Origin of the sequence: Oceaniserpentilla sp. 4NH20-0058 (assembly GCF_040371755.1) — a bacterium.
Classification (GTDB): domain Bacteria; phylum Pseudomonadota; class Gammaproteobacteria; order Pseudomonadales; family Oceanobacteraceae; genus Bermanella.
Map to the genome: position 1 here is coordinate 173,015 of NZ_BAABWE010000002.1, position 57,671 is coordinate 230,685.

Consider the following 57,671-nt stretch of genomic DNA (forward strand, 5'->3'; position numbering starts at 1 on the left):
TAGGTGTAAACATCCCCTTCATCGAAGTTCACATATCCAATGTGCACGCCCGTGAAGCTTTTCGCCACCACAGCTACCTGAGCGATGTGGCCGTTGGAGTGATTTGCGGCTTAGGCACACAAGGTTATGAGTTCGCACTGCAACGCGCCTTAACCCTTATTTCAAAATAAACAACCACACTGCAGCCCTGAAAGCGCCATGAGCTGGGCTTAGCAGTGGATTCTCAAACACAAAATAGCTATAGTGTGCGCCCTGTTTTTAACTGCCAGTTGCGGTAAAAAATGGTTATTATCATCAGCAAAAGATTAGATACATGCCCTGGATTCAAGCCATCGTAGACATCACTGCCGAGCAAAGCGCAGACATTGAAGACCTGCTTATGGCCATTGGCGCGCAAGCTGTCACCATGCGCGATGGCGCTAATCAACCTATTTACGAACCACCTTTAGGCACCACCCCGCTTTGGGACAATGTCAGCCTAATCGCATTATTTGATGCAGAGCAGCCACTCGACACACAAATGCAGCAACTGGCTGAACTGTATAAAAGTGAATACGCCAAGCCGTTCCCTAACTACAAACTCGAACTCGTCGAAGACAAAGACTGGGTACGAGAATGGATGGACACCTTCAAGCCCATGGCATTTGGGAAGCGACTTTGGATTTGCCCAAGTTGGCTTGAACCCACCGACCCCAATGCGGTGAACTTAAAACTCGACCCTGGCCTTGCGTTTGGAACGGGCACCCACGCCACCACCTCTTTGTGCTTAAAATGGCTTGATACCCAAGATGTAACCGGTAAAACCGTAGTAGACTTTGGCTGTGGATCAGGCATCTTAGGCGTAGCCGCAATGATTTTAGGTGCGCATCACTTAGTGGGCATCGATATTGATCCGCAAGCCATATTGGCCAGCAACGAAAACACCGAACGCAATGGCGTAGCACAAGAGCGTGCTGAATTCTATTTACCTGAAGACGCCCCTGAATACCAAGCAGATTTAGTCTTAGCGAATATTTTGGCAGGCCCATTAGTGGAACTAAAAGCCGCCATTTTGTCTTATCTTCTACCAAGTGGTCAGCTAGTACTTTCTGGTATACTGGCCAGCCAAGCGCAAGAAGTAGCCGATGCTTACAGCAAAGACTGCCATATCGACGGCATTACAGAAGAAGACGGATGGGTACGTATTGACGCCACCCGCTTTGAAAAATAACGGTTAATTGGAACGCAATGAAGCAAACGCAAATCACAAAGTGTCCTAAATGCGACACGACCTTTCGTGTCAGCCCTGCCCAACTAGAAGTGGCAAAAGGCGCGGTACGTTGTGGTGCTTGTTTGCATGTGTTCCGAGCAGGGGATCATTTTCAAAACAGCAAAAAGCCTGAACCGAATATTCAGGATGATCGAACTCAAGATATGTTTGGCAACCCAACAGCGCCAGAACAAGCCACCCCTGTTAGCCAAGAACAACCGCAAACAAAAGCCGATGTTAATGAGCAAAGCGATGATGATTTTGATTTTCTCATTACTGACAACCAACAAGAAACCATCGAGCTGCCGACAACAATGGCCGCCACTAAGCCGCTTCCTGATGAGCTAGAATCAAGTGCTGACTATATCGAAGACGATGTCGACGACTTCCTCATCGACGATGACAATGGTTTAATTGACGATGAAAATGGCATTGATGAAGACTTTATTCACGATGAATCGGGGCGTAAAGCGCCCATTATTAGTGATTTAAATGAAGATTTTTTATCCATTGACGTACATACTGATTCCGATCCGTTCCACACTGAAAGTGACAAACTCAACGACACCGTAGAGTCTGAAGACCGTGCCGATGATGAATCATGGGCTGACGCATTACTTGATGACACTCAAGAAACCCAACAAAGCGCACCAGCACAACCGCAGAAAAACCTAAAGCCCGCGCCAAGTAAGCCCAATTTCACGTTTATCGAAGATGACCCTTTGGATTTAAGCCTGCCCAATAAAATAAGCCGTAAGAGATTTTGGGTATTATCAGCGTTAAGTGCCTTATTAGTCGTCAGTATGGTCGGACAAATGGCGTACTTTAATTTAGACCAATGGGCGCGCAATGATCAATATCGCCCTTACTACGCATTTGCCTGTGAACACATAGGCTGCAAATTACCTTCTAGCTATGATCTCAAACAAATTCGCACCACGGCTACACCACAGGTATCTAGTCATCCTAAGTTTAAAAATGCACTAAGTGTTGATGTCTTATTTATGAATCATGCCGCTTACGAGCAAGCATTCCCTAAATTAGAACTAACCTTTACCGATAAAAACGACAAGGTAATAGCCCACCGATTATTTACCCCTAGGGAATACCTAGCTGGTGAAGCATCTGGGCTTACCATGATGCCAAGCGAAACCCCGATACATATTGCCTTAGAAATACAAGACCCAGGCCCGCAAGCAAACAACTACCAAGTAAGATTTGTCGCGCCATAATGATCACAAATCGAGCCTTGCTATAGCAAAAAAATATGACAATTTGGTCACATAGGGTATTGACAAATTCGTCTCGGGTTATTGTGGAAAATTTAATCAAAAAATTACCTAAACATACCCTGTCAAGGCTTTTACCCCATACACTTTGGGAGTATGATAGCCGCCTTTAAACGAGCAAAAAACAACCAACAATCAACCATGTTTCAAATTGGCCCTTACCAAATTGTGTCACCTGTGGTGCTTGCCCCCATGGCCGGCGTGACGGATCGACCTTTTAGGCAGTTGTGCCGCCAACTTGGTGCAGGTTTGGTTGTAAGTGAAATGGTCACCAGTGATGTGAATTTATGGAATAGCCGTAAATCACAAACACGTTTAGACCACACTGGAGAGTCTGAACCCATCTCTGTGCAGATTGCAGGAGGGGACCCTGAAATGATGGCAAATGCAGCCAAAATGGCAGTGGTTCACGGGGCTCAGATTGTCGACATCAACATGGGATGCCCTGCCAAAAAGGTTTGTAATAAAGCCGCTGGCAGCGCATTGATGAAAGACGAAACTTTGGTTAAGGACATTCTACAAGCGGTCGTAGAAGCTGTAGATGTTCCTGTTACCTTAAAAATGCGAACGGGCTGGGCGCCTGAACATAAAAACGCACCCACTCTTGCATTGTTAGCCGAGCAAACAGGTATTAGTGCACTGGCCATTCATGGGCGAACACGCAGCTGCGGCTACAAAGGACACGTAGAATACGACACCATTAAAACCGTTAAGGAAATGGTATCGATTCCAGTTTTAGCCAATGGCGATATTACATCACCAGAACACGCTAAAGCAGTGCTTGATTTTACTAACGCCGACGGCGTCATGCTGGGCCGAGCAGCTCAGGGACGTCCTTGGATATTTAGAGAAATTGAACACTTTTTGAAAACTGGCCAGCATTTAGCCGCCCCAAGTTTAGTGGAAATCAAAACCATCCTGCTGGATCACATGCAGAGGTTATATGAATTTTACGGCGCTTATATGGGTGTGCGCATCGCACGTAAACACGTGGGCTGGTACCTTCAGGCACAAGAAAATAGTCGCGACGTACGTCGCCTATTTAATCAACTTGAATGCCAAGAAGAACAAATAAAACTGATAAACACTTTTTTCGATCAACTTTTGGGGAAGGAACGAGCGGCATGAGCACCCATGAAGCACCTGTGGTAAATAACCCTATGGAAACCAGCAACAACACCCAACAGCTACCAGCTGAAAACACACAAACGTTACGCGACAGTGTTGAAAAAGCCTTAGAAAGCTACTTCGCACAACTTGACGGTCAGCCAGTAAGTGATGTTTACGAAATGGTATTGTCTGAAGTAGAAGCACCTCTACTTGAAGTCGTGATGCGCTACACAAAAGATAATCAAACAAAAGCAGCTGTACTGCTTGGTTTGAATCGTGGCACTTTGCGTAAAAAATTAAAGCAATTCGGTATGCTTTAATCTAGCAACAAGATTGAAAACGGACGCTATCCAATCCAACGGGGATTAAACATAACATAAGGCCAAATAACTGAGCCTTATGTTAAACCCCTATTGTATAGCATCTATTTTTTAAACCTTTTCAAAATTGGCTTACATCACACTATGGCAAGCGCTCCAGCAATCTCCTCCGTACGTCGCGCCCTTATCAGTGTTTCTGATAAAACTGGCATCGTAGAATTCGCAAAAGCATTGGCTGATAAAAATGTTGAAATTTTATCAACCGGTGGCACTTACAAATTATTATGTGAACAAGGCATTAACGCTGTGGAAGTCTCTGACTACACAGGTTTTGCTGAAATGATGGATGGTCGCGTTAAAACCCTTCATCCAAAAATTCACGGTGGTGTACTAGGCCGTCGCGGTCAAGATGACGCCATCATGGCTGAACACGGCATCAATCCAATCGACTTAGTGGTTGTGAATTTATACCCGTTTGAAGCCACCACCGCCAACCCTGATTGCACACTTGAAGACGCCATTGAGAACATCGACATTGGCGGCCCAACCATGGTTCGTTCTGCCGCTAAAAATAATGCTCACGTGGGCATTGTGGTGAATGCATCCGATTACCAAACAGTATTAAACGAATTAGACAGCCAAAACGGCTTAAGCCCTAAATTGCGTTTTGACTTAGCGCTTAAAGCATTTGAACATACAGCGGCTTATGACGGCATGATTGCTAACTATTTAGGCCGCATTGATCAAACTGCAGAGGTATTAAGCACAGATAATAAAGGTCAATTCCCTCGCACCTTTAATTCTCAGTTTATCAAAGCACAAGACATGCGTTACGGTGAAAACCCTCATCAAAACGCAGCGTTTTATGTGGAAGCTAAGCCACAAGAAGCCTCCATTGCCACCGCAACTCAAGTACAAGGCAAAGAGCTTTCATTCAACAATGTCGCCGATACAGACGCAGCACTAGAGTGTGTTAAATCATTCACTAAGCCTGCTTGTGTCATCGTTAAACACGCCAACCCTTGTGGTGTTGCTGTAAGCGAAAACGGCATTCAAGAAGCGTATGACCTTGCATTCGCAACCGATACCGAATCTGCATTTGGTGGCATCATTGCGTTTAACCGCGAACTAGATGGCGATACAGCCGCATCGATTGCTGAACGTCAGTTTGTTGAAGTGATCATTGCACCGTCTGTAAGTGCCGATGCTAAATTAGTATTAGCGGCTAAGAAAAACGTGCGTGTTTTAGAAACAGGTGTTTGGCCCGCAGAACGTGCCAACGCATTTGATTACAAGCGCGTTAACGGCGGCTTGTTAGTACAAGAACGTGACAACGGCATGATCAAAGCAGATGACTTAACCGTTGTAACGAAACGCCAGCCAAGTGAAAAAGAAATGCACGATTTAATCTTTGCATGGAAAGTGGCTAAGTTTGTTAAATCCAACGCCATTGTTTACGCCAACAACCGTCAAACCATCGGTGTGGGCGCTGGTCAAATGAGCCGCGTAAACTCTGCACGTATAGCGGCTATTAAAGCGGAACATGCTGGCCTTGAAGTAAAAGGCTCAGTCATGGCAAGTGATGCGTTCTTCCCATTCCGTGATGGCATTGATAACGCGGCTAAAGCAGGCATTGCTGCTGTGATTCAACCCGGTGGTTCGATTCGTGATGAAGAAGTGATTGCCGCCGCTGATGAAGCGGGTATGGCGATGGTGTTTACGGGGATGCGTCATTTCCGTCATTAATGCTTGGCGCTAAACGGAAGACGGAAAACGCTCTAAAGTTTCCGCTTCTGTTTTGTTTTACTTAAACGAATTTTCAATCTTCATTAAGGAGAATGGTGCTAAAAGATTCAAAGGCTAGCGTCTTTCGTCTCCCGTATAGCATCTAGCGAAATCATGAATGTACTGGTAATTGGCTCTGGCGGCCGCGAACACGCCCTAGGCTGGAAAGCCGCACAAAACCCAAACGTTGAAACGGTTTTTGTTGCCCCAGGTAACGCAGGCACCGCCACTGAAGCGGGCCTTAAAAACGTGGATATCGATGTTTTAGACTTTGAAAAACTGGCCGCTTTCGCAAAAGATAACAACTGCGAGCTTACTATTGTTGGCCCCGAAGCGCCTTTAGTAGAAGGCGTGGTAGATTACTTTGCTGAGCAAGGACTAAAAGCTTTTGGCCCATCAAAAGGCGCAGCTCAATTAGAAGGCTCTAAAGCCTTCACTAAAGACTTTTTAGCTCGTCACGATATTCCAACGGCGTTTTACCAAAACTTCACTGAAGTAGAACCTGCTCTTGCGTATATCGATAAAATCGGCGCGCCTATTGTGGTTAAAGCCGATGGTCTTGCTGCCGGTAAAGGCGTGATCGTTGCTGAAACCGTTGAGCAAGCGAAAGACGCCGTTAAAGACATGCTTTCTGGTAACGCCTTTGGCGATGCTGGTTGTCGAGTGGTGATTGAAGAATTCTTAGCCGGTGAAGAAGCCAGTTTTATTGTGATGGTAGACGGTAAAAACATCTTACCTATGGCTACTAGCCAAGATCATAAACGTGTTGGTGACGGCGATACTGGCCCTAACACCGGCGGTATGGGTGCCTACTCACCTGCTCCTGTGGTAACGCAAGCCATTCATGATCGCATCATGAAAGAAGTCATCGTACCAACGGTTGAAGGCATGGCCAAAGAAGGCAATGACTACACGGGCTTCTTATATGCAGGCTTAATGATTGATGAAGCAGGCACGCCTAAAGTAATCGAATACAACTGCCGTTTTGGTGATCCTGAAACTCAACCTATCATGCTGCGCATGCAATCTGATTTGGTAGATTTATGCCTAGCTGCATTTGAAGACAACGGACTCGCTAATAAAACCGCTAACTGGGACCCTCGTGCGGCTATTGGTGTCGTATTGGCTGCAGGTGGTTACCCTGCCTCTTATGATAAAGGAGATGTGATCTCTGGTTTACCTCAAACGGAAACCGAAGGCGAAAAGGTTTTCCATGCTGGCACCAAACTCAATGATAAAGGAGAGGTGACCACCAATGGCGGTCGTGTACTGTGTGCTACCGCATTAGGTAACACCGTGACTGAAGCACAACAGCGCGCTTATGTCCTGACTAAGACTATTTCTTGGAACGGCAGCTTCTATCGCAACGACATTGCCTATCGTGCCATTGCTCGCGAGCAAGCTAAGTAATTTAGCCTATTAGAACTTCAGGTAAATACCTGAAGTTCTTGTTTTCATTCCCCACTCTTAGCTTTTCTATTTGTTTTCCCTATAATAGCCTTTCATTTTTAAGTATCTAATGGCTATGACTGGCTTTGTGCTGCGTTTCATTTTTATCGTTTATTTAGGGTTAAGTTCTATTACCCAAGCCAGTGATATGAGCCACATTATCTTGGCTGATGGTCCTATCCAAATTGAACTGAAAGATAGTATGCAGTGGGCCAAAGCTGACCACACAACATTCAGCTTGGCTCAGCTTCTGTTAAATCAAGACTCAGTTTTTGTAGGTTTATCTGACAAAGCCGTGGTAGAAGTCGATGAAATTTACTGGCTGCGATTTAAGGTTATCAACCCTACTCATCTTAATATTCCACTTGCACTCTCATTAAGTACCAGTAGTGTTCATATAGATGCCGCATATCGACAAGAGAACGAACAATGGCAACGCATACGCGGTATTGAACATCAAAAGCAATTAAGCAGTAGCGGCGCCTTAATATTAAATATTGAAGGCATGTCGAATCAGTGGCTGTATTTTAGAATTAAGCCCATTCAAACCAATCAATTAGAACCAAAGCTTCAAGATTTAAATCAATACTCGCAAGATTCCAGTATTTTACAACAAGTGTTAGGTGCCATTATTGCACTTATGATATTTGTGGGGATATTGCATTTAATCATTATCCGTTTTCATAATCATACCCGCCATTATTTAATCATCTGCTTAGCCTTTGCTGCTGCATGTTTTAGCTTGTCTCACAGCCAAATATTCAATTGGTCTAATTGGTTTTTAAGTTATGCCAAGCTAACACCTTGGGTAATGGCTTCTATACTCTTGTTATCCAGTTACCATACAGATCAATATCGGGTATTTTTAAAAAGCAATTTAACCATTGCTATTATTTTATCTCTCGTTTTATTTTCACTAATCTTGGCCCATGCCCCGTATATAGCCGTTTTAGTTTTTGCGTTAGTTCCAAGTGTTATGGTCATGATGAAATCTAAAAAAATAGGTATTAATCTGATTATTGCTAATACTATTTTACTCATATCAACCTTGTGCCAGTTAATCTACATAATCAGTCCAGATTTAATCTTCGCGCCTATGGGTATCTCTTATGTTTACGCTTTAACTATATGCGTGCTCTTTGCCAGTTTAAGTATGGTGACGCCATATTTTCAAAAACAAGTTAAAAGAAACCAAACACAAGGCCAAAATATATCAGGCATGTTTTTAGAAAATTTAAGTCATGAATTACGCACCCCTATGAACGGGGTATTAGGCATGTCGGAATTACTCAGTGAAACACCATTAAGCGCAAAGCAAAGGGATTATATCGACACCATCACATACTCTGGGCAAGATATGCTCAGAATGGTGAACCGTATTAGTGACTACGCTAAAATTCAATCCGGACGAATTCAACTCAACCACTCGCCATTTGAAGTCTCTACATTTGCTAAAAAGTGTTTAAGTAAGTTTCAATTCATTGCGAACCAAAAAGGCATTGAGCTGGTTCTAAATATTGACGATCAACTTCCCGCTCATATTATTACAGATGAAAACCGCATTGAAACAATTCTAGATAACCTACTTGATAACGCCGTACGCCACACAGAATATGGTGAAGTCGAACTAAAAATAAGCCAATTAGATAATCATAAACTTTTATTTGCAGTCAGAGACACTGGCTGCGGCATTGAAAAATTAAAGTTAAAACAACTTTTGGGTGAGCAAAGTACAGATGACACTATTCAGTTAAGCAATCATGGATTTGGTTTATCCCTATGCAAAAAACTCATTCAAATTATGTCGGGCAATTTATATGCACAGAGCCGCATAGATAATGGCAGCACCTTTAGTTTTACCATCGCATTACAAGAGGATCACTCAGACTCCGTAGAAAACGTGCAAAACGATAAAGTACTGCAAGGTCTATCTATTTTAATCGTAGACGACAACAGCACTCTTAGAAAAGTAATGCAGCGATATGCGAATAGCTGGGGAATGCAATCACAGAGTACTTTTAATGGCAAAGAAGCATTGGCCTTATTGCGCAGTCAAAGTAACTTAGGCACCCCTTATGACATTATATTAATTGATCAAGACATGCCGATTATGGATGGTTTTCAGCTTGCCAAGCGCATCCAAGAAGACAAAGATATCAATCAAAATGTTATTAAAATTATGCTAACCGGCATGCCTATTTCGAATACCCAAAAAGAAGTCATTCAATTTGGTATAGATCAGGTGATTACGAAGCCGGTGTCAGCACAAGACCTAAAACAAGTGTTCGCGAAACACATCACCAATCGCTTTACCCGAAACAAATCCACATAAAATGATCTAGCACATGCAAGGCGCCTCACTTTTCCGTAAAATACGATTATTCAATTAAATCAAAGAGGCTGAACATGCGTACTTTATCGGCGTTGGATACGTTCATTGGCCATGTGGACAATGCTCTTAAGACATTAGTACCCAAGGCATCCAGTAGCCACAGAGCCAACCCTGCCCTAACACAAACAGCCCATGAAATGAGTGCACAAGAACAGCGTCATGCATCTGGCTTAATGCGTATCAACCATACCGGAGAAGTCTGCGCTCAAGCATTATACTTAGGTCAGAGTTTAACGGCTCGCTTACCAGAAGTACGTGAGGCAATGAATGAAGCAGCCGAAGAGGAAGTTGATCACCTTGTTTGGTGTGAAGAACGCTTACACGAACTAGATAGCCACACCAGTATATTAAACCCTATTTTTTATGGCCTTTCTTATTCCATTGGGGCATTAGCCGGCGCTATTGGTGATAAGTGGAGCCTAGGGTTTGTGGCCGCAACCGAGAACCAAGTCTGTAAACATTTGAAAGAACACATCCAAATTCTACCCGTCCAAGATCAACGTAGCCGCGCTATACTAGAAGTAATGCTTGAAGATGAAGAACGTCATGCCGCTACTGCATTACAAGCAGGGGGCGCCGTGTTTCCACCTTTAGTGCAGGCAGGTATGACACAAATGTCGAAAGTTATGACTAAATCAACCTACCGAATTTAACATTCTAGCCTTGGTCTACATTGAATTTATTAGAGGTAAAAGAGTGGGCAGATTTATATAGCGCATCTGTAATTTGAGTCCTAAAAAATCACACTGCGTTGGTAACCCGTAAATTTTCCGTTTCAGTCTTTTTTTACAAAAGATGAGGCCTTAGGCTGGTTAAAACAGACATTAAGCCACCAAGTGCCAAGGCAAGCCTTGGCTTCACTGAAACTAAAATTTATTCTTTTTGCGTCAGTTCAATAATCTCATAATCGTGGGTAATTTCTACGCCACCCTTCTCAAGCATAATACTGGCCGAACAATACTTCTCTGCCGAAAGTGCCACTGCACGTTTCACTTGAGCCTCTTTCAAGTTATTGCCCTTAACTACAAAATGCACATGTATTTTAGTAAACACGCTCGGCACTTCGTCAGCTCGCTGCGCTTCAAGCTCAGCAACGCAATCCACCACATCTTGGCGAGATTTTTTTAAAATACTCATGACATCAAAACTGGTACAACCACCCAAGCCCATTAGTAGCATTTCCATTGGGCGCACACCCAAATTACGACCGCCATGATCTTCTGGACCATCCATTACCACACTATGACCACTTCCTGACTCACCTAGGAACATGGCATCTTGAACCCATTTAATACGTGTTTTCATGACTATTTTCGCTGACTTTAAAACCACAAGATTAACATATTAGGCATACTAGAAAGAAGTTTAAGAATTTACTCAGTCAAATAACGCCTAATTCTAAGGCCAAGTACGACTCAGTTCCCAAAAATACAGATTAATCAGAACTTATTATGGGTTTATTACTCTGAAGTGTTCACCTATTGCTGCCAATAGGTGCATAATTGGTAAGCTTAAGTGCTATAAATAATAATGAATCAAGGTTTGATGGTTTAGGTCACATTATGAATAAAGGGTTAAGAGCTGATCGTCATAAGCATTTGGATTACTTTTTGTCTCAATGCCACCGTCGTCGCTACCCCGCTCGCAGCACAATTATTTACGCTGGGGACAAAAGTGACTCTTTATTTTACATTATGAAAGGGTCCGTCACCGTTATTATTGAAGATGACGATGGTCGCGAGATGATCATGGCATACCTTAATGAAGGCGACTTCTTTGGGGAAATGGGCTTGTTTGACGAAGTCAGTCCGCGCTCTGCATGGATAAAAGCAAAAATAGAATGCGAAGTCGCTGAAATCAGCTACAGCAAATTCCGTGAGATCAGTAATCAAGATCCTCGTATTTTGTACTTTATTGGCGAGCAAATGGCCACTCGTCTGCGCAAAACTACCCGTAAAGTAGGGGATTTAGCCTTTTTAGATGTTACAGGTCGTGTTGCGCGCACCTTGCTTGATTTAAGCCAAGAGCCCGACGCAATGACCCACCCAGACGGCATGCAGATTAAAATCACACGCCAAGAAATTGGACGAATTGTAGGCTGTTCTCGTGAAATGGTTGGGCGTGTACTAAAAGCCCTTGAAGACCAAGGACTGGTAGGCGTTAAAGGTAAAACAATGGTGGTATTTGGCGCCAGAAAAGCCGCCACTTTACCCTCTAGACAACCAATCGGTTAATCTAAAGGCTGCCTTGGCAGCCTTTTTTAATTCCCCCCGTATTCAAGATCCCAGCTATGGATACATTGGTACCTCGGTTTAGCCCACAACCCACTTGCAGCCATTAATGCCCGCTCAGCAACCGTATACGAGCGATACAACCCAAGCCTGTAAAATGACACCGTCAAAGGAAAATCCGCCCTCAAATTGCTAGGGCCATCCAAATAAGCTAAAGAGACATGGGGTATAAACGAGGTATCCATAACCGCTTTGGAAACACCTTCTTGCTCAAGCCGAAGGACTAACTCATCCAGTTTTTGTGTTGATGCACCCTGTAAAGCCCACGCCTTTGGGGATTGAGCAGGGAAATCCCCAATTTCACAGGCTTCCCACGTAATCTTAGTAAGTAATCCACTTTCATAAACTCCCTGTAATTGAGTTATGAGGCCATCAACCTCTAGCGCACTTAGCTCACCTAAAAATGCCAATGTTAAATGACGATCACAAGGGTCATGAGCATGAGGTAACTGTGACAAAAGTACCTGTAAATTCAGCTTTTTAGAGATCAAATCAGGGCCACTTAGGGCAATAAATACTCTCATGAAACACCTTTTTTGTGTCTATACTCAATACATTATGCCTGTTTGAGAAGATTATGGATAAGTTACAATTCGCTGACGAATCCCTAGCGCCTGTTTTAGAAAATAAACTTGAGCCTTGGAATATACTGCTGGTTGATGATGAACCAGGTGTACACGATGTCACTAAAATGGTTTTAAAAGACTTTGTCTTTGACCAAAGGCCACTCAATCTCATCAGTGCTTTCAATGGAAAAGAAGGCAGAGACATAATGAGTCAACGCAGTGATATTGCCTTGGCAATCATTGATGTGGTTATGGAAACTGATACAGCCGGTTTAGACTTAGTGCGCACCATACGTGAAGATCTTCAAAACCACTTCACTCGGCTGGTTCTAAGAACTGGGCAACCCGGTCAAGCTCCTGAAGAAGACGTGATTACTCAATACGACATCGATGACTACAAAGACAAAACAGAATTAACCAGTAATAAACTACTAACACTCATGTATGCATCGTTAAGAGCCTATCGAGACATTTGTATGATCGATTCTCATAGGCGTTCACTAGAGCAAGTCATACTGGCCTCCACTGAAATTTTTGAAGCCAGAAATTTGAAAGTATTTGCCTCTGCCGTACTAAAACAAATTTGTAATTTATTACATTTAAAGGGTGCTATTTTCTACTGTACTAGCCTGAGCGATGAGTTTACAGACGGTAGTAACTATCAAGTCTTAGCTGTTAGCGGCGCCATGGCCGAGTTTGAAACAAAAAATAAAGTCGACTTACCGAATCCGGTGCTCAATGCATTTGATTATGCATTAAAGCAAAAGCAGTCTTATATAAATGGCGACACCTATACCGGTTATTTCTCAACTAGCCTCGGCAGTGAAAACTTACTTTTTGTAGAATTAGAACGCGAAATTGATGACTTAGATAAACAGCTTTTGGATATTTATGCGTCCAACGTTGCCGTTACCTATGAAAACCTACTGCTTAGAGACGAGATACTCGACACCCAAAAAGAACTCGCTTACATACTGGGAGAAGCCGTAGAGCAACGCTCAAAAGAAACTGGCTCCCATGTTCGCCGTGTGGCCCATTATTCTTACCTTTTTGCCATTGAATACGGCCTTGATGAAAAGCAAGCGCAACTCATAAAACTCGCAAGTCCGCTACATGATGTAGGCAAAATTGCTATTCCAGACAACATACTTAAAAAACCAGATAAATTAACAGAAGAAGAATGGCATATTATGCAAAGTCATGCTCAGGTGGGAGCTGACCTACTACACAGCAATGAAAACGAAGTCATTAAAATGGGCAGCATCATTGCAGGACAACATCACGAACGATGGGATGGCAGGGGCTACCCCAAAGGACTTAAAGCTGAAGACATTCATATCGCTGGGCGCATCACCGCCATTGCAGATGTATTCGATGCATTAGGGTCAGATCGTTATTACAAAAAAGCATGGCCGATGGAAGAAGTGCTTGCAGAAATAGACAAGCAAAAAGGTAAACAATTTGATCCTAAGCTTGTGGATATTTTACATGATAAACTGGATGACATTATTGCCATTAGAAAGGCATACGATAACTGAGGGCCCTATTAAAAAGAAAAGCCATGACATTGCTGTCATGGCTTGTTTTCAATCAGCTTAACGTTATCAACGTTTAGGTGGTCACATCTAGCAAATTAACACCTGCATTGATTTTCTCATCTATTTGACTGGCTTCCACCAACTGAGATTGAACACGAGACATACGCTCGTTCAGTTCTTGTAAATCAGCAGAAATACTATTCGATAACTCCTCATCCTGCTCTTGTTTTTGCGCCTTTTGTTCGGCCTCGAGGCGCTCTTCTTCACTTAACGCTTTAGAATCTGTTTGCTCTTCACTTGTGTCCTCTTCTATCAGCGCTTCTTGTTGCTGCTTCTGTATATCGGCCCTTGCTTCCATCGTCATTTGTATTGCCTGTGCAGCTACTCGACGATCTTGGCTGGAAGGTTCAGCCGGAGCCAACGCCGCTCGGCGTATGGTTTCTGCTTTATCGAGTGTGGCCTGTGGGTCATTGGCAACTTTGCCTGTGTCGATGGAGACTTCACCTCCCACCGCATAATTTTGACCATCTGGGCCCCGTACATAGGTAAAACTCATGGCGCCGGCGTACTGTCCCCCCACTGATTGGTGGGCCTGTTCGTGGGCTCTTACCTCTCTATCACGCTCTGCAAGTTTTTGAAGCTGCCGTTGCTCGGCCTGTAGTTGGCGCTGTTCGTAAGCGTCTTGTTGACGTCTATCTTGCGCTTGTTGCTCCTCTTGAGAACGCTGGTTTACCGAATCTTCTTGCGAATCATTGTCTTTTTGCGAGTTACGTTCCACTTGCGCATCTTCTAATTGCACCTGCTGACGCTCACGCTCTATTCGACGCTCCTGTTGTTGCTGAGTTTGACGCTCGTCTTGTTGCTGACGAGCACGACGCTGCTCTACCGCTTGGCGTTGTTCAGTCCCTTGTTCAGCGCCTTCTTGTTTCGACCTGGGGTTTTCATTGGCCTCTTGCACGGGAGTAAAGCTTGTAGTGCTTTGATTTTCCGACTCCACAGGCACAGCCACACCGGTACGCGCTTCACTACCCTGCGCACCTGTGTTGTTCTGACTAATAGTAAAACCGGTACCAAATTGCACGTTCACGTTCATACCTCACTTAAGGTTAAACCGTTATATCCACCAAAGAGCCAATGGTCTGGCTATAGGCTTCAACCACCTTGGCAGAAGCTTCTACTTGCCTCTGCCCTTGCTTTTCTTTAACTAAACCGTCTGTTACTTCTGAATTGGATGTCACAGGGCGCTGAGTACTTGCTGAAGCCACCTGCTGTGCACCTTGAGTCACTTGTAGCTCACCTTTTTGGATTCCTGCAAGGCCCGCACTCAAAGCACCACCTAATCCACCCACTTCCATAACACTCTCCTAGAATACTTCTGCCTGATCATAATTTAAACAGACAACACCTAGGCTCACAACGTTATAGGTAAAAACTTTAATATCATTACTGACTATTAATTGTACAACTAATAACCATACCCCTGTAAGGCACCTAGATGCAGAAATTGAGTAAATCATTAGAATAATTGATTCTATAAACCAGCCTGTTTAACACTCACATTCTTGTTGAATATTATCCATTTGAAAGGTGCGACAATATGTCGCATCGGCAAAAAGACCGTCTGCGCTTAAAATTGCTCTATCAATTTTTATAACATTTAGGACGTCTATGAAACGTTTTACTGCGCTTGTTTTACTTCCTTTTATTCTTAGTGCTTGTGGCTCAGGTGATGAAAAAGGTAACACCATAAGTTTAGATATGGGCGAAATTGAAAATGGTGTGGCCGAGCTCACTGTAAGCATTACCGATTCAAATGACGACCCCATCACCGAAGGTGAAGTCAGCATTACCCCTGTCATGAACATGGACTCAGGCATGACTCACAGTACGCCAGTAGCCAACCAAATAGGCCAACTGAATAACAATGGCCAAATGACGGCCACCGCTTATTTTTTAATGCCAAGCATGAACGGTACATGGCATGTTGACGTGTTATTTAATGATATAAACACCACGTTTGATATTAATGTGGACATGATGATGAGTGATCGAAAGGTGTTAAAAGGCAATAGCTCTGATCTCATCCAGCATATGGAAAGTGAAGTGCCACGTAGTTATTATTTATTTAATCTAGGTCGCATGGTTAACAGTACGCATAATCAATTCACTACTTATGTGGCTGCACGAGAAACATTAATGGAATATCAAGCCATCACCGACGGTGTGGTTTTAAACGCCAATACTCAATATGAATATACCTTAGGCACAGTGGTTGTTGAAATGTGTTCAGCTGCTTGTGACAACGAGGCTAATTGGAAAACCGCAGTGGAAAATTCAGACGCCGCTGGAGAATACACCGCCACTGAATTAAATCTGACTGGCGATGAAAACGATATAATTGAAGTACGCCTGTCCATTGGCGGTGAAACAAAAACCAGCGACGGCAGCGAAACGGGTAATAACGCTAGCTTTAGTTTTGCAAATGCTAGCACTAGCAGCCCAATGAGCATGATGTAATTAAGCAACGACAATGAATCCTACTCAGCAAGTGGATATGCCAACCCACAACATACCAACTAATCACTGGTATGGGGTTGGCCTTTTTTTCACACTCTTATCAATCAGTATTTGTTTTTCACTTCCAACCAAGGCGGCATCTTGCTGTGGCGGTGGGGCCAGTTCAGGTATTATTCTGCCAAAATTCAATGAGGGAATGTTGGATATTAGCTTCGCTAATGAAAACTACAACGGCTTCTGGACACAAACCGGTCATTACCAACAGGACCCGAAAGGCAGCACATTATTACAACGACGCATGAGTATATCTTACGCAAAACGTTTAAGTGATCGCTTCCAATTAAGCAGCAGCATTGCACTTATCAATAATCACAACCAGTACAGTGGTGATTTGCAATCCATCACCGCATTGGGTGATACACAAGTCGGCATTTGGTATGAGGCATTTGATAACGTAACGTGTATTTATAAAATAAATGGCTGGGAAAGTTTGAAACCCAGTATTTATTTAGGTACTGCACTAACGATCCCTACAGGAATCAGTCCTTATACCGATCGCATTGACAGTAGTTTTGATATCACAGGCTTAGGCTTTTATCGCTTAGACACCTCTATGATTATCGAGAAAACGATTTATCCATTTAGTTTAAGTTGGCAAGGGCAATATGGTTACACCTTTGAGCGCCCAGTGAATCAAGAATACAATCAAGTGGTCACCCCTTACAACAAACAACTAGGGGATCGTTACTCAAATACCTTTAGCGGGGCATATACTTGGTTTTTAACTAATTTAGCCATGGTCACCGCCACGTTGAGCCACAGCCAATTAACTCAGCACGCCGCTACCATTGATGGCGTACTTGATGATTCAAGCGGCATAAAAAAAACCTCACAAGGATTAAGTTTGGCCTATTCCAACGCCATTAGAAATTGGATCGTAAAACTCAATTACATTCAAGCCACGGAAGGTGAAAATATTCCTAAGACGCACGTCATGAGCATGGGGGTTAGTCATGTCTATTAAACATCTATTAAGCATTTTAATGGCGTGTGTACTGTTAAGTGCCTGCCAAGAAGATTTATTACCTAGCAATGACCCACTAAAAAATACTCAAGATTTACAACAAGGCAGTATGATAGAGGATTTTGAATTCACGCTATCAGACGGTACCACACGAAGCCTCAGCGTTGAGTTAAATCAATACGATGCCGTCGTGCTGTACTTCACCATGTGGTGTCCTGTCTGTGATTCACATATGAGCCATATTCGAACCGACCTCGTTAGCCAGTTCAGTAATGTGAAATTCATATTCGTGGATTATATTTCGGCATCCATTGCTTATACTCTGGATGCACAGCAAGCAAATGGTTACACAGATTTCGATGTTATTTCAGATGAGAATAATATTTTAGAAAATCAATTTAATGGCACCATGGCCACAACAATTGTTATAGATAAAAACTTTGTAGTGCAATTTAAAGGGCTTTATAAAACCACTGAAGACCTCACTCATATATTGAATGAGGCCTTATAAAAGGGTTATTCAGGTAATTGAATGTATTCCGCGACTTTTTCGATTTCCATATTATCTAAATAAGGCACGTCCCCTAAACAAGGGGCTTGAATAAGTGACTTCAAAGTTACTAGGTTTTCATCATAAGCAGACATCTCTGGGTCAACACGGTTTGCAATCCAACCCGCCAGTTTCATCCCATCACGCTGAATGGCTTCAACTGTTAACAATGCATGATTGATACACCCCAATTTCATACCCACTACCAAAATAACAGGGGCTTGAAGTTCTTTTGCCACATCGGCAAAGGTTTCGTTAAGGTTGAGCGGCACACGCCAGCCGCCAGCCCCTTCAATTAACATAAAGTCAGCTCGGTTAATCATTAACACACCACGCACAAGTCCCACTATGCGCTGAGCACTTAACGGCTTCTGAATATGTTGCGCAGCAATATGCGGTGCAATGGGTTCCTCTAATGCAATGGGGTTAATCTGCATATAAGGTAATTGTTCAGTACTGTATTTAATATGCAAAAGCGCATCGTCATTTTGCAAACCTTGGCCATGGTCTTCACAACCTGCCGCAACTGGTTTTAAACCCAAGGTTTGTTTACCCGCTTCACTGGCTTTATATAAAAGTGCGGCGCTGCATACGGTTTTACCTGCATCGGTATCCGTGCCTGTAATAAAGAACTTTTGTTTACTCATGGTGTTTTCTCAAATGGGTTTGACTAAACGACAGCTCAAAACGCGATAACTGCCGGGTAAGCCTAAATCGGATCGAAACGATTCCATGGCTTGCATAAATTGTTTGATTGCTCGCGGCGATGTTAAACCTTTTGCGCGACCACCTGTAATATTGTGAGCCCCTATGCGCTTTAATGAATCCGTTAAACTGCGCACATCTGGGTGATAATCAATATGAGTGCTTACATCTAGATATTCGACATTAAAATCACTTTGCTTCACACATTCAGAAAGAAAAGCTTCCGCTTCAAATTCATTAACATGCTGGTGTGTATCCACTGATTGCCAAGCGCGTTCGATTTCATTTAATGTGCCATCCGCCAAGGTACTCAGAACCAAATGACCACCGGGTTTAAGCGCATGATACGCTTCACTTAATACTTTAGAAAAATCCGCACACCATTGCACCGCAAGATTAGAGAAAATCAAATCAAATTGATGCTCTTCAAACGGAAGGTTTTCAGCATCCCCTTGCACAAATAAAAAATCAGGGTGCTGTTGCTTTGCCCAGTTCAACATACCCGGCGCCAAGTCTGCACCCGTTATATCCGCCTGCGCATATTGTTGCTTAAGTAACGGCAAACAATAGCCTGTACCACAGCCTAAATCTAACACCGCAGATGTATGTGTATCAGGGCACAGATCAATTAACTGTTGTGCCAATTCATGTTGAAAATGGGCAAATTTATCGTAGTCTTTGGCGGCTTGGCTAAAACTGTGGGCAACCGCTTGTTTGGCTATCACATCATGCATTTTGCAAACCTTGCATGAATGTCAAAATACCATTGGCTACCAATTGTGGCTGTGTCACTAAACATGCATGGGAAGCATTAGGTACAAAACTGGTTAAATGTTTTTCATTTAGTTTATTAAGCACTTGGCTAGCCTGATGAGGCACAATGGCATCATCCGTAGCTAACATGTGCAAACAAGGGTGTTGAATGTTCGCAATGGCCACTTGATTATCTATAGCCGCTAATAACTCTAAAGAAGCCTTTAAAACATCAGAACTGGGTGCAGGTACTTGTGTATTTTGTTGTAACCACTTTAAGGATTGCAACATGTCTTTTTGCTCACCTACAACCGTCAATGCAGCAAAACGACGTAAGGTGACACGCACGTCACTGATGCTTTCCATAAAGCCATTAAATAGCGGCTGAGGCACCCCTTGTTTAAATCTCTTACTAGCAATGAATTTTGCATTACTGCAAAGTGTCATTACTTTTTCAATTCTATCAGGCGAATCCAACGCCCCCTGTACGGCTAACATGCCACCTAACGACCAACCCAACCAACTGCTTTTTTCAGGTGCCACAGCTAATAATTTACCCATTAGGGTTTCTAACTGGTAATCACCATCTTGATAATGGCTATCGCCAAAGCCGGGTAAATCCACCGCAATAAAATGGTAGTGATCTTTGAATAACGCTGCCAAAGGTTGAAACACCTGTGCATTACTGGCCCAACCGTGAATACAAAATATGGCGGGAAGGTTCTCATCGCCCCACTTATGAACTGCCAATGTCATGTTAGTTGGACTCCGTGTTTGCTGATAGTGCCGCCAGTGCATCTAATAATTGATTTACCTGTTCGAGAGAGTGGCTAGCTGACAAGGTCACTCTTAATCGAGCAGTGCCCACAGGTACAGTGGGCGGGCGAATCGGGGTTACCATAATGCCTTGCTGTCTTAACGCTTCGCTCATGTTAAGTGCTTGCTGAGCATCTCCTACTAAAACAGGCTGAATAGCAGTATGAGAGGTCATCAAATTCAGACCCAATTGCTTTGCGCCATCACGAAAATGTTTAATCAACATTTGCAAATGCACACGACGTTCTGGCTCATTTTTAACTATGTTTATACTTTCAAGGGTGGCTGCAGCAATGGCAGCTGGCATCGCCGTAGTGTAAATATAAGGGCGCGCAAAGTTCGTTAGATATTCAATCAGTTCTTTACTGCCTGCGACAAATGCCCCTGCTGTTCCCATGCCTTTGCCTAATGTACCCATTAAAATTTGTACGTCGTCTTGGCTTTGATTCTGTGCTTCACACAATCCTGCACCACTTTCACCTAACACACCTAAACCATGAGCATCGTCTACCATCACCCATGCGTCGTTTTGTTTTGCAAGTTCAGTCACGCCATCCAACTGCGCCCAGTCACCATCCATTGAAAATACACCGTCGGTGACGATAAGTTTACGACGCGCTTCACTGCGTTTCAGTCGACTGCCTAAATTTCCCATGTCGTTATGCAAGTAACGTTGAAAGCGTGCGCCACTTAATAAGCCTGCATCTAATAACGATGCGTGATTCCACTTATCCTCAAACACCCCGTCTTGCTTATCCAGTAACGCTGTTACCACACCAAGGTTGGCCATGTAGCCGGTGCTGAACAAAATCGCTGCATCACGACCAGTAAACTCAGCTAATGCTTCTTCTAGCTTTTCATGATAGTAACTGTGGCCATTCACTAAATGAGCAGCACCACTGCCCACACCAAATTCATCCGCGGCATGTTTAAAAGCTTTCACTAACATTGGGTGATTTGCTAAGCCAAGGTAATCATTGGAGCAAAAGGTCAGGTAGGTGTGTCCGTCAATTTCCATCACCGGCGCTTGTGGGCTTTGCGCCATACGAGTACGGCGATACAAGTTTTGTTCACGGCGTTGATTTAAATCTTGCTCAAGATCAAACGACATTCACGGACACCTAAATTTGAGTGCGAGAAAACACAAATCGAGCGCACACTATATGCGCTCAATAACTGCTTAATTAAACAGTTGCGTCGTAGAAAGGTTGTGCTGTGTCGTTTTTCTGAAGTTGTTTACTAAGCACGTCTTCTTGACCCTTGTCATCGTGATCAACAATGGCTTGCTCTGGACGTAAACCTAGACGTTTGAACAACTGCATGTCTTTGTGCGCTTCTGGGTTTGGAGTGGTAAGTAAGCACTCGCCATAGAAAATAGAATTCGCACCAGCAAAGAAACACATGGCTTGCATTTCATCTGTCATAGATTCACGACCCGCACTTAAACGTACGTGTGATTTAGGCATTAAAATACGGGCAACGGCGATGCAACGAATGAATTCGAATTGATCAAGGTTGTCCACGTCTTCAAGTGGTGTACCTTTTACTTTTACCAGCATGTTAATTGGCACACTTTCAGGTTGCACAGGAAGATTCGCCAATTGAGTTAATAAACCAATGCGATCATTTTGGTTTTCACCCATTCCGATAATACCACCAGAGCAAATTTTCATGCCGCTGTCGCGCACATGTTGCAACGTATCTAGTCGATCACCATAGGTACGTGTAGTGATAATTTTGTCATAAAACTCTGGGCTGGTATCTAGGTTGTGGTTGTAATAGTCCAACCCAGCTTCAGCAAGCTCACCTGCTTGCCCTTCATCCAACATACCAAGAGTCATACAGGTTTCTAGGCCTAGCTCTTTCACACCTTTAACCATTTCTAACACGTAAGGCATGTCGCGTTTATTTGGGTTTTTCCATGCAGCGCCCATGCAAAAACGACTAGAGCCTTTGGCTTTGGCTTCGGCAGCTTTTTTCAGAACCGCTTCTACTTCCATTAAACGCTGTTTTTCTAGGCCGGTGTTGTAATGAGCTGACTGCGGGCAGTATTTACAGTCTTCAGGGCAAGAGCCTGTTTTGATAGATAGTAAGGTGCTCACCTGTACTTCGTTTGGATCAAAGTGCTGACGATGCACAGTTTGTGCTTGGAACAATAAATCGTTCAATGGCATATCAAACAATGCCTGCACTTCATCGCGCTGCCAGTCGTGACGGATATCTTGTGTTAGGGATGCGCTCATCATACTTCCTTACCAATCTTAGGGTGAAAGACTGGTGAATTCGTGTCTGTCATGGCAGGCTTTTGGTCTGCCAAGCTAGGTTAATTTTTAGATGTTGGGTATGTTAGCGTCTTATTTTAAACAGTCAACCACTTCATTTAGAAGGGTTTACACTTGTTCAAATTTAAATCAGTGTGTATTTTGCCTTCAAAGCAGCCCCCGTAATATATGTGAACAATGCGTGCAGGCCTTGCCCAAACTCACATTGCAATGCCCTCAATGCGCTGAGCCAAACCATCACGGTCACCTTTGTGGACATTGCTTAACCCGTAAACCTGCTTTTGATCGAGTGCTGTGCCCTTTTGTCTTTAAAGGTGCCATTGCCCAGCTGTTACAAAGATTTAAAGCCTCGCCTAAGGTACTTGGCCTCGAATGCCTGCTTGAGCCTTTATTAATGCAACTGCAAGAAGTGGAATACGATGTGGTTATAGCTTTGCCGTACCATTGGCGAAGACTTATCGTACGAGGCCACAACCCCACTTATATACTGGCAAAAAATATAAGTAGGCACTTACATACCCCCATATCCAGCCCATTGCATCGACAAAAGCCAACGCAAAGCCAGCGCCACCTAGATAAAACCCAGCGAAGATCCAACATGCGTCATGCCTTTTGCATTCCACCTAAGCTGGTTTCACAGGTTCGACACAAGCGCATATTACTGGTTGATGATGTCCTCACCACTGGTGCCACGGCCAACGAAGCTGCCCGCGTACTCAAGCAGCATGGTGCTCGCAGTGTGGTCATCGCCTGTATTGCTCGCACGCCTACACCAACACACTAGACTCATCTCGCTTAAATCCAAAGATGTAAGTAAACTGCCCCTATTATTTTTTGGCCTAGCTAATATGTCCCATCCATACGAAAAATTAACCCCAGATACAGTGCTCAATGCCATTGACCACATTCTTGAACCCTTGGGTTGGCTAACAAGCGGGCATCAATTAGCTTTAAACAGCTATGAAAACCGCGTCTACCAAATCGGAATTGAAGAGCAAAAAGATGTGGTGGCGAAATTCTATCGACCTGGCCGTTGGAGCCGTGAAACCATACTGCAAGAACATGAGTTCACATTATTTGCCAAAGAAGATGAACTGCCTGTAGTGGCCCCCATGGTCATTGATGGTGAAAGCCTGTTTGAATATCAGGGCTTTTATATTGCATTATTCCCCAAACAAGGGGGGCACAGCGGGCACATTGAACACCTCGACGAATTTGAACAAATGGGGCGCTTAATTGCGCGCCTGCACCAAACAGCCAATGCCGTTGAGTGCGACCAACGGGGTAATATGACCCCTCAGAAGTTTGCTCGTGACAGCCGACAATTTTTATTAGATAACCACTTCATTGATGACAGTTTATTACCGGCCTACGAAACCCTCAGCCTAGATATATGTAATCGCTTAGATGAACTTTGGAATGAACCCAAGATGCAACTGGTTCATGGTGACTTACACGCAAGCAACCTCATTTGGTTTCAAGAAGAGCCTTACATGCTTGATTTAGACGACTGTATCCGTGCACCACGTATTCAAGACATGTGGATGCTATTAAACGGCGATCGCGATCAAATGCAGGCGCAATTGGCAGCTATGGCACGGGGTTATGAAATGTTTTTACCGTTCCCAGTGGACCAAGTCCCCTTAATTGAAGTACTGCGCACCATGCGTTTAATGCATTACAGTGCTTGGCTGGCAAAGCGCTGGGATGACCCAGCCTTCAAAATGGCGTTCCCATGGTTTAATACGCCGAGGTACTGGTCTGAGGAAATACTAAATTTACGTGAGCAATTTTCAGCACTCCAAGAACCACCATTACAATTGATTGGTTAACAAAACAATCCGCATCATTTGCAGTGTTGGGGATATTCAGTAAACTGCCAGCGAAAATCATTTCGTAAAGGACGTCTGATGAAAAACCTAATAACCGCTGCTGCCATAAGCAGCTTATGTTTTGCACACTGTGCACTGTCTGCAGACTACCAAGATCTAGACAAATTTTATGCTGGTGCAGGCTTTAGTCATAACCGCATCGATCTTTCTTCCGTTGGCAGTAGAGACGGTAAAGCCAATGGATTTCAAGTATTTGGTGGGTACGATTACGACCAACGTAACGGTATTGATATCGCCTTCGAAGCTGGCTTCATTCAATCCGGTGAGTTTTTTGATGGTAGCAGTGAAGATGCTGATGGCATCTGGGGCGCAGCTGTTATCAAAAAAGACCTACCAGAGATCAAAGATAAGCTTTCCGGTATTGCTCGTTTAGGTTATGGCCTAGGTGGTGATGACGGACTACTAATGGGCTTTGGCGCCCAATATCAATTAAATCCAAAAGCGTTTTTACGTCTAGAGTATGTCAACAAAGACTTAACCCAGTCTTACCAAGTAAACGCCGTATACCACTTCTAATAATCTAAAGGGCTTTGCCCTTTGGTATCTCTGGCTGTTATGGGTCACTTTCACTACAATAGAGCTATTGTAATTTAAGTGACCTACCATGAGCCTATCCCTGCCTAGCCAGCTGCTTTTACAGCAAGCGCTACCCGAAACCGCCCTATTAATTAACCCGCCAAGGGATGATTTATCTCATGAGCTGCATCAACCCGATTGGCACGTCGCCAGCTTTAGTTATGCAGTACAGCAAAGCTTTGCCAATCAAGACTATCAATGCGTAAGCGTCACCGCCCCTTTACAACAAGATTATTCGCTTATTGTAGTTTATTTGCCCAAAGCCAAATCTCGTATTAAGTACGTTATAGACTTTGCCATGAGTGCATTATCAGATGAGGGCGAAATTTGGTTTGTAGGTGAAAACAAAGGTGGAATTAAAAGCTTAAATAAAAATCTTAAAGATGATTTCGCCAGTATCGACAAAATGGCCATAGGTAAACACAGTGCCATCGTTCGTGCGCAAACGCCACAACATAAGCCGACGTTTAATTTAGACAATTACTTCGTTAGTCATGAAAATGAACTGGGCCTATCATTGCGCTCATTGCCTGGCGTGTTCTCCCAAGAGAAACTCGATAAAGGCACACAGGTTTTACTGAAATATTTACCGCGTAAAATTAAAGGTCGCATTTTAGATTTTGGCTGTGGCACTGGCACCATTGCCAGCTACATCAGCCAAAATCGCGAATATGAAGAGCTAAAACTTATTGACGATGATTTTTTAGCCATTAAAAGTGCGCAAGTGAACATAGAAGAAAACAGTATTGAGTTTGCAGGAGCGTTTGCCAGTGATGGATTTAGTAATATTGAAGATCGTTATAACTGGATTATCAGCAACCCCCCTTTTCATCAAGGTATTAAAACCGATTACAACGTGACTGAGGAATTTTTAAGTAAAGCTAAAGACTATTTAAAACTCAGTGGTAAATTACTCATTGTGGCAAACGAATTTTTAAATTATGAAGTGATACTGCGTCAACACTTTAAAGGGGTGACCATAGTCACTAAAGAAAACGGTTTTAAAATTATTCAGTGCGAAGGCATCATGCGTCCTAGAAAATAACGACCTATTAAAAAGACCCTGATCAATTATTTGATCAGGGTCTTTTTATAAATACTTAAGGGGTTATTCCCACCACGGATAAAAATCAGGCATATCCGTTGAGGCTTTCTCTTTAAAGTTTGGCGCACGTTTTTCTAAAAACGAGGCCACGCCTTCTTTTCCATCTTTTTGCGAGGCATAAAAAATAGATAAAGAATCAACATCATGGGCATCTCTTGGGTGAGGTGCGGCTGATAAACGTAACATCATTTGTCGTGCCAGTGCGATGCCTACTTGAGATTTCTGCGCGATGCTTTTTGCAATTTTCATGGCTTCGGCCATTGCCTCATCGTGAGGATGTACCGAGCGCACAAAACCAGCGGCTTTGGCGGCATCACCATCAAAAATATCACCTGTATACACCCACTCTAAAGCCTGACTTAAACCCACAATACGCGGTAAAAACCAACTGGAACATGCCTCTGGTGTAATGCCAATCTTTTCAAATACAAAACCAATCTTGGCTCGGTCAGTAGCAATTCGAATATCCATAGCCGCCAACATGGTTGCCCCAACTCCAACAGCGGCACCATTGATAACCGCAATCACTGGTTTTTTACATTCATAAATACTTAGGTTTACTAACCCCCCAGTATCGTTCACGCCTTCAATGATATCGTTGTTTTTCATATCTGACACAGTGGGAGTTTTCGACTCATCAAGACCAAAAACATTACCTTCGCGAGTTAAATCCATACCCGCGCAAAACGCTTTGCCTGCCCCCGTCACAATTATCGCGCTAACAGCATCGTCATCACTGGCACGATTAAATGCATGAATTAATTCATTAGCCATTTCAACGGTGAAGGAATTCATTTGCTCTGGACGGTTTAACGTGAGCGTTAAGACTAAATCGTTTACTTGATAATCCAGCGTATTGTATTGCATACCGTATCCCTTAAGCGTGAGCGAAGTGTAATTTGTAATGTTTATATTGTGCTTCCATGGCTTGCTCATATTCTTTGGCTAGTTGCGCCACTAAATCAGCACATGGCTGAACATTATGGATACTACCCACTCCTTGCCCTGCGGACCAGATATCTAACCAAGCATTTTTTTCACCGGAAGGTTTGGCGGCATCCACATCTAATTCAGCGCCAAAATCTAAATATTCCTTAGGCGTTAAATCATTTGGATCAATACCAGCATCAATAATACTTTGACGCATAAAACTGGCATTTACACCGGAAATTTTTGGCGTATAAACAATGTCTTTTGATGCACTGTCTAACAACATTTGTTTGTATTCAGAAACAACATTCGCTTCGGTTGTGGCTAAAAATCGGGTACCCATGTACGCAAGGTCAGCTCCTAACAGTTGCGCAGCAGCCACTTCATTCCCGTTAGAAATACAGCCTGATAATAAAACGGTTTTATCAAAAAACTCACGAATTTCTGCAATTAATGGAATCGGGTTGGTCGTACCAGCATGACCTCCGGCGCCATTTGCAACAGCAATCAAGCCATCCACACCGGCCTCAGCGGCTTTTTTACCATGACGTGCGTTAATCACATCATGAAATACTAACCCACCATAAGCGTGAACACGATCCACTAATTCTGCGGCAGCACCAAGGGAGGTGATGACTAAAGGGACTTCGTGCTTGATACACAATGCTAAGTCTTGTTGTAAGCGCGGGTTACTTTTATGAACAATGAGGTTTACACCAAATGGAGCCGCCTTCTTGCCAGAAACCGATTCCCATTGATGTAAAGCTTTTTTGATTTCAATAAGCCATGTTTCAAACCCTTCACTGGTGCGTTGATTAAGTGACGGGAAGGTGCCTATTATTCCTGCTTTGCAATTCTCAATAACAAGCTGAACACCACTGGCTAAAAACATAGGAGCTTGCACAACAGGCAAGCGTAAGCGACCTTCAAACGCGCAAGGTAATGACATGGTTATCTCTTATTTTTATTTTAAGAACTCTGATGACATATCATCAGAGTTCTTTAGCTTTTAGTTAAAATTAACGGTTACGACCAAGGGCGTCATGACTGGTTACCCAATCACCGGCAAGTACAGCCGAGCTTAAGGAAAGCTCGCCAGCCAATACGGTGGCACCAATGATTTCCGCTAATTTACGTGCTTTACCATTACCGTGGCAACCCATTACTTCTAAGCATTCTTTTTGCGTCGCCAATCCAGTTCCGCCACCAAAACTGGCGCAGATTAATGATGGAATGGTAATAGAAAGATAGTAATCACCGTCTTGAGTTAAATCTGCATAGGTTACCGCAGCTGACGATTCAGCTACGTTGGCACAGTCTTGACCTGTAGCCATAAATACCGCAGTAATACCATTAGCCGAATGCGCACCAGTATTCACAGCCCCTGCCATAAATGAGCCCACCTGACTAATAGCACGATGTCGATACATTTGCTCTGGAGTCACACCCATTAGCGATTTTAACTTTTCCGCCGGCACCGTCACTTCTGCGATAACTCGTTTGCCACGGCTGTGCAGTGTGTTAATAGCTGAGTGCTTTTTATCAGTATCCATTGAACCAGATAACACATAGCGAACCATTTTTTTGTTATTCGCTTTTATCCATTCACAAGCAACAAAAGTCGCTTTGCCTACCATGTTTTGGCCAGCGGCATCACCAGTGGTGAAGTTAAAACGTAAGTACAACATACGAGCCGCGGCGTATTTTTCTATATTGCGTAATTTACCAGATTTGGTAGTGGTTTCAGCGGCAGCTTTAATGCCTTCGAAGTTTTCATCAATCCACTCACCAAATTCACGAGCATCTCGGGCGTTTTCAAAAATGAAAACAGGCGCACGTTGCATGACATCGTCAACCACACTTACAGTCACACCACCTGACTCACTAATTAAACGCATTCCGCGATTATAACTGGCCACTAATGTGCCTTCAGTGGTGGCCATTGGCACATAAAAATCACCTTTTGCGTGCTCACCGTTAATAGTAACAGGGCCAGCCAAACCGATTGGCACTTGCGCCACACCCATGAAATTTTCTACGTTGCCCGCCGTCATACCGGGGTCGAACGAATACTGACCCACATGCTCAAGCTCACTGCCTGTCATTTCTTTTACAAACTCACGACGGTTTTTTGCCATTTCTACGGAATAGTCATTTTCTTTATCGCGTGGGATACGAACTGTCATACATCACCTGTGTTTAAAAACGTCATCAATTTGAAGGTGTATTGAGTATTTCAAATCAACAAGATCAATACCGTTAAAAATGTTACATTGTGGCTAAATTAATGTGCATAGAGTTTCACCATGCCCAGCAGCATTCTTAATCAGTTAATTGAAAGCGGTGTATTCCGTGACTTCCCTCAGGACGCCAAAGAAAAACTAGCTAAAATTTCGATCACTAAAACATGCTCAGACGGGCAAGTGATTTACCAAAACGGTGATGCGTCTGACGCCCTATATGGCGTACTGACTGGCGGTGTAAAAATCTCAGCTGAAGACGCTAACGGAAAATACTACCTGTATGGTGTATCTCAACCGGGTTTATGGTTTGGTGAAATTTCAGCATTGGATGGTCAACCTAGAGCGCAAACTGCTATCGCCTCAGGCCAAACCAGTTTGCTTAAAGTACCCAGAAACGGACTGCTAGAATTACTGGATAATGAGCCTATTTTATACAAATACTTTATGAAGGTATTTTGCCGACGCTTGCGTCATGCAGGACAAATATTGGAAGAAAGTGCATTTTTGCCGGTTTCAAAGCGCATTGCTAAACAGCTATTACGCCAGCATAAAATCACTCAACGACATAATGTCAAACTCAACCAAGAAGAATTGGCAGCTAGCCTCGGGGTCACTCGTCAAAGTGTGCACAGGGTATTAAAGGATTGGCAGCTAAATCAATGGATTTCAGTAAGCTACGGTAATGTTGAAGTATTAAAAGTAGACGCGCTGGAAACCTTTTTAGATTTAAGTGGCGAGTAACGCCACTTAAAAATCGTTACTCATCATCAAACTCACGCCCTTCGTAGAACCCCGGAGCGAGGTTTTCAAAGCGCGTGTATTTGCCAATAAAGGCTAGGCGGTCAGTACCAATTTCACCATTACGGTGTTTACCAATGATGATCTCACCAATGCCTTTGTCTGGGGAGTCTTCGTTATACACTTCATCACGATAGATAAACGCAATGATATCTGCATCCTGCTCGATGGCACCCGATTCACGCAAATCCGACATCACTGGGCGCTTATTAGGACGTTGCTCTAATGAGCGGTTAAGCTGAGAAAGCGCCACCACAGGGCAACCAAACTCTTTAGCAATGGCTTTTAACGAGCGCGAGATCTCAGAAATCTCTTGGGTTCGCCCTTCACTTTTACCCGCTACCTGCATTAATTGAAGGTAATCGACCATGACTAAAGCTAAATCGTTATTATTTTCCCGATATACGCGGCGACAACGGGCACGCATCTCTTGAGGGGTTAACGCGGCGGTATCATCAATATAAAGCGGTTTGTCTTTAAGCATATTGAATGCGGAGGTCAGCTTTGGCCAATCCTCTTCATCCAGCTTACCACTGCGCAACCGATTAGACGGAATTTTACCCACAGAGGAATACATCCGCATTAAAATGGCCTCTTTGGGCATCTCCATACTGAACACCAGTACAGGGCGACCACTTTGCAATAATGCATTTTCACACAGGTTCATAGCAAACGTGGTTTTACCCATGGATGGACGACCAGCCACGATGACTAAATCGGCGGTTTGAAAACCATTGGTACGCTTGTCTAAATCGGTGAAACCTGTGGTTAAACCCGTAAGACCGTCTTCCATATTGAAAAGCTCTTCAATCTTCTCGAGGGTACGGGACATAATCGGGTTAACGTGCTCAGGGCCGGAATCTTTTTTACCACCCCCTTCTGCCACTTCGGCAATGCGTTTTTCCGCATCACTAATCAAATCTAATGGATCTTGCCCCTTGTTGCTGTAAGCACTACCAGCAATGTCTGTGGCCGCTTCCGCTAAGCGCCTAAGCAAGGCTTTCTCTTTAACAATATCGGCGTAAGCTGAAATATTTGCTGCCGAGGGGGTATTTTCTGATAGGTCAGACAAATAGGCCAAACCACCAATGTTTTCTAATTCTTCAAGCCCTTGTAGCTCGTCACTCAGAGTTAAAACATCAAACGGTTTTTCTTTCTCTGCCAGTGTGCAAATGACCTGATAAATCAGCTTATGGCTATGACGATAAAAGTCATCGGCCTGCAGGCGCTCGGACACCACCTCAAACGCGCGGTTATCCAGCATTAATCCACCCAATACCGATTGCTCGGCATCCATGGAGTTAGGCGGCATTTTTAGATTTTCGACTTGCTGATCCATTGGGTGATTTTTAACCAAGAAGATACTGAAAAAGTGAGCGGTTTAGTTTGCCTTTAAACGCATGAAATTGCCAGTTGGTGGTAGTTAAAAAGGCTTAAGGTGTTTGTGCCTATAAAAGCTAAATTGGGCAATAAAAAAGCCTCAATGTTTTCACATCAAGGCTTCCTTATACATAGGCTTTTTAAAAGCTTGTCTTTTTTCAGCTGACCCGGCGTAGGTTATTTGCTCCCGCTCATTTAGCATTACTAAATAAGAAGATCTCAAACGCTCTACAACAAAGTCTGATGGGAAAAGCCGAGCTTCACACCTAAAATTTTTAATTTTCTAAGCGAATATTTTCATACTAGATCAAGGCGGATGAAATACCGACGGGCAGTGTATGAATTACATACTTAATATTCATAAAAAAACCCCAATGCATAAACATCAGGGTTCTTTAATTTACCTAGGCGTTTCAAAAGCTTGTCTTTTTTCAGCTGACGCGGCGTAGGTTGTTTGCTCCCGACGATTTTAGCAGCGCTAAATGAGGAGGGAGCGAACGTTCTACAACAAAGTCAGATGGGAAAAGCCGAGCTTTCTACCCAGCAATTACTCTTCAGGTACAACGTGTACAGTAAGAGCAGTAGTCACGTCAGCGTGTACTTGTAGCGTGATCTCGAACGTGCCAACAGTACGTAGAGGACCGTTTGGTAAACGGATCTCAGCTTTTGTCGCTTCGATGCCAGTAGAGCTGATTAGGTCAGCTAGGTCACGAGTACCGATAGAACCAAATAGCTTACCGTCTTCACCGGCTTTAACTGCTAGAGTCAACTCAAGTTCTTTAAGTTGTTCTGCACGTTGTTGTGCGCCCGCTAATTTCGTAGCCGCTTCTTTTTCAAGTTCAGCACGACGCGCTTCAAAAGTTTCAACGTTTGCAGCAGTGGCTGGAACCGCTTTCTTTTGAGGAATTAGGAAGTTACGGCCATAACCAGATTTAACGGTTACTTTATCGCCAAGAGAACCTAATTTAGCAACTTTTTCTAATAGGATTACATCCATTTTTAAACACCTTACAGGGCAAGACTTACGTCTTATTTATAAATGACTCAAGTAATTGAGCCTTGTGTTATGCCGTGTCATTTAGACGGTTTCGGAAATTGAAAACCAAATCCAGAAAAGCGACTAAAATTAGTAACGCGTACATATATGGCAAAAAGAACAAAAAGCTTAGATAAAAACCTATAAGCCATTGTGAACTTAATTGCCCCATGGCTATGACACCATGAACTAAACTAATTCCCATGATAAACATGGGCATTAGAATGATTGGCACCCAACTCCCTAAAAAGGGATTAGATCCACTCATTAAAAACACCCCAATTGCAAAAGCACCATACCAATAAGGTAATCGAAGGGTGTGAAACTCGGCTTTAAACCCGTCAGGGTTAAACAGCTTTGCTTGCCAATTACGAGCTAATAACAGCGCGCCGATGGCAAAAAGCTGTAGCATAGAGGCTACTGCACCTAGCAATATAGGGAAGATCCAAGGTTGTACCTGCTGGATCATTTGCGCACTCATGCGCTCCTCAAGAGCCTCATTATATTCTTTAGAGCCTTGCTCTAACACTCCGTACCATTTGGGGCTAAATTCAGGTAATAGCCAAATACAGGCCAAACCAGCAATAACGGAGATAGAGATAGCTTTAGGCAGTGACGCGCTTAATCTAAGCACACAGGCCATCACGGCACTGCCTAAAACCACCACAAAGATGGTGATATCTTGCTGAACAGCGTACCAAGCAACTCCTGGTAATAATGCCGCCAACAATATATTGAATCCTTTATTGAAGCCTTGGCTTAATATCACCAAGGCCACAACCGCTGCACTTACCCAATACATCAAGGGAAGTGCAGCAAACAGCACTGCCAAAAGTGCCGCTTGACGAGGTCCTTGCATACTAAAGCGTGCAATGGCTCCCATCATGCTACTGATTACTTATGTGCATCAGTGTATGGCAGTAATGCAACGTAACGAGCACGTTTGATCGCTGTAGCTAGCTGACGCTGATACTTAGCTTTAGTACCAGTGATACGGCTAGGAACGATTTTGCCAGTTTCAGTTACGTAACCTTTAAGTACATCAAGGTCTTTGTAATCGATCTCGGCAACACCTTCAGCAGAGAAACGGCAGAACTTACGACGACGGAAAAAACGAGACATAATCTATCCTCCTAATTATTCAGCGTCAGCAGCAGGAGCCGCTTCTTCTGTTGTTTCAGTTGCTGGAGCTTGTTCAGTATCTTCACGACGAGGACGCTCATCACGACGATCTTGACGGCTTTCAGCAGCTTTAATTGGAGACTCGCCAGTTACAGCATCTTTAGTACGAATAACCATGCTACGGATAACAGCATCGTTGAAACGGAAAGTGTTGTTTAACTCAGCAAGAGTTTCGTTATCACATTCGATGTTCATAAGAACGTAATGTGCTTTGTGGATCTTTTGGATTGGGTAAGCCAAGTGACGACGGCCCCAGTCTTCAAGACGGTGGATTTGACCACCAGTTTCTTTGATAGAGCCAGTGTAACGCTCGATCATAGAAGGTACTTGTTCGCTTTGATCTGGGTGTACCAGAAATACGATTTCGTAATGACGCATATTATATGCTCCTTATGGGTTGATAGCCTTCCAACAAGGGCAAAAAGCCAGCTAGTAAAAGGCAAGGAGTCCTACCGTTCCAAGTTGGAAAAATAGGGGCGCGCATTATGAACAAAAAAACAACAAATAGCAAGCAAGTGGAATCCCTCTATATTCAGTCAAAAGTCGCCGCTGTCCGACTTTCACTCCCATTAATCATTAAATTAGCGGTAAGCTAGGTACACAATAAAAATAAGGATTCTCACCCCATGGGTAAATACATTCTCCGCACGTTAGGCTCGCTGGTACTGGTTGTTGTTATTCTAGCTCTTATCTACCAAACGGAGCTGCGCCAGCTTTACAATACTGTTCATTTATTTGATACCGACCGTATCGTCACAAACTTCTCTCGTTTGAAGGATATGGCACCGACTAAAGTACTCTTCTCAAATGACTCGATTCGCAGCCTAAATCCAATACCCAGACAGTTACCACGCAGCTTTATGTATAAAGGGGAAGAAATAACCATTGCTAAGTGGTTAGAAGACTCCAACACAACCGCATTAGTGGTAATCCAAGGGGAAAACCTTTTACATGAACAATATCTTCAAGGTACAGGAGAGTTTGATCAGCGAATTTCTTGGTCTATGGCAAAGTCCTTTTTAAGTGCATTGTTTGGAGTTGCCGTTGCAGAAGGTAAGGTTCCCGACCTTAATGCCGCGGTTACCGATTATGTACCAAGTCTGGTTGGCAGCGGCTATGACGGTATCTCCATTAAGAACGTTCTACAAATGAGCAGCGGCGTGTACTTCAATGAAGATTACGGCGACTTTAACAGTGATATTAACCGATTTGGCCGCATTATGGCCCTAGGTGGCAGCTTCGATGATTTTGCCACGTCATTGACCCAAGACCCTCTGCACGAGCCGGGTAAATTTATGCACTATGTGAGCATTGATACTCATGTTCTCGGTATGGTGTTAAGAGCGGCCACGGGCAAAACAATTATGGAATACATGCAAGAAAAGCTATGGAGCAAACTGGGTGCCGAATCAGACGCGTATTTCATTACGGACAGCACAGGTGAGCCAATGGTATTAGGTGGTCTCAACATGATCTCTAGAGACTATGCCCGTATGGGCATGTTGTACCGTGATTTTGGCCAATATAACGGCAAACAAATCATCGAAAAGCAATGGGTCATTGATAGCACAACCCCTGATGCTCCTCATCTAATGCCGGGGCCAAGAGCAAACGCCTCGCGCACTTTAGGTTATGGCTATCAATGGTGGCTACCAATTAACCCTGACCAAGAGTTTATGGCGGTGGGGATTTATGGACAATTTATCTTTATAGACCGGAAAAAGGATTTAGTTATCGTAAAAAATAGCGCCGACAGACATTTCATGGAGAATAATTTTCAAAGCACAGATTTGTCTATTTCTGCCTTTAGGGCTATCTCTGAAAGCCTTTAACAAACTTGATTGAAATAAAGCGATTAAGCTTAAGCATACAAAGAAAATAATACGGCAACCTATGTCGTATTATTTTAACTTAATATGAATGAACCCTAACCCGCCAGCAAAAAAACGCTAACCTTAGCCGCACCGACTTTAAGCCGCCATTGGCGATATACTGGCGTGTGACATTTTTAACCAGCTTATTATGCTAAAGTACGCCCAATTACACTATTTATTTGAGACCACTCAATATGATGAAAATTTGGGTCGATGCCGATGCCTGCCCAGTGGTGATTAAAGAAATCTTATTCAAAGCTGCCAATCGAACAAAAATCCATACAACGTTATTGGCTAATCATAATATGTCTGTTCTTAAAAGCCCTTACATTCATTTTTCGCAAGTGAGCCAAGGGTTCGATGTGGCGGACAATGAAATTGTTGAGCGTTGCCAAGTGGGTGACCTCGTGATCACTTCAGATATTCCATTAGCCTCGGACATTATAGACAAAGGCGGGTTGGCACTGAGCTCAAGAGGAGAGGTTTTCAGTAAAGAAAATATTAAAAGCCTGCTAAGTATGCGTGATTTTATGGATACCATGCGCTCAAGTGGTGAGCATACTGGCGGGCCGGCTCCTATGAATCAGGCGGATCGACAGCAGTTTGCAGCTCAACTGGATAAAATTCTTACGCGTCACTTACAATCCCAGCCAAAATCTTAGGCAAAAAAAAGCCCGCATCAAACGATGCGGGCAGCTCAGAGTCTTATTATTATTATTTATTGTTAGCGGTTTCTTCTTCAAACTGAATTTCGTAAACAGTGGTCGTACCTGATACTTCATTACCAACTGCAATGTAGTGTTTCTCATTGCGCGTGTAATACTCAATAGATTCAGGGCCTAAATCACCTGCAGCAGGGTTATATTCATCATTGTCACAATCAGTGCCATCAACCGCTGTGCAAATATCAGCGGTGAAATCACGATTATTAATGTAGGTTAATAATTTTGATTCAGCCGGATTCGTCACATCGTATGCGGCTATTCCCCCTTGACGTTCAAGACCAATAAATGCGACTTTTTTATCTAAAATACTGGCCACCTCAATGGCTTCTGGTTCAACACCTTTATCATCTGAGCGATCATCATTATCTTGATTGTCATTGCTCACGTTAAAGTGGCTGGTGGTATTAGCAATTTTAGAAAGCTCATCACCTGAATCAAAAACTTGCTCTGCGTTCATATTCCAAATTGAAAACGAACGTGCCCCAAAAATATGAACCGTCTCATTGGCTGCAATATCCATATCATCTGCAATGACTTTTACACGACCAATGGCATTTTTATTGGCAATGGTACCGTCTTCACCATAAACCGACTCATTCATGAGAGGGTGAGCTGGATCGACGTTTAAGTTTTTACCACGGGCTTCGTCAGTGTAAGAAATACAGTCGTCTTCTTCTGTGGTGTATTCTGGGTCTGTGGAGGCAAAGTCATCTCCATCCCAAGTATGATTAGCACTTTCACATACAGATTGCGTCGTCTCGTAAACATACTCACGACCATCACCTTCATTTGCACTAATGATGTAAGTCGCGCCATCCACTTCGAATGAAGCTAAGCTGTCAGGCATGTAATAACCAGCCAATTGCGGATAGCTGGCGTAGGTTAAGGTTTCATCTTTATTGGTTAAATCAAGCTCATAACCTTGGCCACCATCAGCAACCGGTGCCCAGCTTTTCTCACCTAATCCTTTAATGGATTCAACGCTTGCAGTGGCTATATCAATAATGGCAAATGCGTTGTTTTCTTGAAGCGCCACGACCGCTTTGTTTTCAGTGGTGATCGTAATGTATTCAGGCTCTAAATCTTGTGCCACTGATGCACCAAAAGGTGATGGCAGACGAACATTATTTAGCTCTGAATGGCGGCTCTGTCCTTGATTAAACGCTTTAAAGTCAATTTGCGTGACCACTGCATTGCTATTTGATGTGCCTGAAGAGATATTCACAAGAGTCACAGACCCTTCTGGGTCTACTGTGTAATCGCCACTTGGCTCCCCTTCATTTGCAACAACAATGAAATTAGCGTCGTCCGTCATGGTAACCATGTCTGGCAGAGCACCTGCCGTAAAGGTATTGATCAATGACAAGTCATTGCTGTCGTATAACGCGATGATGCCATTACCTTGTTTATTATCGTTTTCAATGGCGACTGCCACTAACGCATCTTTAGCTACCACTGAATTAGCCGCACCTATGCTAATACCTGCATGAGTTGCTGCCGCCTGAAGGTTAATGGTTCCGTCTTTTAGTGGAATACCTGAATTATCAAAGCGTAAAATATCGATGGTTTTATCTTCAGCATTGACCACGTACAAGCGGTCTGTCGTTTGATCATACGATACGATTTCAGCGGATGAAGTATCGAATTCATTACCTGATACATACGTGCCGACTACTTCAAGATTAAGAGCCGAAAAGGTTTTAGTTTGTTTGTTGTCATCACTATCGCTGCCGCAACCGGTCAATACGGTTAAAGTGGATGCAAGCATAATTGGTAGTACTGCTGGTTTCATGAATCTCTCCCCTAATAGTTGCAGGTAAGATTAATGGTCAATTATGACTTTTCATTGACACTAATATTTCGTATTGGTGTTAGTTAAGTGACAGTTGAGTCATATTATTTGAAGAGAAATACACAAAACCATATGGCTATAGTACTATTGATCGATAATGAATACAGGTTCACTTATTGTATGAAAACGTCCACTATCGCCAGTCACTATGTAAGAGCCGCCCTTGCGGGGGCAAGCGCCCAAGGGCGGGATATTGAGTTTCTGTTACAAAAAGCAGGCATAGGAAAAGAAGTGCTGCACGCACCAAAAGCCAGAGTGTATCCAGACAAAATGGCCAATTTACTGCGCACGTTAGTGAATGAGCTACAAGATGAGTTTTTGGGACTGGGCCATAAACCCTCTCCACCGGGTAGTTTTGAAACCTTACTTCAATTAATTGTCCCCTGCTCAACGCTTCAAGAAGCATTACAAATGGGTACTCGCTTGTATCGTTTATTTGATCAAGCCATTCATATCAACTTTGAACCCACTCCAATGGGCGGCGTGCTCGCCGTCAATCAACATTACCCATGCCTAAATAAAAACCAATATCTGACCGAGCTGCAATTAGTGTTATGGCATCGAATATGCTGCTGGCTAACAGGCAAGCGCATTCCTATTCGCTGCTCTGAATTTGCTTATGATAGGCCCAGCCATGCAGATGAGTATCCGTTTTTCTTTTATGGGGAAAACCGCTTCAACCAAGCAAGAACTCAAATCCACATTGATCAACAACACTTAGATTTACCCATAATCAGGCATCGCAGTGACTTACCAGAACTGATGGAAGAAGCTCCATATGTGTTTTTAGTAAAACCCAATAACACCGCCAGTATTAATGCACAAATTCGTCGAATTTTAGAAAAGCACCAAGGAAAAGATTTACCGGATTTAGAAAACGTAGCAACCCAGTTAAATATGAGTGCCACAACACTACGTCGTCGATTAAAAACAGAAAATACGTCATTCCAAGCTATTAAAGATCAAGTGCGCCGAGACCTGGCCATTTGTTATTTAAGTGATCATACATTCAGCATTAATGAAATTGCTTTAAAGGTGGGCTTCACCGAACCAAGTACATTTCATCGGGCGTTTAAAAAGTGGACTGGGATCACACCGGGGGATTACCGATCAAGCGAAGCTTAATAAAAAAGAGGCTTGTGCCTCTTGTTTTATGGGTTGCAGTGTTGATGCTCTGGGTCTTTATCAGGGAAAACCGTATTAGGGACCCCCTCGGCTCCTGCATAAAATACAATAATCTCAACCGGTCCATCAATAGGGGTGCCTTTATGAACGGTGCGCATTACTTCAACCGCAGGGTCGCCCTTTTTCAAGATCGTGGTTTTACCCTCTTTGGTTTCTACTTTTAATGTGCCTTCCACCACGTAACCAAATGTGGGGACTGGGTGGCAATGAAATGGGACTTCATCGTTCGCTTCAAAACGTAATTTCACCGTTGTAATCTCTGCCTGCCCTTGTGGGTATTCAATCGCACCACCATCCCAAGACGTGGTGGACTGTAAAAGAACATCAGGTTTTGCTTGAACAACACTGCCAAGCAATACCATCATTAAAATAGATATTAATTTCATATTAAAGCCTTTCTATTTAATTGCCTGCCAGCTCATGACACCGTCAAACTCTTTGCAGTTTTCCATGGCGTTTTTAGCATCAAGCATATAAACCTGCTGAGCACTGGAGACTGGGTACGTTAAATAATCGGAACACTGAGCACTTTGACCATTGCCCACCACAACCTTTGTGCCCGCTTTTAAATCACATGTGACCATTTTATCCAGTGGCGACCATTGGTAACAGATTTCAAAATCCGAACGGTACTGAGCTATCTTGCCGCTAGGGACATTAAATGCCCACCATTGGCCAAATTGGCTATTAGGGTTTGTGCTGTTCCATGCACGATAAACCGTGACTTGTGCATTGGCTTTACTTTGATAAACCTGACCTTGGCATAACTTACCTTTATTAGGTTCTCCTAACGCGCTTTGTAATAACCCGTCATCTTCAATGGCCATAAACGATTCAGTTAACTGTGCAGGCAATGCGGTAGAGCCTTCACAAGCACTTTCTAACACAACTGCAGTGGGTTCGTTTTCTTGCTTTTGAAAACTTGAACAGGCGGACAATAAAACTGCGCTCAAACCAATGATTATAAGCTTCACATGCATTCCTTTTTTCATTTTATTCTTGCTGAGCAATGTACCGATATATAACAAAAAAGGCACACCTTTTCGGGTGTGCCTTTTCATTAGGCTAATACTTTTTCAGTATTATTTGGCTTCTGCGCGACCCATGAATTTACGTTCTTCAACGTTAATTTTAATGCGTTCACCTGAGGAAATATGTTCCGGTACTTGTACGACTAAACCTGTGGATAATGTAGCAGGCTTGGTACGCGCCGTTGCAGAACCTCCTTTTAGAGACGGGTCCGTTTCGGCAATCACTAATTCAACGGTTGATGGCAAGTCTAACGCCACAGGCATGTCGTTTAAAATTAACACCATTAGCCCTTGGATATCTTCAGAGATAAACGGAAGCTCATTTTCGATGGCTTCTTTGTTTAAGCTATAAGATGAGTAATCTTCACTGTCCATGAAAACGTATTCATCGCCATCAGCGTAAGAAAAAGTAGAAGGTCGACGGATTAAATCCGCAAGGCTTAACATGTCAGAGTCTTTAAAGGTTTCATCTACCTTACGATTAGTCACCACATCGTACATACGCATACGGTACAAACTGCCACCGGCACGGCCTTGCGGCACAGAACGCTCAATATCACGAACAATATAAGCACTGCCATCGTACTCAACGGCGGTATTACGCTTGATTTCACTGGCTTTAGGCATAATTCAAAACTCTAATATCAAAATTTGGCAACATTATAATAGAATAAATTAAGCAAAGATAACCAAAAACACGATCTAGATAGCACCATCAAATATTCAAATTACGTTTAAAGCTGTGTACTTATTAGACTAAATATTTGTAAACCTATTTCTGAATAGTAGATGTTTGCTTTTTTCATTACATACACATAAATTGTTCACATAATCGACAAGACTGGACTTTATCATGAGAAACCCCTTATTTATCTTTCTATCGTCATTGGTTTTTTTAACCGGCTGCATTGATATTGGAGGCGATGATGATGAGGACGAAACCAGCACTGAATATTACGGGTATTTCATCGATAGCAGTGTCACTGGGCTGAGTTATTCCCCCCATGATGACTATGAATGGACTCAAGGCAATGGCCGCTTTTTTTATACCCCTGACAGCAGTACCGAGTTCTCAATTCTTGGTTTAGTACTGGGCAGTGCCACCGTGGATAGCGACAACCCGGTGGTCACACCTGCAACGTTACTAGGTGAAGGGAGTTTAACCAAGGATGAAATGGCAACACTACTCGCTGGCGATACCGCCTCAGCACAGGCCATTAAAAATCAACTGGTACTGCTGCAAACACTTGATTTTGATCAAAATACAGACAACGGTATTGACCTGCCTATCCCACGAGAAGCAGACGCAGAATTCTTACCTGCAAAAGACGCCTTAAGTGATTTGGATTTAACTCTAAGTAGTTCTGCTTTCGCCAGCGCCCTTAATGATAAATTAGAGTTATTTAAAACAAATGGCACTGTTAAACAAACTTCTGTGGTTATCAGTGAAGAAAATGCAGTCGCACACTTTTTACAAACGTTAGAAGACTTAGAAGCCCTTGCGGAATATGAGGGTCGTTGGGGCATGCGCAGTGGTGGCAACGGAGACATGAGCGCCACCTATATTTTTACTGGGCTTGATATTGCTCTAACTGAATATGAAGGATGTCCCGGACAAATGTACGGCGCCTCGATAGAAACGTTAAAAGCATTTTGCTCCACACCTGTGGACATTGAGCAAACCTTTAGCACAAACGGTACTCAGCTAATTCTCGAAAACGACGACATCAGTGATACTTGCCTAACCCTTTCTGCCAATAGTCATGAAATTTTTGCTAGCTGTGAGTTTCAAGGTTCTGGCCTTGGCAGTGAAATCATTCGCTTACAACGGGCACCATTAGCGTTCAATAACAATGCCTTGCATAGCCAATACACGGAGTTAGTGGCTGGTGATAGTGGCACAACCACGTTTAATTTTGATACTGAAAATAATACAGGGAGTTACTCAAGTAGCGATGAATCGGGGAATATTACTTGGTCATTTATTAATGACGGAGAAGCATTACAATTTACAACTGATTTTGATGACACCACTCATCAGTTTAACTACAAAGGTTTTGTGAAAGGTAGCTGGTTAGCAAATCTTAGTGGTTCTACGGCGGTTACAAATATCCTTCGCAATGTCGAAAACACCACCAACGCAACGTTACTCAAAACCTCTGGCTTTTTTGGCGTGTTTGATTTGACTCCAGGTAGCGCCACCGAAGGGGAATGTAAGGAAGTGCGCATTGGAAGCACGATTAATAACCAAAACAACCAAATCACATTTGAAACCTATGAAAATGCCAGTGGTAATACTTACAGTTGTGATTACCCGACAAATTGGGGTGACCTTGAAGATGGAGTAGAGCCTACTAATACTGAAACATTTACCATCACTAATAATTATTTAGAAGCCACAACCGAAGGTGATGATCGCCGCTGTTATTTATTAGGCATAGATGATTACGAACTGGATAACCTGTACGTGGCTTGTGAAACGTCCGGTAATCATGGTGTATTTGAAATTGAACTATGGCGCGGTTTGTAAGCAGGAATACAAATAAAAGTAACAAAAAAGGTGAGCTATGCTCACCTTTTTTGTGCCTGAACAATACGATTCAACTAAGAATAAAACAACGCCTTTAATTGCGCACCGGGGTCATCAGCACGCATAAACGTCTCGCCCACTAAAAAGCTATGCACATTTTTATCGCGCATAACTTTCACATCATCTGAGCCAAAAATACCGCTTTCTGTTACGAGTAATGTGTCTTCTGGCACCTTAGGTATTAGGTTAAATGTGGTATCTAATGTTAAATCAAAGGTATGCAAATTACGGTTGTTGATACCTAGAATATTTGGCGGTAAATCCATAGCACGTTCGAATTCTGCTTCGTCGTGTACCTCAACTAATACATCCATACCTAACTCTAACGCGCAGTGGTTAAGCTCTTTCATTTGATTATCCGAAAGGGCTGACACAATTAACAATACACAATCCGCTTCAATGGCGCGCGCTTCGACCACTTGATAAGGGTCTACTATAAAGTCTTTACGAATAACCGGTAGGTTACAAGCTTCACGGGCTTGTTTTAAATAGTCTTCACTACCTAAAAAGAAGTCAGCATCTGTCAGTACTGACAAACAGGCCGCTCCTGCTGCTTCGTATGATTTTGCAATTTCAGCCGGAACAAAATGTTCGCGTAACACCCCTTTACTAGGTGAGGCTTTTTTAATTTCAGCGATGACCGCTGGATCACCAGCGGCTATTTTGCTTTCTAAAGCCTTTTTAAAACCACGGGGTGCATCAGCGTGTTTAGCCTGTGAGGCCAGTTCATTAATGGAAATATTGGCCGAGCGTTCTTTCACCTCTTGCCATTTTCGATCAATGATTTTTTTTAAAATTGTTGGGGTATTGTTCATCACTACACAATTCCGATAAGCGCCGTTAGGCTTCTAAAAAGACGCGAGAAAATGCCGCCAATTCATTTAATTTTTCTAATGCTAAGCCGGTTGAAATAGCATCTTCCGCCATGGATACACCTTCAACCAAGCTCGATGACAAGTTAGCCGCATAAATAGCAGCACCGGCATTCAAGGCGATTAGGTCAGCGGCTTTAACGCCGTTTTCAGTTTCACGCTTACCAAGGGCATCTTTAATTAAAGCTAAACTTTGTTCGGCGCTTTCCACGCTTAAGCCAATTAGGCTTTGGCTTTTAATACCAAAGTCTTCTGGTTTTATGGTGTACTCAGTGACGTTCCCGTCTTTTAATTCGGCTACACGGGTTTCAGAGGCAAGACTAATTTCATCTAGGCCATCTTGAGCGTGCACCACTAACACATGTTGAGAACCTAAGCGGCCTAACACCTCAGCCAAAGGCTTACATAAGTCCCCATTAAATACACCCAGTACCTGATTCGGTACACTGGCGGGGTTGGTAATGGGCCCAAGCATATTAAAGATGGTACGCATGGCTAATTCTTTACGAGGGCCAATAGCATGTTTCATGGCACCATGATGAGCAGGGGCAAACATAAAGCCTACGCCAATTTCTTCAATGGCTCGACCCACTTGAACGGCGTCTAGGTTTAGATTCACACCGGCTGCCTCTAATACGTCAGCACTGCCCGTAGTAGAAGACACACTGCGATTACCATGCTTGGCAACCTTACCACCGGCGGCGGCCACCACAAATGCCGCAGCCGTGGATACGTTAAAGATGTTGGCCCCATCACCACCTGTACCACAGGTATCCACTAAGTTATCCGCCTTAATGTTCACCGGTGTGGCCAGCTCACGCATGACACGGGCAGCACCTGTAATTTCATCAATGGTTTCCCCTTTCATGCGAAGGGCCACCAAAAAACCACCAATTTGCGCATCTGAGGCTTCACCGGTCATGATGGTTTTCATCACGGAAGTCATTTGCTCTTCGTTTAAATTCTGGCCTGACACCACTGCATTTAAGGCTTGTTTAATATCCATGGGAGAATCCTTAACCATGAGAAAAACGGCTAAATCCACCGTTTTCAGCTCTCAATTCATTCATAAAAAAGTGCGCTCACTATACCAGCACCGCCCCATGGCTCCAAGCGGGTGTGATATTTATGAGAAGTAGGAAATAAAGAAGGGGTTACAAGTACAACTGGTAAGCTAAATACAGAGCTAAACCAAGAAGTACAGCAGATGTCCCCTGCCAGAAAGCCACTGGATTTCGCTCAAGCAGAGGACCTTTTGACTGAGTGATCATTTTTTCACTAGGATGACGTAAATCGTAAATAAATTCGGATAATTCCTGATAACGCATATGAGGTTGAACATTCAAGGCTTTTTTCAGCACGCTATCCACCCATATAGGTATGGATCGCTTATCGTCTAATACACTTTGATAATTCAGTTTTAACTGGGCTGCTCGTGAAGTACAGCGGGCCACTTCTGCTCCATAGGGTAAACTCCCCCTTAGCATTTGATAGGTAATTACCCCTAGAGAGAAGATATCTGATGCCGATGTGCCTGATTCACCTAGAAAGTATTCTGGGGCCATATATTGGGCCGTGCCCAAACTTTCGAAACGCATCAAAGGAGTGTCGATTTCTGAAATACCCGCAACCTTAGCTGCGCCAAAATCGATTATCTTAACTTGCCCATGGGTATCGATTAATATGTTTTCAGGGCGTAAATCTTGATGCAACATTTCTAAGCGATGGAATGCCTGCAGGCCTTTAGCAATTTGTTCAACTATGCCCCTGACCGTTTCAATGTCTGGCTTGGGGTTGTCTTTCATCCACTGTGTAAGGGTTTGGCCGTCGATGAATTCCATCACGCTATAGATATAGCTTTTTTTATCTTGATTTGGGGACTTTAAAACATGAGGGTTATCAAGGCGCTGAGCGATCCAATCTTCCATTAAAAATCGATCTAAATATGCGGTATCGTCTTGCTGTTCAACCGATGGGGTTTTAATCACTACTTTTGTGTGTTCATCATCCACATGGCAAGCTAAGTGAACGTGGCTGCGACTGCTAATGTATAACGGACGTATAATTTTCCATTGGTCAATTATGCTTCCTTTATCTAAAGCAGGTGCAAAGGGTAGCTCTGTCAATTGCTCGTATAGCTCTTGCTCACTTTGTTGCGGTAATTGATCAACGCTAATAATTTGAATGGATACATTATCATCACTGCCATTTTCTAATGCTTGATCAACAAATGATTTGGCTAATGCATTATGGTTTTCAAAAGTACTCGCTAACGATTCTTTAATATATGCCTGACTTAGAAATTCATACACACCATCAGTCATTAATAAAAATACATCACCTTGTTCTAAGGCTTGGGATTGATAATCTAAATCCAAATAAGATTGCATGCCCATCGCACGACTTAAATAATTTTCATGCTCAGATAATCGAACGCGATGATCTTCGGTAAGGCACTCTAAATTATTGTCACGTAAGCGATAGATTCGACAATCACCCACATGAAACAAATGGGCAGTAGTAGACTTTAAAATAATGGCGCTGAGTGTACAGACAAAGCCTTTATTAAAGTCTTCTCGATACTGGCTTTGACGAGTTTGGCTGTATAACCAAGAATTAGTGGCATGAAGGACTTTATTAACGCTGGTTTTCACCGACCACGCCTGAGATGTACAGTAATAATCTTCAAGTATTGCTAACACAGATGCTTGAGCGGCATCTTGGCTCACTTGCGAACTACTGATGCCATCCGCTAATGCGACAGCAATGCCTTTTGTCATTAGCAAATTATCGTCAGGTATCTGCACACCATGGAAGTCCTGATTCATAGGCTTAACGCCTTTATCTGAATATTGACCAACTTGAATGGATAATTGCTTTGCCATGGCATACCTAAAGAAATGCCAGCTTCAACTGGCATTAATAATGGATAGAAAAATTAGTATGTTTTATACGGAAGGAATTTACCACTCATGGTGATGGAAACACGATCCCCTTTTGGGTCCTCTTCACGCTGCAAGTCCATATTAAAATCAATGGCACTCATGATACCGTCACCAAATTCTTCATGAATCAGCGCTTTGAAAGTCGTACCATAAACATTAATCAACTCATAAAAACGATAGATTAAAGGATCCGTCGGTACGGAAGTAGGCAAAGACCCTTTATAAGGAACTACCTGTAATTGAGCCACCGCTTCTTCTGGTAGATCTAGCATTTCCCCTACGGTTTTTGCTTGTTGCTCGGTTAATGTCATTTGACCTAGTAAGGCAGCAGTGGACCATTCTTTACTATGGCCGATGGCATCTGCCAACTGTGGCCAAGTTAATTGTTTTTTCTGTTTCTGTAATACGATTAATTCGGTTACTTCATCACGAGTCATTTCGATCACCTTTCATGTGGCCAAAAGAAAAACCGCCTTCAATGAAGGCGGCTTAGTGTTTTTAATTAAGCAGTAGCTGGTTTTTCAGCAGACTCAGGTAGCGGACGCTTAGCACCCGTACGAACGTGAGTGGTATAAAGAGTTAGACCAGTGAAGGCTAAACCACCAACTAGATTACCAAGTGCTGTTGGGATTTCATTCCAGATGAAGTAATCCGCTACAGAGAAGTCACCACCCATGATGATACCGAATGGGAATAGGAACATGTTTACAACAGAGTGCTCAAAGCCCATGAAGAAGAACAAGAAGATTGGCATCCACATAGCAATTACTTTACCGCTTACGTTCGTAGAAATCATTGCACCTACTACACCTAAAGATACCATCCAGTTACACAGCATGCCGCGAATGAAAATGGTAAACCAACCTGCAGTTCCGTGTTCGGCATAACCCAATGTACGTGATTCACCAATGCTTGCGATTTTAGCACCAATGGCACCTGCATCAATGTTATAACCATAAGTGAGTATAAATGAGATCATAAAGGCCACAGTTAATGCACCGGCAAAGTTACCAACAAAAACCAGCCCCCAGTTTCTTAATATTCCTTTAACAGTAACGCCTGGACGTTTATCTAATAAGGCTAAAGGCGTTAACACAAACACACCGGTTAACAAGTCAAACCCCATTAGATAAAGCATACAGAAACCAACTGGGAACAAAATTGCACCAAGTAGGAAAGATCCGGTTTTAACTGCAATGGTTATTGCAAAAACAGCAGCCAGAGCCAAAATAGCACCAGCCATAAAACCACGAATAACAGTATCACGTGTCGACATGAACACTTTCGCTTCACCGGCGTCCACCATCTTTGTGACGAACTCGGAAGGCATTAAATAGGACATATTGTCTTTCTCCTAGAGGATTGTATTTACATTTTTATATAGCGGACCGCGGGGACACGTTCCTGTCTGATAAGGGTTTTGCAACAAGTAGACCAATAATTAAAAACCCTTATAAATTAAAGTGTTTTTTATAAAAGGCTTATTTTTAGTGGGATTTTTGTGTGATATGAGTTCGTTTTCACCTTCTCTAGCACAGGTATGGTGCAAATAAAAACAATGCAAATTTCGATGCCTTATATTCGTGCGACGAGGCACCAAAACAAGGAAAAATACAATTTCAGTTTGCACAAAAACAATACTAAATAAGAAATTTCGCCCTAAAAGAGGATTTTAGGTTAGATGCTTATGAAGCTTTACGATAAATAAAGGCTAAGGGTTTTATACAGGTTATCAATGATTAAAGGCTTTGTTAGGTAATCCGTCATGCCACTTTCCTTCGCATTTTTGAGGTCTTCTTTTAATGCATTAGCTGATAACCCGCAGATCACCAAGTCATCATAACCAAGCTCTCTAAGCTTTTGAGTGGCGGTATAACCGTCCATTTTCGGCATTTGAACATCCATTAAAACGAGGTCATAATTATTAACAGCGACTTTTTCAATGGCTTCTTCCCCATTCTCGGCTATATCAAAGGTTAAGCCCAATGTTTCTAGCATATCTCCAGCTACCAACTGATTAATCTGATTATCTTCTACTAATAGTATGTGACCTGATAGCTTATCTTGCTCATCTTCTTTACTTACCTCTTGTTCTTGCTTGGTTTGATTATCTAAAATCGTTTCTAAGAACTGCTGAAACTGTCTTGGAGAAAATGGGTGCTCCAAAATTTTAATACCAGAAAACGCCTTTAATATACTCTGTTGGCTATTTTCATTAGATTCCAAAATACAGCCAAGAATTTTATGGTGATATAAAGCAGAAGTAATGCATGTTTCATTCAGCGCATTTAATCCTTCAAATAAAATGTATTGGTGTATATCGTCTTCACATATTACATTCTTAATTTTTTCATCTGAAATTATTTTTAATTTATGAGTTTGTTTTTCATTAAAATTTAGAAGCCACTCTTCCACTTCATATTTAGGGATATAACAAATATTTTCACATTCAAGCGGTAATAGTGCTGTTTCATTTCCTGATATTGGGCAAGTTATTGAGACATGTATTTGTGTGCCTTCATTGACTTTAGAATGCACGTCAATTTTACCATTCATCAACCTTATTAGCTGATCAACAATGGTTAAACCAAGACCCGTACCTCCGTACTTGCGGCTAATAGAGCCATCTGCTTGTGTAAAAGATTCAAAGATAGTATCGAGCTGATCTTGATTCATACCTATGCCGGTATCACTAACACTGAACAGTAATTTATTATCTTCATAATCAAAGCGAACGTGCAGACCACCTAAATCTGTAAATTTAATTGAATTACTACAGAGATTTAACAGTATTTGACTAATCCTAAGAGGGTCGCCTTCTAATTTTTTCGGCACTTTTCCACTCACCCATACTTTAAAGATTAAGTTCTTTTCTTTTACTCTTACCTGCATGGATGAAATTATATTTTCAATGATATTATTAATATCAAATTCAATGTGCTCAATTTCCATTTTCCCTGCTTCTATCTTAGAGAAGTCTAAAATATCATTAATAACATTCATCATAATCTGACCAGAATACGCAATACGATCAAGATAATCTTTTTGTTGCAATTTCAAATCGGTTTTTTTCATTAAATCAACTAGCCCAACAATACCGTTCATAGGAGTACGAATCTCATGACTCATATTCGCTAAAAACATACTTTTAGACTTAGTCGCTGACTCTGCGCGCTCTTTTTCTTGTTCTAATTGAATATTGAGGACTTCTTGATTTGCAATCATATCCTGTGATTGCACCAATAAATCTTTCGTCAAATTATTATTATTATGAAAGACCTCAGCAGCTCTGGCTAAATCACCGATTTCATCTTGACGCTGGACATCAGGAATACCTTCAATCTCTTCTCCCTTGGACAAACGATTGAAAACATATGTCAGTGTTTTTATCGGATACAAAAGCCGCTTAGATAGATAGACTGCAATGACCAAAATAATCAATATTGATATAATACTGACTATTGCATGTTGTTTTTGAATTTTTACGCTTGATATTTTTGCTTTACTATCAATGTCAGATTGATAAGAATTGGCTTGTTCTCGAATTTTTTTCGTCAAAAATAAAAACTCATTAGCAGACCCCGCCATGACAACATTCACTAAATATAAGTACCCTCTATTTAATTGAATTAAACGTTGAAAGTCTGCCTTAATACCCTTGAGAGCTGTGACTATGGGATTCATATCGTCAGAGGTTAATTTAGAAATCAATTCGCCTGTTTTTTCATAGAATAACGCACTATCTTTAGGGTCTAATGACTTCAGGTATGAATTAACAGACTGCCTAACATCTATAAATAGCGTTCTTATACCCACATTATTTTTATAATCTTTTTCTTTTGCATTAAACTGATCAAATACAAAATTTAATTCATCATTAATATTGATAATTGACTGCTGCTGTTGAGATCTCGCATGAATAACCGAAGAGAAATTTTCTTCATAATCTTGTATATGTTTTACCATGCGATCAAACATATCTTTATCAATCTGATACTCTCCTCCTTTCACCATGCTTTCTGATAAAATAATTATTTTTTCTTGAATACTTTGCACAACAGTTGTGAATCTGTGAATTGAGCTGTCACTTGCAGTTTCTTTATATATTAAGAGGTTTCTTTGAAGGTCTATAACATCACGCTCTAGCTCATATATAATACTAATATTGTCATAGGTGCGTATAAGTAGATTTTGATTATCAGAAAGTACAGACAAACTGGTTCTTGCAGCAAAAAGCTGAGTTAATAGAGTTATCGCTAAAATAATTAACGCGATATTAACTTGAGAATGTAGGGTTTTAAATTTCATCCATTTTGCCTAGGCACTCACAAATTCATACCATTTTTGTAAACTATAATCATAAGAAGGCATGACTGTGTTCCAGACTGCCACATTAGAAAACCTCTGCTCGTAACTCCCCCCTGTTCTCGTTTGCCCCATTTTTACTGAGATTTTATCATCTGTGCCTTTCAAGTCTTTTCTTGCCGCTTTACCTGCATACCAATAATCCCATTCCTCTGGACTCAACAGTGGTTTAGAGCGTTGTGGATTCGAAATATAATATCCTTGTCGCGCGATGAACGCCCCTGGCCAACCTGAAAGCCACCAGTTCATGTACTCATATGCGGCATCCTTTTCACGGCCTTGGGTTGTTTTAGACAAACACATCACTCCGTGCCACCCCCGATACCCTTCTTTAGGTGCTGCGTATGTGACAGGTATACCTCGACCATTAAGTGCCGACACGCCAGGAGAGAACATACTCTGTATGACAACACGCCCAGACTCCATAAACTCTACGGACTCAGGGACTGATGTCCAAAATCCACTAAAATGTCCTTCCTTCTTCATTTTTATTAATACATTAAAAAGCTTATCCAATTCTTTTGTAGTAATTGAACCAATATCATTAAAAACCACTAGTCCTTTTGCTTGCGCTGCCAAAGCCAGATCAAAAAGACCAATAGTCGGTGCATTTACAATTGCGACTTTACCGGCGTATTTTTTATCTAGTAACCAACCCCAGCTCTCTGTTTCATAGGGAATGCCTTGATTGATTGTATTTGTGTTATAACCAAATGAATCAACATTATGAACATAAGGCAAAAAGCTCACATGATCAGATTCATCTTGCCCCAAATCACCGTCATCTTGGACATACAAAATCTTATGAGGGGCATCACCGGCCCCTATATGAGCATCAGGAACTAATCGCCCTGTTTTAGATAAGCCATTTATCTCATCCCAATGGGTTATACGACGCGTATCGATTGATTGAATGGAACCAGATTGCCAAAGAATATTGATGCTATTTGACCACTGCTCATATAAGTCAAATGATTGGGGAGAAATAGAAGCTTTTTGTAGCACCGCAGCGCTGCCTTTTGGTTCAAATACCACCTCTATTCCTAAATCAGCCATAGCTTGCTTACGAATGGCTTCTTGCAAGGTAACATGTGTACCTAACACTCTAATTTTAGTGGTCTTTTTAGCAAATACATAAGGTGCTTTTGCAGCAATACATGCTGCTGCACCTGCTTTGGCCAGTGTTCCAAGGGTTTTTCGCTTGTCTTGATCCATATAGCTGTACCCAACCGATAGATTATCCTCGCTTAAGTATAGACACACGATAGGAAATTCAACCTACGAGTACTAACTGTAAAGTCTGTAATGGAAGGTTTTTACTTATTAATACCACTTTATATGCAGAATCATTTACAAAAGCTTTCGATTATTCGATTTACATTAAAACTAGACAAAACACGACAGTACAATAGCACCTATTGTCCTTATCCTGCCAATCAAGCTGAGGTATGATGCGCCACATTACGAATAGGAAGAATGTTAGCTGTGAATACACCTGAAACCCCTAAAAAAAGTAAAATCAGAGAGCGCAACAGCCAACAAATTATTGAAGCTGCTGAAGCGGAATTTGTTTTACATGGTTTTAAAGGCACATCCATGCAATCTATTGCGGATCGTGCAGGTTTACCAAAGGCAAATATTCACTATTACTTCAAAAATAAAGCTAACTTATATCAAGCCTTATTAGAAAACATCCTAGAACGTTGGACTGAACTATTAACAGACATGCACGCTGATAGCGACCCTAAAGATGTGCTATCACGCTTCATCCGTAATAAGTTGCATATGTCGTTCACTCAACCTAATCCATCCAAAATTTTCGCCATGGAAATCATTCAAGGGGCTCCTTATATTCGCCAATACTTAAGAACCGACCTGCGTGACTGGGTAAATGAAAAAGTGTCTGTAATCCATCAGTGGATTGAACAAGGCAAAATAGCAAATATTGACCCTACACAATTAATATTTATGATTTGGGCTACAACACAACATTATGCAGATTTTAACGTTCAAGTATTAGGTATAATGGACAAAGAAGAATTAACAGAAAAGGATTATCAAAAAATATCTGACTCAGTTACAAATATGATTCTATCTAGTTGTGGTTTGCAGTACCCTCGAAAAAAAGGTGGTTTTTAAACCACCTTTTGTTATTCACTCATGTTTGAGCTTCTACTAATCTTATGTTCTTTTTGACCAGAAGCCTGCAAATAATGCTCCTGTTACAAACATAATAATGCTATAGCAAGTTGCTGCAATTGCCATTGCTGAATTTTCTAATAGGGTCAACGCGATGAGCAACGCTAATGTCCCATTTTGAAAACCTACCTCTATACTAATTGCCTTGCTTTGGGCGACATTTAAATAAGCAAAGCGTGCCAGTAAATAGCCAAGCAGCATACAAGTAATATTAAGAACAAAAGCAGCTAAACCTATTTGCGCAAAATAACCTCCCATGGCTTCCCAGTTATTCTTAATGACCATTGCGACTACCAAAAACAAAAAGACAACTGAAAAAATCTTAACCGGTTTTTCTGCTTTTTTAGATAAAGAAGGTTTCTTAAAATTGACAAACATACCGATACAAATGGGAATTATGGTAATTACGATCAACTGTGCAATGGTTTTTAGCACAGGTAACTCTATGTATGCTTCTTCGCCCATTAGCACCCCCATAAACATGACGATTAGTACAGGCACAGTAAATGGTGCAATAAGACTAACAATTGAAGTTAACGTCACTGATAATGCTATATCGCCATTCGCCAAATAGGTATATAAATTAGACGTGGTGCCACCTGGGCACAAGGCTAATATCATAAAACCAACGGCAATTGCTCCAGTCATACTAAAACTAAGCACAATTAAATACGCAATAACAGGTAATAAAACCATTTGGGCCAACACACCAAATAGAACGGCTTTTGGCTTAATCATGACTATTTTGAAGTCTAAGGGTTTAAGTGATAAACCCATACCTAGCATAATGATAAATAGCGATATGGGTAGTATGACTTTAATTAAATTTGTCGCTTCCATTTGAGCCCCTTTGTTTATTATTTTCACACGAGGATACTGTCATGCAGGATAGTTTGCCAAGCACTATATGTTATTTAAAAGCAGAACAACTAACGAGTCATCTTTTTAACAAACACCACCACAAACAATGCAATTGTGAAACTACCAAGAAACGCCTCAACTGCAGAAAACAACCGACTAATACCAATCGGAACCAAATCACCATAACCAAGCGTGGTAAATGTCACCACACTGAAATACAAAGAATTCAGAAATGAGTATATGTTTTCACTTATTGAAGACGTGGATTGATAGCTAATTAAATTACCCGCATCAGCAATACCAAACCACCAATAGATTAAAGAGAACATAACAATCACACACAATGAGAACCCAATCACTCGTAATGGACGCTCACCATACCCACAAAACACGTCCACGGCCTTTGACATCAGCCTATGCACTGAATACTGAGGCAATTGATACCGGCGCATAGTCATTTCTTTAATAAAAAAATGTCCTGCAAGTTCAAATAATCCATGTAACTCACTTACTTTCCTTAAATGCCTAAATACCTCTTCAGCTTGAACGAAAAATTCACGAGCCTCATTAGGCTTATTGTCTTTTTTAGCCTGCGCTGCTAATTTTTCTTGATAAAATGTATCCCCCCATTGAACACGCTCGATCTTTGCTTCTTCCAGTTTTGCACCTAATAGGTTCGCATTATCTAAATTTGCAAAATGAAAATTACTTCCTGTGCAGTCTGCTTTCATTAAAGACGCTTGGGATAAGTCCACACGAAACAAATGCGCATGGCGCATATTGCACCTATATAAATCGGATTTTGCCAAACTATAGGTTATGTTTTTATCATGGGAGACTAAATTTAAATTATCTAAATTGGCACCAGCCAAAGCCACCCCTTCCATTGAATAGCCTGATTTTGCTAATTCAGATAATTCATTAGCTAGGTTCATACCTTGTTTGTTAATTGTCGGATCGTGCCAAAAACAAAAGCCGTTTTCTAAAGCTTCTAATTGGCATTGCTCTGCATTTTCAAATATATAAATACACATAAATCACATCTCCACTCATGTTAGTGTAGATCAGATTTGAGCATTATTTTTAGTTCATACAGGCAAAAAAAATGGCGAAGCACTTACGTGCTTCGCCATTCATTTTAATCATTATGATTAGTGCTGGTGACCACCTGGTCCGTGTACATGACCATGTTCTAACTCTTCTGCACTAGCATCGCGAATATCTTTAATTTCCCCAGAGAACGCTAAAGGAATGCTTGCTAGAGGATGGTTAGCATCAATAGTAATCGTATCACCTTCGATTCCGGTTACCTCTACAACGACTGGACCTTGTGGGCCATCAGCGGTAAATGCCATACCCACATCAATTTTTTCAATACCTTGAAAAGCTTCTCTTGGTACTTGTTGAACCAAAGATTCATCACGTACGCCGTAACCTTCTTCAGGAGATACAGTTACATCATAGCTATCACCAACTGTTTTTCCTGCTAGCTCAGTTTCTAAGCCAGGAACAAGGTTATTAAAACCATGTAGGTATACTAATGGCTCAGAACCTTGAGAAGATTCGATCAAATCACCGGTTTCTGCATTTTTAACCGTAAACTCTAGGGTTACGACTTTATTTTCTGCAATTGTCATGGCTACTCCTATTGGTTTCGCCGTTTTAAGCTAGCGCTTAAAGTGAATGTCTTTTTGCGGATAAACCTAATGGGCACTGCATTAAGTTTATATCTTACTTTGTACTATAAGCTGTTATTGAGGCAGTTAATGCTAGGCAAAAAATCTTTTTCGCGAGGCACATAGCAGCGCTATGTAACGAGCAAAAAAGATTTTTTAACAACGCAATAACAACGTAAATCAGCTTATTAAGCGTCGATGCCTTTTAGGGTCAGCTTAATACGCCCTTTATTATCAACATCCAATACTTTAACCTTAATCGCCTGACCTTCTGTTAGGTGATCGGCTACATTCTCAACACGCTCTTCAGAGATTTGAGAAATATGCACTAGGCCGTCTTTACCAGGCAAGATGTTAACAAACGCACCAAAGTCTACGATTTTTTGTACTTTACCTTCGTAGATTGTACCCACTTCCGCTTCAGCGGTAACCGCTTCAAACATACCTTTGGCTTTTTCTGCCGCCGTTTTTGTTAGTGCGAAAATGCTGATGATTCCAGTGTCACCAATATCAACGTCAGCGCCGGTTTCATCACAAATACCACGGATAGTAGCGCCGCCTTTACCAATTGCTTCAGCAATTTTATCTGAAGGGATTTTCAGCGTTAGGTAAGTCGGTGCGTTATCTGGCATTTCAGAACGTGCAGTAGGTAACACTTCATTCATTTGCTTCAAGATGGTCATACGCGCTTCAAGAGCTTGGCCTAACGCGATTTCCATGATCTCTTCAGTAATACCTTGGATTTTGATATCCATTTGAAGTGCAGTAATACCTGCTTCAGAACCGGCTACTTTAAAGTCCATATCACCAAGGTGATCTTCGTCACCAAGAATGTCAGTCAGAACGGCAAATTTCTCGCCTTCTTTAACCAGACCCATTGCGATACCAGCAACAGGGGCTTTAAGAGGCACACCCGCGTCCATCAATGCAAGTGATGCAGAACATACCGATGCCATTGAAGATGAACCGTTAGATTCAGTGATCTCAGAAACCACACGTACGGTGTATGGGAAATCTTCTAGTTTAGGCATCATGGCTTGAACACCACGACGAGCCAAACGACCATGACCCACTTCACGGCGACCAGGCGCACCCATACGTCCACACTCACCTACAGAGTACGGAGGGAAGTTATAATGGAACATGAAGTTGTCTTTAGTCACTTCGTGTAAGAATTCTACGGTTTGTGCATCACGGGTAGAACCTAACGTCACTGTACCGATAGACTGAGTTTCACCACGAGTAAACAATGCTGAACCGTGGGTGCCTTTAAGTACGTTAGTTTGAATGTTCAGGTCACGTACGGTTTTGTTATCACGACCATCGATACGTGGTTCATGATTAACGATACGCTCACGTACTACTTCTTTTTGAAGTTTTTTGAACAATTTAGAAACGTCGTCTGCATTGCTAACGTCGTCTTCTTCTTTAACAAACTGTTCTTTTAATTTAGCGCTGATGGCGTCTACTTTGGTGTAACGCTCCATCTTGTCGCTCACTTGGTAAGCGCTCGCTAGCTCAGCACCAAATGCGGCTTTCATATCAGAATAAAGTGCATCATTGAAAGACGGTGCAGTCCATTCCCAACGTTCAGTACCTTCTGCTGCGGCAAATTCTTTGATGGCTGCGATCACACATTGGAAACCTTCGTGTGCGAATAACACACCACCTAGCATTTCATCTTCGCTTAACTCAAGCGCGTCAGATTCAACCATTAA

The 57,671-nt window shown here is 42.3% G+C and carries 56 protein-coding genes (2 of these 56 running past the window's edge); 24 read left to right on the top strand and 32 right to left on the bottom strand.

Going from position 1 to position 57,671, the window contains the following annotated elements; all coding sequences use genetic code 11:
• The 9 genes from aroQ to coq7 all read left to right on the top strand — a co-directional run.
• Nucleotides 1-170, top strand: the 3' portion of a protein-coding gene (gene aroQ / locus ABWV45_RS03975; RefSeq protein ID WP_353348920.1) for a type II 3-dehydroquinate dehydratase. The gene continues 271 nt to the left of window position 1, outside the view; only the last 170 of its 441 coding nucleotides appear in the window; the start codon falls outside the window, past its left edge; it ends in the stop codon at nucleotides 168-170.
• Between the two features lie 143 nt (nucleotides 171-313).
• The gene (gene prmA / locus ABWV45_RS03980; protein WP_353348922.1) at nucleotides 314-1,210 is read left to right on the top strand and encodes a 50S ribosomal protein L11 methyltransferase; all 897 of its coding nucleotides are present in this window, start codon (nucleotides 314-316) and stop codon (nucleotides 1,208-1,210) included.
• A gap of 17 nt (nucleotides 1,211-1,227) precedes the next feature.
• Nucleotides 1,228-2,481, top strand: a complete 1,254-nt coding sequence (locus ABWV45_RS03985) for a zinc-ribbon and DUF3426 domain-containing protein (RefSeq protein ID WP_353348924.1) — start codon at nucleotides 1,228-1,230, stop codon at nucleotides 2,479-2,481.
• A 198-nt stretch (nucleotides 2,482-2,679) separates the two neighbouring features.
• Entirely contained in the window at nucleotides 2,680-3,666 is a 987-nt protein-coding gene (dusB, locus tag ABWV45_RS03990) for a tRNA dihydrouridine synthase DusB (RefSeq protein ID WP_353349401.1), read from the top strand.
• A gap of 32 nt (nucleotides 3,667-3,698) precedes the next feature.
• Nucleotides 3,699-3,968 carry a DNA-binding transcriptional regulator Fis gene (gene fis / locus ABWV45_RS03995; RefSeq protein WP_353349403.1) on the top strand — a complete coding sequence of 90 codons (270 nt, stop codon included), beginning with the start codon at nucleotides 3,699-3,701 and terminating at the stop codon, nucleotides 3,966-3,968.
• Nucleotides 3,969-4,112: 144 nt separating this feature from the next.
• On the top strand, nucleotides 4,113-5,714 hold the full coding sequence (gene purH, locus ABWV45_RS04000) for a bifunctional phosphoribosylaminoimidazolecarboxamide formyltransferase/IMP cyclohydrolase (RefSeq protein WP_353348926.1): 1,602 nt from the start codon (nucleotides 4,113-4,115) through the stop codon (nucleotides 5,712-5,714).
• A 153-nt stretch (nucleotides 5,715-5,867) separates the two neighbouring features.
• Nucleotides 5,868-7,163 (top strand): phosphoribosylamine--glycine ligase, encoded by a 1,296-nt coding sequence (purD, locus tag ABWV45_RS04005; RefSeq protein WP_353348928.1) that lies wholly within the window; start codon nucleotides 5,868-5,870, stop codon nucleotides 7,161-7,163.
• Between the two features lie 109 nt (nucleotides 7,164-7,272).
• Nucleotides 7,273-9,534 (top strand): ATP-binding protein, encoded by a 2,262-nt coding sequence (locus ABWV45_RS04010; RefSeq protein WP_353348930.1) that lies wholly within the window; start codon nucleotides 7,273-7,275, stop codon nucleotides 9,532-9,534.
• A gap of 74 nt (nucleotides 9,535-9,608) precedes the next feature.
• Entirely contained in the window at nucleotides 9,609-10,247 is a 639-nt protein-coding gene (gene coq7 / locus ABWV45_RS04015; RefSeq protein ID WP_353348932.1) for a 2-polyprenyl-3-methyl-6-methoxy-1,4-benzoquinone monooxygenase, read from the top strand.
• 220 nt (nucleotides 10,248-10,467) lie between these two features.
• On the opposite strand, the gene ABWV45_RS04020 is transcribed toward coq7, so the two are convergent.
• Nucleotides 10,468-10,899 (bottom strand): OsmC family protein, encoded by a 432-nt coding sequence (locus ABWV45_RS04020; protein WP_353348934.1) that lies wholly within the window; start codon nucleotides 10,897-10,899, stop codon nucleotides 10,468-10,470.
• 257 nt (nucleotides 10,900-11,156) lie between these two features.
• Here ABWV45_RS04020 and crp point away from each other — a divergent pair, with 257 nt between their 5' ends.
• Nucleotides 11,157-11,828: a cAMP-activated global transcriptional regulator CRP gene (crp, locus tag ABWV45_RS04025; protein ID WP_353348936.1), complete on the top strand. Its 672-nt coding sequence runs from the start codon at nucleotides 11,157-11,159 to the stop codon at nucleotides 11,826-11,828.
• Nucleotides 11,829-11,854: 26 nt separating this feature from the next.
• Here the strand turns inward: crp and ABWV45_RS04030 are convergent, their stop codons facing one another.
• Nucleotides 11,855-12,409 (bottom strand): 2'-5' RNA ligase family protein, encoded by a 555-nt coding sequence (locus tag ABWV45_RS04030; RefSeq protein WP_353348938.1) that lies wholly within the window; start codon nucleotides 12,407-12,409, stop codon nucleotides 11,855-11,857.
• Between the two features lie 53 nt (nucleotides 12,410-12,462).
• Between ABWV45_RS04030 and ABWV45_RS04035 the strand changes: the two genes are divergently transcribed.
• Nucleotides 12,463-13,989, top strand: a complete 1,527-nt coding sequence (locus ABWV45_RS04035; RefSeq protein ID WP_353348940.1) for a DUF3369 domain-containing protein — start codon at nucleotides 12,463-12,465, stop codon at nucleotides 13,987-13,989.
• Between the two features lie 73 nt (nucleotides 13,990-14,062).
• Here the strand turns inward: ABWV45_RS04035 and ABWV45_RS04040 are convergent, their stop codons facing one another.
• Together ABWV45_RS04040 and ABWV45_RS04045 are read right to left on the bottom strand one after the other, a co-directional pair.
• Nucleotides 14,063-15,082, bottom strand: a complete 1,020-nt coding sequence (locus ABWV45_RS04040) for a putative metalloprotease CJM1_0395 family protein (RefSeq protein ID WP_353348942.1) — start codon at nucleotides 15,080-15,082, stop codon at nucleotides 14,063-14,065.
• A gap of 13 nt (nucleotides 15,083-15,095) precedes the next feature.
• Nucleotides 15,096-15,344: a hypothetical protein gene (locus ABWV45_RS04045; protein ID WP_353348944.1), complete on the bottom strand. Its 249-nt coding sequence runs from the start codon at nucleotides 15,342-15,344 to the stop codon at nucleotides 15,096-15,098.
• Nucleotides 15,345-15,657: 313 nt separating this feature from the next.
• On the opposite strand from ABWV45_RS04045, the gene ABWV45_RS04050 reads away from it, so the two are divergent.
• Genes ABWV45_RS04050 through ABWV45_RS04060 form a run of 3 tightly spaced genes read left to right on the top strand, consistent with a single transcriptional unit; the run spans nucleotide 15,658 to nucleotide 18,041 of the window.
• Nucleotides 15,658-16,506: a hypothetical protein gene (locus tag ABWV45_RS04050; RefSeq protein ID WP_353348946.1), complete on the top strand. Its 849-nt coding sequence runs from the start codon at nucleotides 15,658-15,660 to the stop codon at nucleotides 16,504-16,506.
• Nucleotides 16,507-16,519: 13 nt separating this feature from the next.
• Nucleotides 16,520-17,530: a hypothetical protein gene (locus ABWV45_RS04055; protein WP_353348948.1), complete on the top strand. Its 1,011-nt coding sequence runs from the start codon at nucleotides 16,520-16,522 to the stop codon at nucleotides 17,528-17,530.
• The gene (locus ABWV45_RS04060) at nucleotides 17,520-18,041 is read left to right on the top strand and encodes a peroxiredoxin family protein (RefSeq protein ID WP_353348950.1); all 522 of its coding nucleotides are present in this window, start codon (nucleotides 17,520-17,522) and stop codon (nucleotides 18,039-18,041) included. The genes ABWV45_RS04055 and ABWV45_RS04060 overlap by 11 nt, the downstream gene beginning before the upstream one ends.
• 5 nt (nucleotides 18,042-18,046) lie before the next feature.
• Here ABWV45_RS04060 and bioD read toward each other — a convergent pair whose 3' ends face one another.
• From bioD to bioB, 5 genes are all read right to left on the bottom strand, one after another.
• Entirely contained in the window at nucleotides 18,047-18,727 is a 681-nt protein-coding gene (gene bioD, locus ABWV45_RS04065) for a dethiobiotin synthase (RefSeq protein WP_353348952.1), read from the bottom strand.
• 9 nt (nucleotides 18,728-18,736) lie between these two features.
• Complete coding sequence (bioC, locus tag ABWV45_RS04070; RefSeq protein WP_353348954.1) at nucleotides 18,737-19,519, bottom strand: malonyl-ACP O-methyltransferase BioC; 783 nt, start codon at nucleotides 19,517-19,519, stop codon at nucleotides 18,737-18,739.
• Nucleotides 19,512-20,294 carry an alpha/beta fold hydrolase gene (locus tag ABWV45_RS04075; protein WP_353348956.1) on the bottom strand — a complete coding sequence of 261 codons (783 nt, stop codon included), beginning with the start codon at nucleotides 20,292-20,294 and terminating at the stop codon, nucleotides 19,512-19,514. Before ABWV45_RS04075 ends, bioC begins: the two co-directional genes overlap by 8 nt.
• Nucleotide 20,295: 1 nt before the next feature.
• On the bottom strand, nucleotides 20,296-21,465 hold the full coding sequence (gene bioF, locus ABWV45_RS04080; protein WP_353348958.1) for an 8-amino-7-oxononanoate synthase: 1,170 nt from the start codon (nucleotides 21,463-21,465) through the stop codon (nucleotides 20,296-20,298).
• 73 nt (nucleotides 21,466-21,538) lie between these two features.
• Nucleotides 21,539-22,597 carry a biotin synthase BioB gene (gene bioB / locus ABWV45_RS04085; RefSeq protein ID WP_353349405.1) on the bottom strand — a complete coding sequence of 353 codons (1,059 nt, stop codon included), beginning with the start codon at nucleotides 22,595-22,597 and terminating at the stop codon, nucleotides 21,539-21,541.
• A 220-nt stretch (nucleotides 22,598-22,817) separates the two neighbouring features.
• Between bioB and ABWV45_RS04090 the strand changes: the two genes are divergently transcribed.
• The 4 genes from ABWV45_RS04090 (at nucleotide 22,818) to ABWV45_RS04105 (ending at nucleotide 26,149) form a co-directional block, all read left to right on the top strand.
• The gene (locus tag ABWV45_RS04090) at nucleotides 22,818-23,420 is read left to right on the top strand and encodes a ComF family protein (protein ID WP_353348960.1); all 603 of its coding nucleotides are present in this window, start codon (nucleotides 22,818-22,820) and stop codon (nucleotides 23,418-23,420) included.
• 64 nt (nucleotides 23,421-23,484) lie between these two features.
• On the top strand, nucleotides 23,485-24,468 hold the full coding sequence (locus ABWV45_RS04095; RefSeq protein ID WP_353348962.1) for a serine/threonine protein kinase: 984 nt from the start codon (nucleotides 23,485-23,487) through the stop codon (nucleotides 24,466-24,468).
• Between the two features lie 78 nt (nucleotides 24,469-24,546).
• Nucleotides 24,547-25,044 (top strand): outer membrane beta-barrel protein, encoded by a 498-nt coding sequence (locus ABWV45_RS04100; protein ID WP_353348964.1) that lies wholly within the window; start codon nucleotides 24,547-24,549, stop codon nucleotides 25,042-25,044.
• An 88-nt stretch (nucleotides 25,045-25,132) separates the two neighbouring features.
• The gene (locus ABWV45_RS04105) at nucleotides 25,133-26,149 is read left to right on the top strand and encodes a class I SAM-dependent methyltransferase (protein ID WP_353348966.1); all 1,017 of its coding nucleotides are present in this window, start codon (nucleotides 25,133-25,135) and stop codon (nucleotides 26,147-26,149) included.
• A 63-nt stretch (nucleotides 26,150-26,212) separates the two neighbouring features.
• Here the strand turns inward: ABWV45_RS04105 and ABWV45_RS04110 are convergent, their stop codons facing one another.
• From ABWV45_RS04110 to ABWV45_RS04120, 3 genes are all read right to left on the bottom strand, one after another.
• On the bottom strand, nucleotides 26,213-27,076 hold the full coding sequence (locus ABWV45_RS04110) for a crotonase/enoyl-CoA hydratase family protein (protein ID WP_353348968.1): 864 nt from the start codon (nucleotides 27,074-27,076) through the stop codon (nucleotides 26,213-26,215).
• Nucleotides 27,077-27,086: 10 nt separating this feature from the next.
• Complete coding sequence (locus ABWV45_RS04115; protein ID WP_353348970.1) at nucleotides 27,087-28,088, bottom strand: NAD(P)H-dependent flavin oxidoreductase; 1,002 nt, start codon at nucleotides 28,086-28,088, stop codon at nucleotides 27,087-27,089.
• Nucleotides 28,089-28,158: 70 nt separating this feature from the next.
• Complete coding sequence (locus ABWV45_RS04120) at nucleotides 28,159-29,325, bottom strand: hydroxymethylglutaryl-CoA reductase (protein WP_353348972.1); 1,167 nt, start codon at nucleotides 29,323-29,325, stop codon at nucleotides 28,159-28,161.
• Nucleotides 29,326-29,445: 120 nt separating this feature from the next.
• On the opposite strand from ABWV45_RS04120, the gene ABWV45_RS04125 reads away from it, so the two are divergent.
• Entirely contained in the window at nucleotides 29,446-30,123 is a 678-nt protein-coding gene (locus tag ABWV45_RS04125; RefSeq protein ID WP_353348974.1) for a Crp/Fnr family transcriptional regulator, read from the top strand.
• 16 nt (nucleotides 30,124-30,139) lie between these two features.
• Here ABWV45_RS04125 and dnaB read toward each other — a convergent pair whose 3' ends face one another.
• The 5 genes from dnaB to rpsF all read right to left on the bottom strand — a co-directional run bounded on the left by dnaB (nucleotide 30,140) and on the right by rpsF (nucleotide 34,156).
• The gene (gene dnaB, locus ABWV45_RS04130) at nucleotides 30,140-31,519 is read right to left on the bottom strand and encodes a replicative DNA helicase (RefSeq protein ID WP_353348976.1); all 1,380 of its coding nucleotides are present in this window, start codon (nucleotides 31,517-31,519) and stop codon (nucleotides 30,140-30,142) included.
• 588 nt (nucleotides 31,520-32,107) lie between these two features.
• A complete protein-coding gene (rplI, locus tag ABWV45_RS04135; protein ID WP_353348978.1) occupies nucleotides 32,108-32,557 on the bottom strand; it encodes a 50S ribosomal protein L9 in 450 nt (149 codons plus the stop codon).
• A gap of 67 nt (nucleotides 32,558-32,624) precedes the next feature.
• Nucleotides 32,625-33,482 carry a YybS family protein gene (locus ABWV45_RS04140; RefSeq protein WP_353348980.1) on the bottom strand — a complete coding sequence of 286 codons (858 nt, stop codon included), beginning with the start codon at nucleotides 33,480-33,482 and terminating at the stop codon, nucleotides 32,625-32,627.
• Between the two features lie 8 nt (nucleotides 33,483-33,490).
• Nucleotides 33,491-33,718 carry a 30S ribosomal protein S18 gene (gene rpsR, locus ABWV45_RS04145; RefSeq protein WP_353348982.1) on the bottom strand — a complete coding sequence of 76 codons (228 nt, stop codon included), beginning with the start codon at nucleotides 33,716-33,718 and terminating at the stop codon, nucleotides 33,491-33,493.
• 15 nt (nucleotides 33,719-33,733) lie between these two features.
• The gene (gene rpsF, locus ABWV45_RS04150; RefSeq protein WP_353348984.1) at nucleotides 33,734-34,156 is read right to left on the bottom strand and encodes a 30S ribosomal protein S6; all 423 of its coding nucleotides are present in this window, start codon (nucleotides 34,154-34,156) and stop codon (nucleotides 33,734-33,736) included.
• 248 nt (nucleotides 34,157-34,404) lie between these two features.
• Between rpsF and ABWV45_RS04155 the strand changes: the two genes are divergently transcribed.
• Both ABWV45_RS04155 and ABWV45_RS04160 read left to right on the top strand, forming a co-directional pair.
• Nucleotides 34,405-35,610, top strand: a complete 1,206-nt coding sequence (locus tag ABWV45_RS04155) for a serine hydrolase domain-containing protein (RefSeq protein ID WP_353348986.1) — start codon at nucleotides 34,405-34,407, stop codon at nucleotides 35,608-35,610.
• 239 nt (nucleotides 35,611-35,849) lie between these two features.
• A complete protein-coding gene (locus ABWV45_RS04160) occupies nucleotides 35,850-36,314 on the top strand; it encodes a YaiI/YqxD family protein (protein WP_353349407.1) in 465 nt (154 codons plus the stop codon).
• Between the two features lie 52 nt (nucleotides 36,315-36,366).
• Here ABWV45_RS04160 and ABWV45_RS04165 read toward each other — a convergent pair whose 3' ends face one another.
• Nucleotides 36,367-38,169, bottom strand: a complete 1,803-nt coding sequence (locus ABWV45_RS04165; protein ID WP_353348988.1) for a choice-of-anchor I family protein — start codon at nucleotides 38,167-38,169, stop codon at nucleotides 36,367-36,369.
• Nucleotides 38,170-38,349: 180 nt separating this feature from the next.
• Here ABWV45_RS04165 and ABWV45_RS04170 point away from each other — a divergent pair, with 180 nt between their 5' ends.
• Nucleotides 38,350-39,354, top strand: coding sequence for an AraC family transcriptional regulator (locus tag ABWV45_RS04170; protein ID WP_353348990.1), 1,005 nt, complete (start codon nucleotides 38,350-38,352; stop codon nucleotides 39,352-39,354).
• 26 nt (nucleotides 39,355-39,380) lie between these two features.
• On the opposite strand, the gene ABWV45_RS04175 is transcribed toward ABWV45_RS04170, so the two are convergent.
• The 3 genes from ABWV45_RS04175 to efpL form a co-directional block, all read right to left on the bottom strand.
• The gene (locus tag ABWV45_RS04175) at nucleotides 39,381-39,800 is read right to left on the bottom strand and encodes a cupin domain-containing protein (protein ID WP_353348992.1); all 420 of its coding nucleotides are present in this window, start codon (nucleotides 39,798-39,800) and stop codon (nucleotides 39,381-39,383) included.
• 12 nt (nucleotides 39,801-39,812) lie between these two features.
• Complete coding sequence (locus ABWV45_RS04180) at nucleotides 39,813-40,388, bottom strand: hypothetical protein (RefSeq protein ID WP_353348994.1); 576 nt, start codon at nucleotides 40,386-40,388, stop codon at nucleotides 39,813-39,815.
• A 108-nt stretch (nucleotides 40,389-40,496) separates the two neighbouring features.
• On the bottom strand, nucleotides 40,497-41,072 hold the full coding sequence (gene efpL / locus ABWV45_RS04185) for an elongation factor P-like protein EfpL (protein ID WP_353348996.1): 576 nt from the start codon (nucleotides 41,070-41,072) through the stop codon (nucleotides 40,497-40,499).
• A 226-nt stretch (nucleotides 41,073-41,298) separates the two neighbouring features.
• Here efpL and ABWV45_RS04190 point away from each other — a divergent pair, with 226 nt between their 5' ends.
• Nucleotides 41,299-42,975 (top strand): hypothetical protein, encoded by a 1,677-nt coding sequence (locus tag ABWV45_RS04190; RefSeq protein WP_353348998.1) that lies wholly within the window; start codon nucleotides 41,299-41,301, stop codon nucleotides 42,973-42,975.
• A 74-nt stretch (nucleotides 42,976-43,049) separates the two neighbouring features.
• On the opposite strand, the gene trpC is transcribed toward ABWV45_RS04190, so the two are convergent.
• The 7 genes from trpC to ABWV45_RS04225 form a co-directional block, all read right to left on the bottom strand.
• The gene (trpC, locus tag ABWV45_RS04195) at nucleotides 43,050-43,850 is read right to left on the bottom strand and encodes an indole-3-glycerol phosphate synthase TrpC (RefSeq protein WP_353349409.1); all 801 of its coding nucleotides are present in this window, start codon (nucleotides 43,848-43,850) and stop codon (nucleotides 43,050-43,052) included.
• Nucleotides 43,851-43,875: 25 nt separating this feature from the next.
• The gene (trpD, locus tag ABWV45_RS04200) at nucleotides 43,876-44,913 is read right to left on the bottom strand and encodes an anthranilate phosphoribosyltransferase (RefSeq protein ID WP_353349000.1); all 1,038 of its coding nucleotides are present in this window, start codon (nucleotides 44,911-44,913) and stop codon (nucleotides 43,876-43,878) included.
• Between the two features lie 148 nt (nucleotides 44,914-45,061).
• On the bottom strand, nucleotides 45,062-46,792 hold the full coding sequence (locus tag ABWV45_RS04205) for a bifunctional protein-serine/threonine kinase/phosphatase (protein ID WP_353349002.1): 1,731 nt from the start codon (nucleotides 46,790-46,792) through the stop codon (nucleotides 45,062-45,064).
• A 53-nt stretch (nucleotides 46,793-46,845) separates the two neighbouring features.
• Nucleotides 46,846-47,289 carry a cyanase gene (gene cynS, locus ABWV45_RS04210; protein ID WP_502914658.1) on the bottom strand — a complete coding sequence of 148 codons (444 nt, stop codon included), beginning with the start codon at nucleotides 47,287-47,289 and terminating at the stop codon, nucleotides 46,846-46,848.
• 65 nt (nucleotides 47,290-47,354) lie between these two features.
• Nucleotides 47,355-48,194 (bottom strand): formate/nitrite transporter family protein, encoded by an 840-nt coding sequence (locus ABWV45_RS04215; protein WP_353349004.1) that lies wholly within the window; start codon nucleotides 48,192-48,194, stop codon nucleotides 47,355-47,357.
• A gap of 353 nt (nucleotides 48,195-48,547) precedes the next feature.
• Nucleotides 48,548-51,160 (bottom strand): hybrid sensor histidine kinase/response regulator, encoded by a 2,613-nt coding sequence (locus ABWV45_RS04220; RefSeq protein WP_353349006.1) that lies wholly within the window; start codon nucleotides 51,158-51,160, stop codon nucleotides 48,548-48,550.
• 9 nt (nucleotides 51,161-51,169) lie between these two features.
• Nucleotides 51,170-52,432, bottom strand: coding sequence for an ABC transporter substrate-binding protein (locus ABWV45_RS04225; RefSeq protein WP_353349008.1), 1,263 nt, complete (start codon nucleotides 52,430-52,432; stop codon nucleotides 51,170-51,172).
• Nucleotides 52,433-52,702: 270 nt separating this feature from the next.
• Between ABWV45_RS04225 and ABWV45_RS04230 the strand changes: the two genes are divergently transcribed.
• Nucleotides 52,703-53,356: a TetR/AcrR family transcriptional regulator gene (locus tag ABWV45_RS04230; protein ID WP_353349010.1), complete on the top strand. Its 654-nt coding sequence runs from the start codon at nucleotides 52,703-52,705 to the stop codon at nucleotides 53,354-53,356.
• Nucleotides 53,357-53,398: 42 nt separating this feature from the next.
• Here the strand turns inward: ABWV45_RS04230 and ABWV45_RS04235 are convergent, their stop codons facing one another.
• The 4 genes from ABWV45_RS04235 to pnp form a co-directional block, all read right to left on the bottom strand.
• Nucleotides 53,399-54,256: a bile acid:sodium symporter family protein gene (locus ABWV45_RS04235; RefSeq protein WP_353349012.1), complete on the bottom strand. Its 858-nt coding sequence runs from the start codon at nucleotides 54,254-54,256 to the stop codon at nucleotides 53,399-53,401.
• A gap of 89 nt (nucleotides 54,257-54,345) precedes the next feature.
• Entirely contained in the window at nucleotides 54,346-55,311 is a 966-nt protein-coding gene (locus tag ABWV45_RS04240) for an ion channel (protein ID WP_353349014.1), read from the bottom strand.
• A gap of 117 nt (nucleotides 55,312-55,428) precedes the next feature.
• Nucleotides 55,429-55,914: an FKBP-type peptidyl-prolyl cis-trans isomerase gene (locus tag ABWV45_RS04245; RefSeq protein ID WP_353349016.1), complete on the bottom strand. Its 486-nt coding sequence runs from the start codon at nucleotides 55,912-55,914 to the stop codon at nucleotides 55,429-55,431.
• Nucleotides 55,915-56,141: 227 nt separating this feature from the next.
• A protein-coding gene (pnp, locus tag ABWV45_RS04250; RefSeq protein ID WP_353349018.1) for a polyribonucleotide nucleotidyltransferase crosses the window boundary here: on the bottom strand, nucleotides 56,142-57,671 show its 3' portion. 567 nt of this gene lie beyond the right edge of the window; the window shows 1,530 of its 2,097 coding nt (coding positions 568-2,097); the start codon falls outside the window, past its right edge; it ends in the stop codon at nucleotides 56,142-56,144.

Bases quoted from the DNA above. Each gene is read 5' to 3' on its own strand.
- ABWV45_RS04020 (WP_353348934.1), bottom strand. From the start codon at position 10,899: ATGAAAACACGTATTAAATGGGTTCAAGATGCCATGTTCCTAGGTGAG.
- ABWV45_RS04175 (WP_353348992.1), bottom strand. From the start codon at position 39,800: ATGAAATTAATATCTATTTTAATGATGGTATTGCTTGGCAGTGTTGTT.
- ABWV45_RS04240 (WP_353349014.1), bottom strand. From the start codon at position 55,311: ATGTGTATTTATATATTTGAAAATGCAGAGCAATGCCAATTAGAAGCT.
- ABWV45_RS04190 (WP_353348998.1), top strand. From the start codon at position 41,299: ATGAGAAACCCCTTATTTATCTTTCTATCGTCATTGGTTTTTTTAACC.
- ABWV45_RS04165 (WP_353348988.1), bottom strand. From the start codon at position 38,169: ATGAAACCAGCAGTACTACCAATTATGCTTGCATCCACTTTAACCGTA.
- ABWV45_RS04040 (WP_353348942.1), bottom strand. From the start codon at position 15,082: ATGAACGTGAACGTGCAATTTGGTACCGGTTTTACTATTAGTCAGAAC.
- rpsF (WP_353348984.1), bottom strand. From the start codon at position 34,156: ATGCGTCATTACGAAATCGTATTTCTGGTACACCCAGATCAAAGCGAA.
- crp (WP_353348936.1), top strand. From the start codon at position 11,157: ATGAATAAAGGGTTAAGAGCTGATCGTCATAAGCATTTGGATTACTTT.
- ABWV45_RS04030 (WP_353348938.1), bottom strand. From the start codon at position 12,409: ATGAGAGTATTTATTGCCCTAAGTGGCCCTGATTTGATCTCTAAAAAG.
- ABWV45_RS04160 (WP_353349407.1), top strand. From the start codon at position 35,850: ATGAAAATTTGGGTCGATGCCGATGCCTGCCCAGTGGTGATTAAAGAA.
- bioC (WP_353348954.1), bottom strand. From the start codon at position 19,519: ATGCATGATGTGATAGCCAAACAAGCGGTTGCCCACAGTTTTAGCCAA.
- bioD (WP_353348952.1), bottom strand. From the start codon at position 18,727: ATGAGTAAACAAAAGTTCTTTATTACAGGCACGGATACCGATGCAGGT.
- ABWV45_RS04225 (WP_353349008.1), bottom strand. From the start codon at position 52,432: ATGGATCAAGACAAGCGAAAAACCCTTGGAACACTGGCCAAAGCAGGT.
- dusB (WP_353349401.1), top strand. From the start codon at position 2,680: ATGTTTCAAATTGGCCCTTACCAAATTGTGTCACCTGTGGTGCTTGCC.
- fis (WP_353349403.1), top strand. From the start codon at position 3,699: ATGGAAACCAGCAACAACACCCAACAGCTACCAGCTGAAAACACACAA.
- bioB (WP_353349405.1), bottom strand. From the start codon at position 22,597: ATGAGCGCATCCCTAACACAAGATATCCGTCACGACTGGCAGCGCGAT.
- rpsR (WP_353348982.1), bottom strand. From the start codon at position 33,718: ATGTCTCGTTTTTTCCGTCGTCGTAAGTTCTGCCGTTTCTCTGCTGAA.
- prmA (WP_353348922.1), top strand. From the start codon at position 314: ATGCCCTGGATTCAAGCCATCGTAGACATCACTGCCGAGCAAAGCGCA.
- ABWV45_RS04055 (WP_353348948.1), top strand. From the start codon at position 16,520: ATGAATCCTACTCAGCAAGTGGATATGCCAACCCACAACATACCAACT.
- efpL (WP_353348996.1), bottom strand. From the start codon at position 41,072: ATGCCTAAAGCCAGTGAAATCAAGCGTAATACCGCCGTTGAGTACGAT.
- purD (WP_353348928.1), top strand. From the start codon at position 5,868: ATGAATGTACTGGTAATTGGCTCTGGCGGCCGCGAACACGCCCTAGGC.
- ABWV45_RS04045 (WP_353348944.1), bottom strand. From the start codon at position 15,344: ATGGAAGTGGGTGGATTAGGTGGTGCTTTGAGTGCGGGCCTTGCAGGA.
- ABWV45_RS04140 (WP_353348980.1), bottom strand. From the start codon at position 33,482: ATGATGGGAGCCATTGCACGCTTTAGTATGCAAGGACCTCGTCAAGCG.
- ABWV45_RS04095 (WP_353348962.1), top strand. From the start codon at position 23,485: ATGTCCCATCCATACGAAAAATTAACCCCAGATACAGTGCTCAATGCC.
- ABWV45_RS04125 (WP_353348974.1), top strand. From the start codon at position 29,446: ATGCCCAGCAGCATTCTTAATCAGTTAATTGAAAGCGGTGTATTCCGT.
- ABWV45_RS04235 (WP_353349012.1), bottom strand. From the start codon at position 54,256: ATGGAAGCGACAAATTTAATTAAAGTCATACTACCCATATCGCTATTT.
- ABWV45_RS04205 (WP_353349002.1), bottom strand. From the start codon at position 46,792: ATGGCAAAGCAATTATCCATTCAAGTTGGTCAATATTCAGATAAAGGC.
- ABWV45_RS04100 (WP_353348964.1), top strand. From the start codon at position 24,547: ATGAAAAACCTAATAACCGCTGCTGCCATAAGCAGCTTATGTTTTGCA.
- ABWV45_RS04220 (WP_353349006.1), bottom strand. From the start codon at position 51,160: ATGAAATTTAAAACCCTACATTCTCAAGTTAATATCGCGTTAATTATT.
- bioF (WP_353348958.1), bottom strand. From the start codon at position 21,465: ATGTCGTTTGATCTTGAGCAAGATTTAAATCAACGCCGTGAACAAAAC.
- ABWV45_RS04060 (WP_353348950.1), top strand. From the start codon at position 17,520: ATGTCTATTAAACATCTATTAAGCATTTTAATGGCGTGTGTACTGTTA.
- ABWV45_RS04245 (WP_353349016.1), bottom strand. From the start codon at position 55,914: ATGACAATTGCAGAAAATAAAGTCGTAACCCTAGAGTTTACGGTTAAA.
- ABWV45_RS04120 (WP_353348972.1), bottom strand. From the start codon at position 29,325: ATGACAGTTCGTATCCCACGCGATAAAGAAAATGACTATTCCGTAGAA.
- ABWV45_RS04105 (WP_353348966.1), top strand. From the start codon at position 25,133: ATGAGCCTATCCCTGCCTAGCCAGCTGCTTTTACAGCAAGCGCTACCC.
- purH (WP_353348926.1), top strand. From the start codon at position 4,113: ATGGCAAGCGCTCCAGCAATCTCCTCCGTACGTCGCGCCCTTATCAGT.
- coq7 (WP_353348932.1), top strand. From the start codon at position 9,609: ATGCGTACTTTATCGGCGTTGGATACGTTCATTGGCCATGTGGACAAT.
- ABWV45_RS04155 (WP_353348986.1), top strand. From the start codon at position 34,405: ATGGGTAAATACATTCTCCGCACGTTAGGCTCGCTGGTACTGGTTGTT.
- dnaB (WP_353348976.1), bottom strand. From the start codon at position 31,519: ATGGATCAGCAAGTCGAAAATCTAAAAATGCCGCCTAACTCCATGGAT.
- ABWV45_RS03985 (WP_353348924.1), top strand. From the start codon at position 1,228: ATGAAGCAAACGCAAATCACAAAGTGTCCTAAATGCGACACGACCTTT.
- ABWV45_RS04010 (WP_353348930.1), top strand. From the start codon at position 7,273: ATGGCTATGACTGGCTTTGTGCTGCGTTTCATTTTTATCGTTTATTTA.
- ABWV45_RS04075 (WP_353348956.1), bottom strand. From the start codon at position 20,294: ATGACATTGGCAGTTCATAAGTGGGGCGATGAGAACCTTCCCGCCATA.
- ABWV45_RS04110 (WP_353348968.1), bottom strand. From the start codon at position 27,076: ATGCAATACAATACGCTGGATTATCAAGTAAACGATTTAGTCTTAACG.
- ABWV45_RS04170 (WP_353348990.1), top strand. From the start codon at position 38,350: ATGAAAACGTCCACTATCGCCAGTCACTATGTAAGAGCCGCCCTTGCG.
- trpC (WP_353349409.1), bottom strand. From the start codon at position 43,850: ATGAACAATACCCCAACAATTTTAAAAAAAATCATTGATCGAAAATGG.
- ABWV45_RS04115 (WP_353348970.1), bottom strand. From the start codon at position 28,088: ATGTCATTACCTTGCGCGTTTGAAGGTCGCTTACGCTTGCCTGTTGTG.
- trpD (WP_353349000.1), bottom strand. From the start codon at position 44,913: ATGGATATTAAACAAGCCTTAAATGCAGTGGTGTCAGGCCAGAATTTA.
- ABWV45_RS04035 (WP_353348940.1), top strand. From the start codon at position 12,463: ATGGATAAGTTACAATTCGCTGACGAATCCCTAGCGCCTGTTTTAGAA.
- ABWV45_RS04215 (WP_353349004.1), bottom strand. From the start codon at position 48,194: ATGTCCTATTTAATGCCTTCCGAGTTCGTCACAAAGATGGTGGACGCC.
- ABWV45_RS04050 (WP_353348946.1), top strand. From the start codon at position 15,658: ATGAAACGTTTTACTGCGCTTGTTTTACTTCCTTTTATTCTTAGTGCT.
- rplI (WP_353348978.1), bottom strand. From the start codon at position 32,557: ATGGATGTAATCCTATTAGAAAAAGTTGCTAAATTAGGTTCTCTTGGC.
- cynS (WP_502914658.1), bottom strand. From the start codon at position 47,289: ATGACTCGTGATGAAGTAACCGAATTAATCGTATTACAGAAACAGAAA.